This window comes from Enterobacter sp. PGRG2 (assembly GCF_030291195.1).
Taxonomy (GTDB): Bacteria; Pseudomonadota; Gammaproteobacteria; order Enterobacterales; family Enterobacteriaceae; genus Enterobacter_D.
Window position 1 is genome coordinate 1,200,754 of the sequence record NZ_CP127837.1, and the last position, 52,577, is coordinate 1,253,330.

The 52,577-nt window shown below is 57.5% G+C and carries 47 protein-coding genes; 23 read left to right on the plus strand and 24 right to left on the minus strand.

The features are described from left to right. Positions 1-47: 47 nt before the first annotated feature. Genes fdhE through fdnG form a run of 4 tightly spaced genes read right to left on the minus strand, consistent with a single transcriptional unit; the run spans position 48 to position 5,571 of the window. The gene (gene fdhE, locus QRD42_RS05160; RefSeq protein WP_321988325.1) at positions 48-977 is read right to left on the minus strand and encodes a formate dehydrogenase accessory protein FdhE; all 930 of its coding nucleotides are present in this window, start codon (positions 975-977) and stop codon (positions 48-50) included. Continuing rightward, positions 974-1,609: a formate dehydrogenase cytochrome b556 subunit gene (gene fdoI, locus QRD42_RS05165; RefSeq protein WP_072571384.1), complete on the minus strand. Its 636-nt coding sequence runs from the start codon at positions 1,607-1,609 to the stop codon at positions 974-976. Before fdoI ends, fdhE begins: the two co-directional genes overlap by 4 nt. Then, entirely contained in the window at positions 1,606-2,508 is a 903-nt protein-coding gene (fdxH, locus tag QRD42_RS05170; protein ID WP_088222180.1) for a formate dehydrogenase subunit beta, read from the minus strand. The genes fdoI and fdxH overlap by 4 nt, the downstream gene beginning before the upstream one ends. 12 nt (positions 2,509-2,520) lie before the next feature. Next, positions 2,521-5,571 carry a formate dehydrogenase-N subunit alpha gene (gene fdnG / locus QRD42_RS05175; RefSeq protein ID WP_318364344.1) on the minus strand — a complete coding sequence of 1,017 codons (3,051 nt, stop codon included), beginning with the start codon at positions 5,569-5,571 and terminating at the stop codon, positions 2,521-2,523. Positions 5,572-5,761: 190 nt separating this feature from the next. Between fdnG and fdhD the strand changes: the two genes are divergently transcribed. Together fdhD and QRD42_RS05185 are read left to right on the plus strand one after the other, a co-directional pair. Further along, positions 5,762-6,565: a formate dehydrogenase accessory sulfurtransferase FdhD gene (fdhD, locus tag QRD42_RS05180; protein ID WP_072571380.1), complete on the plus strand. Its 804-nt coding sequence runs from the start codon at positions 5,762-5,764 to the stop codon at positions 6,563-6,565. A 130-nt stretch (positions 6,566-6,695) separates the two neighbouring features. Next, entirely contained in the window at positions 6,696-6,908 is a 213-nt protein-coding gene (locus tag QRD42_RS05185; protein ID WP_072571379.1) for a YdgH/BhsA/McbA-like domain containing protein, read from the plus strand. A gap of 55 nt (positions 6,909-6,963) precedes the next feature. Here the strand turns inward: QRD42_RS05185 and QRD42_RS05190 are convergent, their stop codons facing one another. From QRD42_RS05190 to QRD42_RS05205, 4 genes are read right to left on the minus strand one after another with little or no spacing between them, the layout of a single operon-like run. Then, positions 6,964-8,694 (minus strand): putative frv operon regulatory protein, encoded by a 1,731-nt coding sequence (locus tag QRD42_RS05190; RefSeq protein ID WP_321988326.1) that lies wholly within the window; start codon positions 8,692-8,694, stop codon positions 6,964-6,966. Between the two features lie 9 nt (positions 8,695-8,703). After that, positions 8,704-9,765, minus strand: coding sequence for an aminopeptidase (locus QRD42_RS05195; protein ID WP_321988327.1), 1,062 nt, complete (start codon positions 9,763-9,765; stop codon positions 8,704-8,706). After that, positions 9,755-11,200 (minus strand): PTS fructose-like transporter subunit IIBC, encoded by a 1,446-nt coding sequence (locus QRD42_RS05200; protein ID WP_321988328.1) that lies wholly within the window; start codon positions 11,198-11,200, stop codon positions 9,755-9,757. The genes QRD42_RS05195 and QRD42_RS05200 overlap by 11 nt, the downstream gene beginning before the upstream one ends. Positions 11,201-11,210: 10 nt before the next feature. After that, complete coding sequence (locus tag QRD42_RS05205; protein WP_321988329.1) at positions 11,211-11,657, minus strand: PTS fructose transporter subunit IIA; 447 nt, start codon at positions 11,655-11,657, stop codon at positions 11,211-11,213. Between the two features lie 547 nt (positions 11,658-12,204). Between QRD42_RS05205 and QRD42_RS05210 the strand changes: the two genes are divergently transcribed. From QRD42_RS05210 to QRD42_RS05255, 10 genes are all read left to right on the plus strand, one after another. Next, on the plus strand, positions 12,205-13,605 hold the full coding sequence (locus QRD42_RS05210) for a carbohydrate porin (protein WP_321988330.1): 1,401 nt from the start codon (positions 12,205-12,207) through the stop codon (positions 13,603-13,605). A gap of 126 nt (positions 13,606-13,731) precedes the next feature. Continuing rightward, positions 13,732-14,727 carry a LacI family DNA-binding transcriptional regulator gene (locus tag QRD42_RS05215; protein ID WP_072571373.1) on the plus strand — a complete coding sequence of 332 codons (996 nt, stop codon included), beginning with the start codon at positions 13,732-13,734 and terminating at the stop codon, positions 14,725-14,727. Positions 14,728-14,840: 113 nt separating this feature from the next. After that, positions 14,841-16,964 carry an alpha-galactosidase gene (locus QRD42_RS05220; RefSeq protein ID WP_321988332.1) on the plus strand — a complete coding sequence of 708 codons (2,124 nt, stop codon included), beginning with the start codon at positions 14,841-14,843 and terminating at the stop codon, positions 16,962-16,964. Between the two features lie 41 nt (positions 16,965-17,005). Beyond that, positions 17,006-18,271 (plus strand): MFS transporter, encoded by a 1,266-nt coding sequence (locus tag QRD42_RS05225; protein WP_318364352.1) that lies wholly within the window; start codon positions 17,006-17,008, stop codon positions 18,269-18,271. 577 nt (positions 18,272-18,848) lie between these two features. After that, a complete protein-coding gene (locus QRD42_RS05230; RefSeq protein WP_088222167.1) occupies positions 18,849-19,163 on the plus strand; it encodes a PTS fructose transporter subunit IIB in 315 nt (104 codons plus the stop codon). Continuing rightward, positions 19,156-20,271: a PTS fructose transporter subunit IIC gene (locus QRD42_RS05235; RefSeq protein WP_072571368.1), complete on the plus strand. Its 1,116-nt coding sequence runs from the start codon at positions 19,156-19,158 to the stop codon at positions 20,269-20,271. The genes QRD42_RS05230 and QRD42_RS05235 overlap by 8 nt, the downstream gene beginning before the upstream one ends. 33 nt (positions 20,272-20,304) lie before the next feature. After that, positions 20,305-22,908: a glycoside hydrolase family 38 C-terminal domain-containing protein gene (locus tag QRD42_RS05240; protein ID WP_321988334.1), complete on the plus strand. Its 2,604-nt coding sequence runs from the start codon at positions 20,305-20,307 to the stop codon at positions 22,906-22,908. Positions 22,909-22,922: 14 nt separating this feature from the next. Beyond that, a complete protein-coding gene (locus tag QRD42_RS05245; protein WP_321988335.1) occupies positions 22,923-24,920 on the plus strand; it encodes a metallophosphoesterase family protein in 1,998 nt (665 codons plus the stop codon). Between the two features lie 84 nt (positions 24,921-25,004). After that, positions 25,005-25,187: a type II toxin-antitoxin system HicA family toxin gene (locus QRD42_RS05250; RefSeq protein ID WP_321988336.1), complete on the plus strand. Its 183-nt coding sequence runs from the start codon at positions 25,005-25,007 to the stop codon at positions 25,185-25,187. A 47-nt stretch (positions 25,188-25,234) separates the two neighbouring features. Continuing rightward, positions 25,235-25,642, plus strand: a complete 408-nt coding sequence (locus QRD42_RS05255; RefSeq protein ID WP_321988337.1) for a type II toxin-antitoxin system HicB family antitoxin — start codon at positions 25,235-25,237, stop codon at positions 25,640-25,642. Between the two features lie 55 nt (positions 25,643-25,697). Here the strand turns inward: QRD42_RS05255 and rhaM are convergent, their stop codons facing one another. From rhaM to rhaB, 9 genes are all read right to left on the minus strand, one after another. Next, the gene (gene rhaM / locus QRD42_RS05260; protein ID WP_321988338.1) at positions 25,698-26,012 is read right to left on the minus strand and encodes an L-rhamnose mutarotase; all 315 of its coding nucleotides are present in this window, start codon (positions 26,010-26,012) and stop codon (positions 25,698-25,700) included. Then, positions 26,009-27,157 carry a lactaldehyde reductase gene (gene fucO, locus QRD42_RS05265; protein ID WP_321988339.1) on the minus strand — a complete coding sequence of 383 codons (1,149 nt, stop codon included), beginning with the start codon at positions 27,155-27,157 and terminating at the stop codon, positions 26,009-26,011. The genes rhaM and fucO overlap by 4 nt, the downstream gene beginning before the upstream one ends. 99 nt (positions 27,158-27,256) lie before the next feature. Then, the gene (locus QRD42_RS05270) at positions 27,257-28,261 is read right to left on the minus strand and encodes an ABC transporter permease (RefSeq protein ID WP_321988340.1); all 1,005 of its coding nucleotides are present in this window, start codon (positions 28,259-28,261) and stop codon (positions 27,257-27,259) included. Continuing rightward, positions 28,258-29,262: an ABC transporter permease gene (locus QRD42_RS05275; protein WP_321988341.1), complete on the minus strand. Its 1,005-nt coding sequence runs from the start codon at positions 29,260-29,262 to the stop codon at positions 28,258-28,260. The genes QRD42_RS05270 and QRD42_RS05275 overlap by 4 nt, the downstream gene beginning before the upstream one ends. After that, the gene (locus QRD42_RS05280) at positions 29,262-30,773 is read right to left on the minus strand and encodes a sugar ABC transporter ATP-binding protein (protein WP_072571359.1); all 1,512 of its coding nucleotides are present in this window, start codon (positions 30,771-30,773) and stop codon (positions 29,262-29,264) included. Before QRD42_RS05280 ends, QRD42_RS05275 begins: the two co-directional genes overlap by 1 nt. 75 nt (positions 30,774-30,848) lie before the next feature. Next, complete coding sequence (gene rhaS, locus QRD42_RS05285) at positions 30,849-31,835, minus strand: rhamnose ABC transporter substrate-binding protein (RefSeq protein ID WP_072571358.1); 987 nt, start codon at positions 31,833-31,835, stop codon at positions 30,849-30,851. 79 nt (positions 31,836-31,914) lie between these two features. Next, positions 31,915-32,745, minus strand: coding sequence for a rhamnulose-1-phosphate aldolase (rhaD, locus tag QRD42_RS05290; RefSeq protein WP_321988342.1), 831 nt, complete (start codon positions 32,743-32,745; stop codon positions 31,915-31,917). 141 nt (positions 32,746-32,886) lie between these two features. Next, positions 32,887-34,146 carry an L-rhamnose isomerase gene (locus tag QRD42_RS05295; RefSeq protein WP_321988343.1) on the minus strand — a complete coding sequence of 420 codons (1,260 nt, stop codon included), beginning with the start codon at positions 34,144-34,146 and terminating at the stop codon, positions 32,887-32,889. Further along, on the minus strand, positions 34,143-35,597 hold the full coding sequence (gene rhaB / locus QRD42_RS05300; RefSeq protein WP_321988344.1) for a rhamnulokinase: 1,455 nt from the start codon (positions 35,595-35,597) through the stop codon (positions 34,143-34,145). The genes QRD42_RS05295 and rhaB overlap by 4 nt, the downstream gene beginning before the upstream one ends. 300 nt (positions 35,598-35,897) lie before the next feature. Between rhaB and rhaS (QRD42_RS05305) the strand changes: the two genes are divergently transcribed. The 3 genes from rhaS (QRD42_RS05305) to sodA all read left to right on the plus strand — a co-directional run bounded on the left by rhaS (QRD42_RS05305) (position 35,898) and on the right by sodA (position 38,424). Further along, the gene (rhaS, locus tag QRD42_RS05305) at positions 35,898-36,734 is read left to right on the plus strand and encodes an HTH-type transcriptional activator RhaS (RefSeq protein WP_072571354.1); all 837 of its coding nucleotides are present in this window, start codon (positions 35,898-35,900) and stop codon (positions 36,732-36,734) included. Between the two features lie 83 nt (positions 36,735-36,817). Continuing rightward, complete coding sequence (gene rhaR / locus QRD42_RS05310) at positions 36,818-37,675, plus strand: HTH-type transcriptional activator RhaR (RefSeq protein ID WP_321988345.1); 858 nt, start codon at positions 36,818-36,820, stop codon at positions 37,673-37,675. A gap of 128 nt (positions 37,676-37,803) precedes the next feature. Then, on the plus strand, positions 37,804-38,424 hold the full coding sequence (gene sodA / locus QRD42_RS05315; protein WP_321988346.1) for a superoxide dismutase [Mn]: 621 nt from the start codon (positions 37,804-37,806) through the stop codon (positions 38,422-38,424). Positions 38,425-38,493: 69 nt separating this feature from the next. Here the strand turns inward: sodA and QRD42_RS05320 are convergent, their stop codons facing one another. Further along, a complete protein-coding gene (locus QRD42_RS05320) occupies positions 38,494-39,384 on the minus strand; it encodes a dihydrodipicolinate synthase family protein (protein WP_321988347.1) in 891 nt (296 codons plus the stop codon). 178 nt (positions 39,385-39,562) lie between these two features. Between QRD42_RS05320 and yiiM the strand changes: the two genes are divergently transcribed. Next, complete coding sequence (gene yiiM, locus QRD42_RS05325) at positions 39,563-40,234, plus strand: 6-hydroxyaminopurine reductase (protein WP_072571350.1); 672 nt, start codon at positions 39,563-39,565, stop codon at positions 40,232-40,234. A 39-nt stretch (positions 40,235-40,273) separates the two neighbouring features. Here the strand turns inward: yiiM and cpxA are convergent, their stop codons facing one another. Beyond that, positions 40,274-41,650: an envelope stress sensor histidine kinase CpxA gene (gene cpxA / locus QRD42_RS05330; RefSeq protein ID WP_072571349.1), complete on the minus strand. Its 1,377-nt coding sequence runs from the start codon at positions 41,648-41,650 to the stop codon at positions 40,274-40,276. Then, entirely contained in the window at positions 41,647-42,345 is a 699-nt protein-coding gene (gene cpxR / locus QRD42_RS05335) for an envelope stress response regulator transcription factor CpxR (protein ID WP_072571348.1), read from the minus strand. Before cpxR ends, cpxA begins: the two co-directional genes overlap by 4 nt. A 150-nt stretch (positions 42,346-42,495) precedes the next feature. Between cpxR and cpxP the strand changes: the two genes are divergently transcribed. The 6 genes from cpxP to QRD42_RS05365 all read left to right on the plus strand — a co-directional run bounded on the left by cpxP (position 42,496) and on the right by QRD42_RS05365 (position 48,586). Further along, positions 42,496-42,999 carry a cell-envelope stress modulator CpxP gene (gene cpxP / locus QRD42_RS05340; protein WP_072571347.1) on the plus strand — a complete coding sequence of 168 codons (504 nt, stop codon included), beginning with the start codon at positions 42,496-42,498 and terminating at the stop codon, positions 42,997-42,999. Between the two features lie 187 nt (positions 43,000-43,186). Then, a complete protein-coding gene (gene fieF, locus QRD42_RS05345; RefSeq protein WP_072571346.1) occupies positions 43,187-44,092 on the plus strand; it encodes a CDF family cation-efflux transporter FieF in 906 nt (301 codons plus the stop codon). Between the two features lie 181 nt (positions 44,093-44,273). Next, positions 44,274-45,236 carry a 6-phosphofructokinase gene (gene pfkA, locus QRD42_RS05350; RefSeq protein ID WP_072571345.1) on the plus strand — a complete coding sequence of 321 codons (963 nt, stop codon included), beginning with the start codon at positions 44,274-44,276 and terminating at the stop codon, positions 45,234-45,236. A gap of 143 nt (positions 45,237-45,379) precedes the next feature. Next, entirely contained in the window at positions 45,380-46,369 is a 990-nt protein-coding gene (gene sbp, locus QRD42_RS05355; RefSeq protein ID WP_072571344.1) for a sulfate/thiosulfate ABC transporter substrate-binding protein Sbp, read from the plus strand. A gap of 101 nt (positions 46,370-46,470) precedes the next feature. Next, positions 46,471-47,208 (plus strand): CDP-diacylglycerol diphosphatase, encoded by a 738-nt coding sequence (locus QRD42_RS05360; RefSeq protein WP_321988348.1) that lies wholly within the window; start codon positions 46,471-46,473, stop codon positions 47,206-47,208. A 73-nt stretch (positions 47,209-47,281) separates the two neighbouring features. Then, positions 47,282-48,586, plus strand: a complete 1,305-nt coding sequence (locus QRD42_RS05365; RefSeq protein WP_072571342.1) for an SLC13 family permease — start codon at positions 47,282-47,284, stop codon at positions 48,584-48,586. A gap of 82 nt (positions 48,587-48,668) precedes the next feature. Here QRD42_RS05365 and tpiA read toward each other — a convergent pair whose 3' ends face one another. Both tpiA and QRD42_RS05375 read right to left on the minus strand, forming a co-directional pair. Further along, positions 48,669-49,436, minus strand: coding sequence for a triose-phosphate isomerase (gene tpiA, locus QRD42_RS05370; protein WP_072571341.1), 768 nt, complete (start codon positions 49,434-49,436; stop codon positions 48,669-48,671). Positions 49,437-49,542: 106 nt separating this feature from the next. Further along, positions 49,543-50,142 carry a DUF1454 family protein gene (locus QRD42_RS05375; RefSeq protein WP_072571340.1) on the minus strand — a complete coding sequence of 200 codons (600 nt, stop codon included), beginning with the start codon at positions 50,140-50,142 and terminating at the stop codon, positions 49,543-49,545. 113 nt (positions 50,143-50,255) lie between these two features. On the opposite strand from QRD42_RS05375, the gene QRD42_RS05380 reads away from it, so the two are divergent. Then, on the plus strand, positions 50,256-50,675 hold the full coding sequence (locus QRD42_RS05380) for a DUF805 domain-containing protein (protein ID WP_318373163.1): 420 nt from the start codon (positions 50,256-50,258) through the stop codon (positions 50,673-50,675). Here the strand turns inward: QRD42_RS05380 and fpr are convergent, their stop codons facing one another. Then, positions 50,676-51,422, minus strand: coding sequence for a ferredoxin--NADP(+) reductase (fpr, locus tag QRD42_RS05385; protein WP_321988350.1), 747 nt, complete (start codon positions 51,420-51,422; stop codon positions 50,676-50,678). It abuts the gene before it with no gap. A gap of 96 nt (positions 51,423-51,518) precedes the next feature. Next, positions 51,519-52,529 (minus strand): class II fructose-bisphosphatase, encoded by a 1,011-nt coding sequence (gene glpX / locus QRD42_RS05390; RefSeq protein ID WP_321988351.1) that lies wholly within the window; start codon positions 52,527-52,529, stop codon positions 51,519-51,521. Positions 52,530-52,577: the final 48 nt, after the last annotated feature.

Sequence of the window (52,577 nt, forward strand, 5' to 3'; positions counted from 1 at the left end):
CGCAATAAAAAAGCCCGCACAGGGCGGGCTTTTATAACTACGGCTATTTACTCACCTTCACCCGGGAACAGGAACGGGTTGATGGAGCTGCGGGCAAAGCCTTCCTGCTCCATGCGCGCGTCCAGCACCAGCGAGGCCAGATCGTCTGCCACCGGCTCGACGTTCGGGTCTTTTTCCTGATACAGAATTTTCAGGTAAGTACCGCAATCCCCGCAGGTTTCGGTTTTGATGGCCGACTGCTCGCTGTCCAGCGACCAGTAATGCAGATCGCGCGTTTGCTCGCAGTTGCTGCACTTCACGCGCACCACATGCCACTCGGTTTCACACAGGTTGCAGTGCAGATAACGCAGCCCCTGGGTGGTGCCGATATGTACCATGCTGGAAACCGGGATCGAGCCGCACACCGGGCAGAACTGGCGTTGTTCACCATATTCCGCGCGGGCTTTGCCGGGGATCAGGCTGGCCATCTGCGCCCAGTACAGTGATAACGCTGCCCAGATAAAGGGCGCTTTATCGCTGCTGACGGAGGCAAAATCCGTCGCAAAGAGCGCGCTGGCCATCGCCTCAAGCTCCTGGGACGAGGCTTTTTCCAGATTCTCTATCACCGCCAGCGCCGTACCGCTCATCTCCGGTTTCAGTTCGGCGATCAGCGAATGCAGCAGCTTATGCCAGTGCGTATCGCGCGGCAGGAGATGAATGTCCAGCGGCGGCTTGCCCTGGTCGTTGGCTTCTTTGATGCGGGCGGTGAGATCCATCTGTAACGGATGGTCGTACAACACCACTTCCTGCGCGTGGGCGATCAGCGCGGCAAAGCGCAGATAATCGCCAAGCGGATTGCTTTCCGCCAGTTGACGCAGCCGCTCAGCACGGCGGTTATAGAGATTTTTGAGCCTGGGGAAAAGCAGCGGCGGGATCATATCCGCCGCGCGTTTCTCGCTTTTTTCCAGCTCATCTTGCGGGATTATGCGAATACTCATTCAGGTGACTTATCCTCTTTCTGGCGGACTTCACGGTACCAGCGCGGGTGATGTTTCTTTGCCCACGTGCTGGTTACCCAGCCTTCCACCATCGCGGTTATGGTGCCTTTAACCCATAGGGCGGCGTAGATATGCACCATGATAACCACAATTAACCCTACTGCGGCAAATGAATGCAGCATTAAAGCAAATCGGATCACCGGAATGGAGAAGACCGGCGCGAAGTACGGACGCCAGATAATCACCCCGCTAACCAGCAGCAACACCAGTAAAATAATCGCCGCCCAGAACACGCATTTCTGGCCGAAATTATAACGCCCGGTATCGCCCACCTCATCGTTAACGATGATCTTGCGAATGTTTTTCGCCCAGAAAATATCGTCGCGATTGATAAGGTTATGGTGCCAGTAACGGAAAAACATGATGATAAAAGAGGCAAACATCACCACACCCACAAAGGGGTGCAGGATGCGCGCCAGCTGCGGCGTACCGAGAATATGCATCAGCCAGTTAAAGGACGGGAAGAAAAAGCCCAGCCCGCTCACCGACGCCAGCACGAAGCAGAAGGCGGTGACCCAGTGGTTAATGCGTTCCGGCGCGGTGTAGCGCACGATGGTGTCACGTTTTCTCATTTGCGCACCTCGTCTTTCTCTTCATGCAGATTGTCATCCTCTTCCTCTGCGCGGTTCGGACCGACACCGACGTAGTGGAAGATGCTGGCCGCGAAGGTTGCCGCAAAGCCGACAGCCGCGAGCGGTTTCCAGATGCCTTTCCAGAATTTCACCGTGGCGCTGATTTCCGGGTTCTCCGGCAGGCCATGGTAAAGATTCGGTTTATCAGCGTGGTGCAGAACGTACATTACGTGCGTACCGCCAACGCCTGCCGGATCGTACAGGCCTGCATTGTCGTAGCCGCGCGTTTTCAGCTCGGCCACACGCTCGCCCGCCAGGTTTTTCATATCCTCTTTAGAACCAAAGTGGATAGCGCCGGTCGGGCAGGTTTTCACGCACGCCGGCTCCTGGCCGACAGTCACGCGGTCCACGCACAGGGTGCATTTGTAGACGCGGTTGTCATCCGGGTTCATACGCGGTACGTCAAACGGACAGCCTGCAATGCAGTAGCCGCAGCCGATACACTGTTCCGACTGGAAATCGACGATGCCGTTGGCGTACTGAATGATCGCCCCTTCAGACGGGCAGGCTTTCAGACAGCCAGGATCGGCGCAGTGCATACAGCCGTCCTTACGGATCAGCCACTCCAGTTTGTCGTTTTGCTCCACTTCCGAGAAGCGCATCACCGTCCAGGATTTGGCGGTCAGATCCGCCGGGTTGTCATACACCCCGACGTTATGTCCCACTTCATCACGGATGTCGTTCCACTCCGAACAGGCCACCTGACAGGCTTTACAGCCGATGCAGGTGGTCACGTCGATGAGCTTCGCCACTTCCAGCTGGTGATCCCGCGCCTGAGGCGCAGGGGTGAAACCGTTAGTCGCGGAACGACGGATAATGTCTTGCGATTGATAAGCCATGGGTCGTCTCCGTTACACCTTTTCCACGTTCACCAGGAACGCCTTAAACTCCGGCGTTTGCGTGTTTGCATCACCGACAAACGGCGTCAGCGTGTTGGCGATAAAGCCTTTCTTCGCCACGCCCTGATAACCCCAGTGGATCGGGATGCCGATGGTGTCGACCTGCTGACCGTTCACGTTGAGTGTACGAATACGTTTCGTCACCACCGCTTTGGCTTTGATATAGCCACGGTTAGAAGAGACGCGTACGGTATCGCCCTGGGCGATGCCCAGCTTGCCCGCCAGTTTCTCGCCGATCTCCACGAACTGCTCCGGCTGCGCAATGGCGTTCAGCAACGCGTGCTTGGTCCAGTAGTGGAAATGCTCGGTCAGACGGTACGTGGTGCCGACATACGGGAACTTATCCGCTTTTCCTAACGCATCCGCGTCGCCTTTAAAGATACGGGCGGCCGGGTTAGAAATCACTTTTGGGTGCAGCGGGTTAGTGCCCAGCGGCGTTTCAAACGGCTCGTAGTGTTCCGGGAACGGACCTTCGGCCATTTTGTCCATCGCGAACAGACGGCCCACACCTTCCTGCAACATGATAAACGGGCCCACATCGCTGCCTGGCGGCGCGGTGTTGTAGTCCGGAATATCGGCCCCGACCCACTTGCCGTTGGCGTAAGACAACAGTTGGCGTTTCGGATCCCAGGGTTTACCCTGCGGGTCCGCGGAGGCGCGGTTATACAGGATGCGGCGGTTCAGCGGCCACGCCCATGCCCAGCCCAGCGTATTGCCGAGGCCCGATGGATCGGCGTTATCGCGGCGCGCCATCTGGTTGCCATCCGGCGTCCAGCTACCGGCGAAGATCCAGCAGCCGCTGGAGGTGGTGCCATCGTCACGCAGGTGCGCAAAGGAACTCAACTGGTTGCCTTTTTTCGCCAGCACATTGCCGGTGACCGGATCGATAATATCCGCCAGCGCTTTGCCGTTGCTTTCCATGGCCACTTCTTCCGCCGACGGGTTTTCCGGCGTCAGGTAGTTCCAGGACATGTTCAGCACCTGTTCCGGATTCGCCCCGCCTTCTGCGGCGTACATCTTGCGCAGACGCATGAAAATACCCGCCAGGATCTCGCCGTCATTCAGCGCTTCGCCGGGGGCGTCCGCGCCTTTCCAGTGCCATTGCAGCCAGCGGCCGGAGTTAACGATAGAGCCGTTTTCTTCCGCGAAACAGGTGGACGGCAGACGGAACACTTCGGTCTGGATGGTGGACGGATCAACATCGTTCTGCTCACCGTGGTTCTGCCAGAAGGTAGAGGTTTCGGTGTTCAGTGGATCGATAGTCACCAGGAATTTCAGTTTCGACAGCGACGCGATTACTTTGTTTTTATTCGGGAAAGAGGCGACCGGGTTAAAGCCCTGGCAAAGATAGCCGTTGACCTTGCCCTCGTTCATCATCTCGAAATATTGCAGAACGTCGTAGCCTTTATCCCACTTCGGCAGCCAGTCAAAGCCCCAGTTGTTCTCTGCCGTCGCTTTGTCGCCATAGAAGGCTTTCATCAGCGAGACGAAGAATTTCGGGTAGTTGCTCCAGTAGTTGACCTGATTTTCCAGCAGCGGTTTGGTGGTATTACCCGCCAGATAAGTTTGCAGATCGGCCTGTTTGTCATTCGGCAGCGTCATGTAACCCGGCAGGCTTTGCGTCAGCAGGCCGAGGTCGGTCAGACCCTGAATGTTGGAGTGGCCGCGCAGGGCGTTAACGCCGCCGCCTGCCATCCCCATGTTGCCGAGCAGCAGCTGGATCATCGCCATGGTACGAATGTTCTGCGCGCCGACGGAGTGTTGCGTCCAGCCGAGGGCATACAGGAAGGAGGCGGTCTTATCGTGCGCGCTGGTTTCCGCAATGTATTCGCAGACTTTCAGGAAGTCGGCTTTTGGCGTACCGCAGATGTTTTCAACCACGTCCGGCGTATAGCGGGAGACGTGTTTCTTCATCATGTTCCAAACGCAGCGCGGATGCGTCAGCGTGGTGTCGCGTTTCGCAAAGCCACGTTCATCCAGCTCGTAGTTCCAGGTCGCGCGGTCGTACTGGCGTTTTTCCGGGTCATAACCGGTAAACAGGCCATCCTCGAAGCCGAAATCTTCACGCACGATCAGGCTGGCGTTGGTATAGGCTTCGGTATATTCGCGGTTGTATTTTTCGTTGTTCAGCAGGTACAGGATCACGCCTGACAGGAAGGCAATGTCAGTACCGGGGCGGATCGGCGCATAGAAATCAGCGACCGAGGCCGTGCGCGTAAAGCGCGGATCAATCACAATCAGCTTCGCGCCGTTATGGATTTTGGCTTCCATCGCCCAGCGGAATCCCACCGGATGCGCTTCTGCCGCATTCCCACCCATCACCACGATGAGGTTGGCGTTCTTCATGTCGACCCAGTGGTTGGTCATCGCACCGCGACCAAATGTTGGAGCAAGACTTGCTACCGTTGGTCCGTGTCAGACACGCGCCTGGTTATCGACGGCTAACATGCCGAGTGCGCGGGTAAATTTCTGGGATAAATAGCCGGTTTCGTTGCTGGCGGCGGATGCGCAAAGCATACCGGTCGAGAGCCAACGGTTGACGGTGGTGCCTTCTGCGTTTTTCGCAATATAGTTGGCATCACGATCTTCTTTCATCAGCTTAGCGATGCGATCAAACGCCTCTTCCCAGCTGATACGCTGCCATTTATCAGAACCTGGTGCGCGATATTCCGGATATTTCAGGCGCGATTCGGAGTGGATAAAGTCCACCAGACCTGCGCCTTTCGGGCACAGTGCGCCGCGGTTTACCGGGTGATCCGGGTCGCCTTCGATATGGAAAATGGAAGCTTTCGCGTTTTTCGCGCCGTCGCCGAGGCTGTACATCAACAGCCCACAGCCGACAGAGCAATATGTGCAGGTGTTTCGGGTTTCGCGGGTGCGCAACAGTTTATACTGCCGCGTTTCCGCCAGCGCTACGCCAGGGGCAAAGCCCAGCGCTGCTGCCGTCGTGCCTGCCATACCGCCAGCGCAGATCTTAAAGAACTGCCTTCTGCTGACCTGCATGGTCACTCCTTCGTTATTTCGACATTTACTCACGTACTTATACTTTGCGGCACGCGCCGCAAAGGTTCAGAATTACGGGATCCCCTGTTTTGAGGCGGGGATTGCCGCAAGAATACCACATTGTAATTAGGCCTGTTCCGGCTTGGTTAACAATTAGTGAACAATTTGTGCCGTAAATTAAGAGGAAAATGTGACTGCTCTCATCGGATCACGATCCGTCGCGCTGTGGAAGCGTGAGGATTTGCATCATTCACAGCCTGACGTACTGGCAGAAGAGGTGCCTGTCGCGCTGGTATATAACGGCATCTCCCACGTGGTGATGATGGCCTCGCCCAAAGATCTGCCGCTGTTCGCCCTCGGCTTTTCGTTATCGGAAGGGATTATTGAGGCGCCGAACGAGATCTACGGCATGGACGTGGTGCCGGTCTGCAACGGTCTGGAAGTGCAAATCGAACTCTCCAGCCGTCGCTTTATGGGGCTGAAAGAGCGTCGTCGGGCGCTGGCCGGGCGCACCGGCTGCGGCGTGTGCGGCGTGGAGCAGCTCAATGACATCGGCAAGCCGGTCGCGCCGCTGCCCTTTACCCAGACCTTTGATCTTGCCCTGCTGGATGACGCCCTGCGCCATCTCACCGATTTCCAGCCGGTGGGCAAACTGACCGGCTGTACCCATGCGGCGGCCTGGCTGCTGCCGTCCGGGGAACTGGCGGGCGGGCATGAAGATGTGGGACGGCATGTGGCGCTGGACAAACTGCTCGGGCGTCGGGCGCAGGAAGGTGAAGCCTGGCGGCCGGGCGCGGCGCTGGTTTCCAGTCGTGCCAGCTATGAAATGGTGCAGAAATCCGCCATGTGTGGCATTGAGATCCTCTTTGCCGTCTCCGCGGCGACCACGCTGGCGGTTGAGGTCGCGGAGCGCTGCAATCTGACGCTGGTGGGATTTTGCAAGCCGGGCAGGGCGACGATTTACACCCATCCGCAGCGCCTGAAAGGCCTCTGAAAAGAACGTCAAAAATTTTGAAGTTTATCGGCAAATCCTTCCGCTATTCGTTGGGGATAAACAGGTCTAGTATTTATCACATCAAGGCGAGACGCCTTATTCCAACAAATTAACCTGAAGGATAGTCATCATGAAAAACATCAAAACTTTAGTTGCAGTTGCCGCTCTTACCGCTTCTTTCGGTGCTTTCGCTGCCCAGTCAGTGACCGCCACCGCCACCACGCTGTCCGGTGCAGAAGCGCAAATCGCGGCTAAAGCGCAACAGGCTGGCGCATCGTCTTACAAAATTACCGAAGCTTACACCGGTAACCAGATCCACATGACCGCCGAACTGAATAAATAAGTCCCAAAGCTGCTGTCCCTGCTCTGCTGAGCGGGGACGGGCTTCCCGCCCCGTATTACGCCTGCATCAACGCCATAAACTCCTCATAACCCGCTAATGCCGCGATCCGCTGTGCCGGATAACGATGCATCACGCTTGCCAGAAAACTAAAAATTTTCAGCTCCTGTCGCGCCGTTGCGCTCGCATAGGCAATCAGCATATGCGCCACCGGCTCGTGATTAATGATGACCGGATGGGCCAGCGTAATAAAATAGCCGCAAAAAGCCGCCCGATGCTCGCTCCAGCAGTGGGGAACGGCAAGCTGATTGACGATCAAATTCTCGCCCTCCTGCTCACGTTCACACAGCCGCACCGCTTCATCTTCGCTTATGCGCGCCGCCGCCCTGAGCCGCCCGCATACCGCCTGCATGATCGCGCTCCAGCTTTGCGACGGCGTATTCACATAATGAAAACTGCCCTGCGACGGAAACAGCCGGTTGAGGTTCTGGCGGATGAACGCCGTTTCCACCACGTCTTTTATTTGCGCGATGCCCGCAGGCCCGATCATGTTTTTGAGGGTCAGACAGTTTTTGAGGCTGTCGTCAGGGCGAAAATGGCTGTTGTTGATAATGCACACCGGCGACAGGCTGTGCAGCAGCTCGTCTGCTTCACTCAGGCTGCGGGCGATCACCACCCGGCAGTTCAGCACCTCGCGCTCGATGGCCATCTTGTTGATGGTGGCGATGGCGTTCTGATCGGATAACAGGACCAGTGGCTGGCGTTCGGTCTGGTTGCGCTCCAGGCTACAGGCAAAATAGAGGCCGATGAGATCGCTGTCGAACACCGTCACGTCCAGCTGTTCGCGCAGCAGGGCGATAAAGCGGATGCTCATATCAAAGGCGGCGGGCCAGGCGGCTTTGAGCGTGTTAAGGCTGCTCTGGCGGCTTTCCGTCAACCACACCGGCGTGGCGGCGCAGCGAATTAAATGTCCGGTCAGATTGTCAATCAGCGTGGCGTCGATAATGGCGGGCGGATGGTTATCGCGCACCTGCTCGAGTAACGCTGCGATGCGCTGCGGGGTCACTTTACTGGCGCGGGATTGCAGCGTATCCAGAATAGCCGTCAGGGTTTGCAGCGCAGGCAGGTGCAGCGACAGCCCCATAGCGTTGACAGAGGCGGCGAGCGCATCGCTGACGCCGACGGGCGGCGGGGCGTCGAGCCGGTGGCGCAGGGCATACACCGCCAGAATTATGCCGGAGAGATAATCGCGGGGAATATCAGGGTACGCCGCCAGCGCCACCGCGTCGCCCGCAGTGGAAAAGCGGCCATGCAGCGCCAGCAGAGCGGGATCTTTTTTCAGCAGGCTGGCGAGAATTAGCACCCGCTTCATTTCCGGCTCCGCAATAAAATAGCCCGCGCCGGGACGTGCGGCGATGGTAAAGCGCTTTTCACAGCGCTGTTTCAGACGCGCCAGCTTATCGCCGATCCAGGTTTCCGGCAGGTTCAGCGTCTCCGCCAGCTGGCGGCGGGTGGTAAAGGCGTTAAGCAACAGCACCGCCAGCAGACGATCGTCGTTGTCGTGGCGCTGCAACAGCCGGAAATAGCTGGCGCGATCGAAAATCTCCAGCTGCCAGGTGGCGTTACCGGTGGTGACGATGCGTGCCCTGCCGCTGAGGGTCAGGTTGAGGTAATCCACATCGCGTAACAGGGTGCGCGTCGACACGCCTGCCCGCCGCGCCAGTTCCGCCAGCGTCAGCGGCTGGTTTTCCAGATGTTCCAGCACGGCAAGCTGGCGTTCGTTGAGCATCGGGCGTTCTCAGTGAAAATCCGCCAGCGCGCGGACGGTTTCGGCATTCAGCGATAACAGCAGCTCGCGCACCAGCGTCAGCGTGGCGGCGTAATCCCGCGCGGATATCATGCCGCTGGTGGCATGCAGATAACGTGTCGGCAGACAGAGCGCCACCACGGGCCGCCCGCCGCCCATCACGTTATAGCGCCCGCCGTCCGTCGCTCCGGTTTTCATGGTGCAACACTGTAGCGGCGTATTGCTGCGCATCGCGCTCGCCTTTACCGTCTGCACCAGTTTCTGGTTCGGAAAATAGCGCTTATCGAACAGCATCATCGCCGGGCCATCCCCCAGCCGCAGCGGGTATTTTATGCTGTCGATCCCTGGCACATCTCCCGCCACGGCGGTATCCAGAACGATCACCACATCCGGTTTGATGCATTCAGCCGAGGTTTGCGCCCCGCGCAGGCCGACTTCTTCTTCGACGCTGCCGACGCCGTACAGCGTGATGTCCGGGTTATCCACGCCGGTCAGCAGCTCCGCCATCAATGCGCAGCCCGCGCGGTTATCCAGCGCTTTGCCGACGATTTTGTCCTCGCCCCAGCGGGCGAAATTCGCTTCCGGGCAGATAAAATCGCCGATGGCGATGCCACGGCTTTTTACTTCGTCGCCGCTTTCCGCCCCGATATCAATAAACATCTCATCAAAGGTCAGCGGCTGCTGCTTTTGCTTTTCAGAGAGCGCATGGGGGGCGACGGAGCCGATTACGCCGGGGATTTTCTCGCCATGGCGGGTACGGATAGTAACGCGATGATTGAGCATCGACTGGCTCCACCAGCTGCCGATAGTGTCGAAGCGGATAAATCCCTGTTCGCTGATATGCGTCACCATAAAGCCGACTTCATCCATATGGCCGACCACCGCCACCTTCGGGCCGCGCGTGCCTTTGCGGGCAATAAAACTGCCCAGCCCGTCGAAGGTGATTTCATCGACGTGGGGCGTCAGCGCGGCGATCAGCAGCTGGCGGACTTCCTGCTCGTCGCCGCTGACGGCGCTGGCTTCGCACAGGCTTTTCAGTAATTCAGTGTTCACGGGCAACCTCCTGTCGCGCGGCTTTACGTTTCAGCCACAATCCTTTTAATAAAATAATCAGTACGATATTCATCATCAACCCGCATCCCAGCACCAGATAAAAGGAGCCCGCCGGGGACATCAGGCCAATCAGCGGATCAAACACCCCAAGCCCCGGCGCGAGGCGTTGCAGCCCGAAGCCGATCACCAGCATGCCGGTAATGCCGCCGGACAGCGTATTGGCGGTGATCATCGGCAGCGGCGCGGCCAGCGCATAGGGAATGGCCGGTTCCGTGGCAACAGTCGCGCCCACCACAATGGCGCTGCTGGCGGCGGCTTTCTCCTGCGCGGTAAACAGTTTTGGCGCGAGATAAGTGGCAATGCCCGCCGCGACGGGCGGCATTAGCGCCACCACGCCGACAATGGCGTACCAGTCATAAATATGTTTTTCCAGCAGCGAAAAGCAGAAGAACCACGCGGTTTTGTTGATCGGCCCGCCCATGTCGAACGCCAGCATCGCGCCCACCAGAAAGGCCGCGCCAAGTTTCATCGATGGCGGAATGGTATTCAGGAAATGCAGCAGTCCGCCCATGATGTCGGACATCACCGGGCCGACCACGTAATAGGTCAGCACGCCGAAAACCAGCAGCGTGATGAAAGGGATAAGCATTGAGCCGAGCAGCGGCTGTAACGCCTTGCCGAGCTTAACTTTGCGGAACCACAGTACGAAATAGCCTATCGCCAGCCCCAGCACCACCGCGCCGAGAAAACCCGCGCCGGACTGCGTGCCCAGCAGGCCTTTATCATTCGCCAGATAGCAGACCAGAAACGCGGGGGCGAAGGCGGGTTTGTCGGCGATAGAGGCGGCGATATAGGCCCCCATCACCGGGATCATAAAGGTAAAGCCCAGATAGCCGATGGATTCCACCACCCAGGTAAAAGAGGGCGCGCCTTTCGCCATATCGGTATAGGGCAGCCCCATCTGCACCAGCATATTGGCGATGGCGACCAGAATACCGCCGCCGATCACAAAGGGCAGCGCGGCAGAAACACCCGCCATCAGGTGGCTCATCACGCTGCCCTGCTGCACCTCCTGTTTGCCGAGCTTAACGCTGCTATCCGCTTCGAAAAGCTGCGATTGCGCCGGTAAGTCGGTAAAGATCTGGTCGATATTTTTCAGCGCCTGCGAAATCGGGATCTGATACACCCGCTTGCCCGCAAAACGGGCGCGATCGTCGGCGCTCAGGCCGCGTCCGGTGGCAAGAATGACGTAATCCGCCGCACGAATAGCCTCATCGCTGAGACGGTTTTCCACGCCGCTGGCACCCTGAGTTTCAACCTGCATACTATGGCCAAGGGCGCGGGCTTTCTGCTCCAGCGCTTCCGCCACCATGTATGTATGCGCAATCCCGGCAGGGCAGTTGGTGATCGCCACCAGGCGTAACGATGTCTCCATGGAAGGCTCCTTATTCACCCAGAGTCTGATTAAGCAGCGTGAGGATCTGGCTGCTGTCGCCCTGTTTGAGCTGTGCGATAAAATCCGCGTGAATGAGTTTGCGGCACAGGGTGCCGATCATTTTCACCTGATCCTCTTCCCCAGCCTGCGGCACGCCGAGGCAAATCCAGCAGTTTACGGGTTCGTCATCGCTGGCCTGCCAGTCGACGCCCTGCGCTTTGCGGGCAAAGAGCACGAAAGGCCGCGTGACGCAGGCGCTTTTGCCGTGCGGCACTGCAATGCCCGCGCCAAAGCCCGTGGAGTGCATTTTTTCGCGCAGCAGCAGGGTTTGTAAAAAGGCGTTGCGATCGGTGATAACTCCCTGTTTTTCGGCCATATCCGCCAGCGCTTTCAGCACCGAATAGGCGCTGTTGCCGCTGATGTTGAGGTTGATGCAGTCTGCGGTGAGGTACGCCATCTTTTCACTCCGTTGATCTCGTTCACCTGATTGTAAGGGGCCGCGGGCAGGGCGCTGAGCGGAGATATGTCCGCCGGGCATGACATATTTCATGCAGCAAAAAGGTAAATTTGCGGGAAGGGGCACAGTTTATTTATCCGTTCGCTGATCACAGAGATTATTAATTTCCCGAATAGTTACTGCTTCCTTTAATTAGCCCGACCATATTAAAAATAAATAATTGCCGGAGCAGTCTGATAAATAACTTAGTATTTATTTAGCTGTCATATGAGTTATCGCCGGGCAGTATTGCAATTTTACGGCTTATGTTATCCCGCTCACGATCCTTATATTGTAAGCGTTTACATCAGCATGGTGCGGGCATACTATTTTTCGCGCCTGTATTGATAATATTACGGAACGGGAATGGTGGTAGGTATATTCATTAATTCTATGCTTCGTTTTAATCAATAAATAAAAAATATTATTCATCGCAAATATCCATTACCTCACGGCGTTGCTTATTACAGCAACACCGAACTCTACTTTATTTCAAGGAATGCAAATAATGAAGAAAACACTCCTGGCAGTGGCGATAGGGTTAAGTATGGTTGCGGGTTCGGGCTGGGCAAAAACCAGCACCAGCAGTATTGAAGTGCGTTTACAGCAGCTTGAAGAACGTCTGGCGGCAGCGGAAAACCGCGCGGCGGCGGCAGAAAGCCAGGTGCAGCAATTAAAAACGCAGCAGGCGGCGGAAATTAACGAACTTAAAGCGGCGCAGGGCAACACGCCGGTAAACGGCCAACAACCGGCGGAGGATCTGAAAAACAATACCGCCACGCCGAACCTGGTGCTGTCCGGCTATGGCGATATCAAAGTTTACGGCGACGTGGAATTCAACATGGATGCCGAAAGTAAACATGGCCTGGTGGCGATGACCAATGCCAACGTCAACGATCCCACCAATGAACAATGGGACCTGAATGGCCGTATTCTGGTGGGTTTTGACGGCATGCGGAAAATGGATAACGGCTATTTCGCCGGTTTCTCCGCCCAGCCGCTGGCAGATATGACCGGCTCCATGGATCTTGATGACGCCGTTTTCTTCTTTGGTCAGGAAAATGACTGGCAAGTGAAGGTCGGGCGCTTCGAAGCCTTTGATATGTTCCCGCTGAACCAGGATACCTTTGTTGAGCATTCCGGCAACACCGCCAACGACCTCTACGACGACACCAGCGGCTACATCTATATGATGAAAGAGGGCCGCGGGCGTTCCGATGCAGGCGGTAACTTTATGATGAGCAAGCAGATCGACAACTGGTATTTCGAGCTGAACACGCTGCTGGAAGATGGCACCTCGCTGTATAACGATGATGGTGACGGCAGGCTCTATCATGGCCGTGAAATGGAACAGCAGAAAAACGTCGCCTATCTGCGCCCGGTAATTGCCTGGTCGCAGGATGAACTTACCTTTGCGGCGGCCGTGGAAACCAACGTGGTGAATAACGCCTACGGTTACACTAATAGCCAGGGTGAATTTGTCGATCAGTCTGACCGCACCGGTTACGGCCTGCGCATGGCCTGGGACGGGCTGAAAACCGATCCGGAAAACGGCGTGGTGGTGAACCTGACCAGCGCCTACATGGACGCCACGGATGAACAGGACTTCAGCGCCGGGATCAACGCCCTGTGGAAACGCTTCGAGCTGGGTTATGTCTATGCCCATAACAAAATCACCGATTATGACGGCGTGATCGGCGACGATGACAACTTCGTCCTTGATGAAGGCACTTACGATATTCACACCATTTTTGCTTCTTATCAGATCCCGAACGTGATGAATATGAAGAACTTTAATATCTATCTGGGGACCTACTACTCCATTCTCGACAGCGACACGGTGGATAACAGCAGCAATAACGACGACGATCGTTACGGCGCGCGCGTGCGCTTCAAATACTATTTCTGAGTTGTCGTAAGCCAGAAAATGCCTGCCTTCATCCGCAGGCATTTTTTTGCGCTTATTTTGAGGCTGGACGCCCTGATAAGGTTGCGGGACACTAGCGGCATTCTTCAGCCTCTGACACGGAAAATTATGTCGTTAAAAGCTATCGCCAAAGAACTGGGCCTGTCGGTGACCACCGTCAGCCGCGCCCTGAACGGTTATGACGATGTTTCGCAGGAAACGCGCGCCCGCGTGGAGGCTGAAGCGCAACGCCGGGGGTATCGTCCCAATACCTTCGCCCGCCGCCTGAAAATGGGCAAAATTGACGCCGTCGGGCTGGTATTTCCGGTGCATCCCGTACCGCTTAATAACAGTGTTTTCATGGATATGGTGGGGGAGATCAGCCATGAACTGGCGCAGCATGAAATCGACCTGCTGCTGATTGCCGATGACGATCTGGCGGACAAGCACAGCTATATGCGCATGGTGCAGAGTCGCCGCGTGGACGCGCTGATTGTCGCCCACACGCTGGATAACGACCCGCGTCTGGAGCAGTTGCAGGCGGCGCGTTTCCCTTTTCTGGCGCTGGGCCGCAGCCAGCTCTCCGAGCCTTACGCCTGGTTTGATTTCGATAATCATGCCGGGACCTGGCGCGCCACCCGCCATCTGATTGACCAGGGTCACCAGCGTATTGCGCTGCTGGGGGAAAATAACACCCAGGCTTTTATCACCCAGCGGCGTAACGGCTATCTCAACGCGCTCAATGAAAGCGGTCTCTCCCGTGAATGGCTGCGCGTCATGCCGCCGTCGCGCCGGGCAGGCTATAACGCCACGCGCGAACTGCTGGCGCTGCCGCAGCCGCCCACTGCCATTATCACCGACTGCAACACCCACGGCGACGGCGCGGCGATGGCGCTGGCGCAGGCCGGGCGCTTAACCGGCGACAACCGTGTCGCGCTGATCGTCTACGACGGGCTGCCTGCCGACAGCATTGTCGACCTGGACGTGGCGGCGGTGATCCAGTCCACCCGCCAGGGCGTGGGCCGTCAGATCGCCGGAATGGTACGGCGGCTGATTGCCGGTGACGATCTCGCCACATTACAGGTACTGTGGCAGCCGGAATTCCGTCCGGGCGTCACCGCCTGACTCACCTTTCTTTACGGTAAATTCCCACGCCGATCACAAATCCGAATCGTTTTGGTTGGCATCCGAAACGTTTCGGATCAACGATGACATCATCAATACTCAGGAGATGATGCATGGAAACGTCGATTTTACGCCTGCAAAGCGCCACCGTGGATGTGGTAATCAAAACCCGTCCGTTCGCCGAAATTCTTTACTGGGGCATGCATCTTGCCGACTTTTCGCCGCAGGATGCTGCCAGTCTTGAACGTCCGGTCGCCAATGGAAAACTGGACGTCGACGCTCCGATCACGCTGATGGCGGAGCCGGGCCATGGCCTCTTCGGTTCGCCGGGCATTGAAGGCCACCGCAATGGGCTTGACGGTTCCCCGGTGTTTACCACCACGCAGGTCGAACAGCACGACCAGACGCTGATCATCACCAGCGAAGACGCGCAGGCTGGCCTGCAACTGCGCAGCGAAATTGCCCTGTCGGCCAGCGGCGTGCTGAAAATTCGCCACGGGCTGACCAATAATCGCGCGGGAAACTGGCAGGTGGATCGCCTGGCGGTGACATTGCCGGTAGCCGGGCATGCGCAGGAGGTGATGGCGTTCCATGGTCGCTGGATCCGCGAATTTCAGCCGCACCGCACCACGCTCACACACGACAGCTTTGTGCTGGAAAGCCGCCGCGGGCGCAGCTCCCACGAACATTTCCCGGCGCTGATTGCCGGCAGCCAGGCCTTCAGCGAAATGCAGGGCGAGGTGTGGGGCGCGCATCTCGGCTGGAGCGGCAACCACCGTATGCGCTGCGAAGTGAAAACTGACGGCCGCCGCTATTTGCAGGCGGAGGCGCTCTATCTGCCGGGAGAAATGGCGCTCGCCGAAGGCGATACCCTGTGGACGCCGTGGTTGTACGCCAGCTATTCAGCGGCCGGGCTGAATGGTATGAGCCAGCAATATCATCATTTCCTGCGCGGGGAGCTGATCCGCTTTCCGCAGGAGAAGCCGCGTCCGGTGCACCTCAACACCTGGGAAGGCATCTATTTCAACCACTCCCCGGCCTATATCATGCAGATGGCGGACGAAGCGGCGGCGCTTGGCGTTGAGCGGTTTATTATTGATGACGGCTGGTTCAAAGGCCGCAATGACGACCGCGCGGCGCTGGGGGACTGGTATCTCGACGAGCAAAAATACCCCGATGGCCTGAAGCCGGTTATCGACCATGTCAAAAATCTCGGCATGGAGTTCGGCATCTGGATCGAGCCGGAAATGATCAACCCCAATGCCGATCTCTATCGCGCCCATCCGGAGTGGGTACTGGCAATGCCGGGCTACCCGCAGGCCACCGGCCGCCATCAACTGGTGCTGAACCTGAATATTCCGCAAGCTTTTGATTATCTGCTGGAACGCATGAGCTGGCTGCTGGGCGAGCATGATATCGACTATGTGAAGTGGGACATGAACCGCGAGCTGGTGCAGCCTGCGCATCAGGGCAAAGCCGCCGCCGATGCGCAAACCCGCCAGTATTATCGACTGTTCGATGCCCTGCGCAGTCGCTTCCCGCACGTGGAATTTGAGTCCTGCGCCTCCGGTGGTGGGCGTATTGATTATGAAGTGCTGACCCGCTGCCACCGTTTCTGGCCCTCCGACAACAACGATGCGCTGGAGCGTAATACTATTCAGCGCGGCATGAGCTACTTCTTCCCGCCGGAAGTGATGGGTGCGCACATCGGCAATCGTCACTGTCATGCCACCTTCCGCCAGCACAGCATTGCTTTCCGCGGTCTGACGGCGCTGTTCGGGCACATGGGGCTGGAGCTGGATCCGGTGAGCGCCGGTGAAGAGGAGCGCGCAGGCTATCGCCATTACGCCGCGCTCTATAAGCAGTGGCGGGGGCTGATTCATTCCGGCAACCAGTGGAGGGTGGATATGCCGGACGCCACGACTCAGGTGGTGGGCGTGGTCTGTCAGGATCAGCAGCAAGGGCTGTTTCTGGTCAGCCAGCTGGCGATGCCGGATTACAGCCTGATGATGCCGTTGCGGGTGCCGGGTCTGGATAGCGGCGCGCGTTATCGCGTCAGGCTGCTGGACGATCCCAATATTCAGCTGACCGGGGCGGGCGGCCATACCATGCGCAAACTCCCGGCGTGGATGACAACAGAGCAAACCGTCAGCGGCGAATGGCTGAAGGTGGCGGGGCTGGCCTTACCGGTGCTGGATCCGGAAAGCGCCATTCTGATTGGTTTCGAACGCGTATGATCATGCAGGGCCGCCACGCGGCCCGTAGCTGAGGGATTAACATGAAGACCACCGACTGTACCCATAAAAACAACCCTAATTTCTGGATTTTTGGCCTGTTCGTCTTCCTCTACTTTTTCATTATGGCGACCTGCTTTCCGTTTTTGCCCATCTGGTTGTCCGACATTATCGGCCTGACCAAAACAGAAACCGGCATCGTCTTCTCCTGCGTCTCGCTGTTTGCCATCGCTTTTCAGCCGGTGCTGGGGGTGATCTCCGATAAGCTCGGCCTGAAGAAAAACCTGCTGTGGGTGATTTCGGTACTGCTGTTTTTATTCGCCCCCTTTTTCCTCTACGTCTTCGCGCCGCTGCTGAAAACCAATATCTGGCTGGGGGCGCTGAGCGGCGGGATCTACATCGGCTTTGTGTTCTCCGCCGGGTCTGGTGCGATTGAAGCCTATGTGGAGCGCGTCAGCCGTAACAGTCATTTTGAGTACGGCAAAGCGCGGATGTTTGGCTGCCTCGGCTGGGGCCTGTGCGCCTCGACGGCGGGGATGCTGTTCAGCGTCAATCCGGAATGGGTATTCTGGATGGGTTCGGCGGCGGCCCTGATGCTGATGCTGTTACTGCTTATCGCCCGACCGCAGCAAAACCAGACCGCGCAGGTGATGAATGCGCTGGGGGCCAACCAGCCGCAAATCAGCGCGAAAATGGTCTTCAGCCTGTTCCGCCAGCGCAAAATGTGGATGTTTATCCTCTATGTGATTGGCGTCGCCTGCGTGTATGACGTGTTCGACCAGCAGTTTGCCACCTTCTTTAAGTCTTTCTTCGCCACGCCGCAGGCGGGCACCCAGGCCTTCGGTTTTGCGACCACTGCCGGGGAAATGTGCAACGCCATCATCATGTTCTGCTCGCCGTGGATCATTAACCGCATTGGCGCGAAAAACACCCTGCTGATTGCCGGGGCGATCATGACCACGCGTATTATCGGCTCGGCCTTCGCCACCACCGTGGTGGAAGTGATCGCGCTGAAAATGCTGCACGCGCTGGAAGTACCTTTCCTGCTGGTAGGCGCATTCAAATACATCACCGGCGTGTTCGACACCCGTCTGTCCGCCACCATCTATCTGATTGGCTTTAACTTTGCCAAACAGATGGCGGCGATTTTCCTGTCGGCTTTTGCGGGAAATATGTATGACCGTATTGGCTTCCAGGACACCTATTTGATCCTCGGCAGCATCGTGCTGGTGGTGACGCTTCTCTCCGCCTTTACGCTGACCGGCAAACCGATGTTTGGCCGCATGGCGGGCAGCGTCGCTGAGCGATGAGCGAATGCACGGCGTTAAAAACGGAATTTAACGCCGTGGACTGTGTGAAGAATCACATTCGCGTTTAATTCGCTGACCTATACTCCGCTGATATTTTAACGGAGGCAGATGTCAGTGATTAATATTCAGCGGCTATTTCAATGCATGTTAACAGGGCTATTTTGCGATAGCGCTGTTCGTGCGTGGCTGAGTAAAATTTGCTGGTTTACTTCTGTTCCTTCCCTTGAAAAAGACGATGCGATTATTCATGACGCGCTGGATGAAAATACCGCCATCGGCTGGGCGCAATTATGGTCCAGCGCCGGAAAACTCTGCCCGTCACTTTATCGTCCCGCCGCGCCGTTAATAAAAGTTTTATATCACGCCGGATACGCCACCCGTCTGCACAGCCGTAAACGCGACGAGCTGGCCTTCCTGTTCCGTATTTCCAGCCTGCGCCAGCTGATGGCCTGTCATCACGCCAGCGGCGCGTCAGACGACGCCGCGTTCCGGTTAATGGTTTCCCCGCAAAGCACAATGCGCGCCTTCGCCATTGTGCTTTTTTTATTGCCTGAATCCGACCCTGTAAGGAGTTTCTATGTTTATTGTTTGCGTCGCCGCCTGTCCGACAGGCATCGCTCATACCTATATGGCAGCAGAAGCGCTGGAGCTTACCGGGCGTCAGCGCGGCCATGAAATCAAAGTCGAAACCCAGGGCAGCCTGGGAATTGAAAATGACATCACCGCAGACGACCTGGCGCGGGCGGATGGCGTGATCATCGCCGCCGATGTCGCCATCAGCGGCAAAGAACGCTTCGACGGCATGATCAAGCTGGAGTGCAGCGTCTCCGATCCGATCAAGTTTGGCGATGCGGTATTTGAAGCGCTGGAGCAGGAGCACGCCCATGGCTAAGTTCAACGGAGGAAGCGGCCCGTCGGCGGGCACGGAAATCAAAAACGCCATTATGACCGGCGTGTCCTGGATGCTGCCGTTTGTCATCGCCGGAGCGGTGATCATGGGCATCGCACGTATCGGCGCGTCTATGTACGGCATTGATAATATCTGGGATGCCAGCCATGGCGAGGCGGCAAGCGTGGTGGTGCAACTGCTGCATAAGTTTGACGGGTTCGGCGGCATGGCGTTATCGCTGATGCTGCCGGTGGTGGCGGGCTACATCAGTTTTGCGATTGCCAATAAGCCGGGGCTGGCTCCCGGCATGGTCGGCGGCCTGCTTGCCAGTAATCTGGGCACCGGCTTCCTGGGGGCGCTGGCGGCGGGCTTTGTCGCAGGCTACATCGTGCGCGCCCTGACCACCTGGGTGCGTTTACCCAAAGCCTTAGCCTCCGCCGGGCCTATATTTATCCTGCCGGTGGGCGGCACGCTGCTCACCTGTTTAGTGATGGCGTTTATCATCGGCACGCCGCTGGCGGCGCTCAATCACGGCATGGAGAACTGGCTGCTGGCGATGTCCGGCGCGAACAAAATTATCCTCGCGGCAGTGGTCGGCGGCATGGTCGGCTTCGATCTCGGCGGGCCGGTCAACAAAGCGGCGGTGACCACGGCGATGGCGCTGCTGGCCTCGGGCATTTACGATCCCAATACCGCAGCCCAGGTGGCGATTATCGTGCCGCCTATTGGCCTTGGCGTCGCCACGCTGCTGTGGGCGAAGCGCTTCCCGGCGTCCCTGCGCGAGGCCGGAAAAGCTTCAACGCTGATGGGGCTGATCGGCGTTTCCGAAGGCGCGATCCCCTTTGCGCTCGCCAATCCCAAAATCATCATCATTAACGTGCTCGGCTCCGCCACCAGCGCGGCAATGGCCGTCGGACTGGGGGCGGTCAACCATGCGCCGATCTCCGGCTTTTATGGCTGGCTGGCGGTGAGTCACTGGCCGGTATACGTGCTGTCGATTGCCACCGGCTCGGCCATTATCGCCGTCGGCTCGTTGCTGGTCTTTCGCAGTGAAAACGAACCGGAAAATAAACCCGTCGCCGCCGCGCCGAAATTTAAAGCCGGTCGCTGAGGCCGTCCCAACTATAAGGAGAAGGCACGCCTGATGAAGACCGTACATTTAATTCAGCACACCCACTGGGATCGCGAATGGTATTTCACCGAGAACGACTCGCGCATGGTGCTCTATTACTTTATGCATGATTTGCTTAACCGCCTGGAGCAGGACAACACTCTGGGCCCCTTTGTGCTGGACGGGCAAACGGTGGTGCTGGAGGACTATCTGCGCGTCGCCCCCGAACAGCGCGACCGGCTACAGTCGCTGATCCGCCAGGGACGTATTCTCATCGGCCCGTGGTATACGCAGACGGATTTTCTGGTGGTGGGCGCTGAATCCATCACGCGTAATCTGCTGCTGGGCAAAGCCGACTGCGAGGCGTGGGGATGCAGCGCTATGCCGGTGGGCTACGTGCCGGACTCCTTCGGCCAGAGCGCGCAGCTGCCGCTGTTTTTGCGGGAATTCGCCATCGACGCGGCGGTGATCTGGCGCGGCTGGTGCGAGCACGATGTCGCCAGCAGCGAATTCAGTTGGGTGGCGCAGGGCGGCAGCCGCGTCACCACGGCGGTGCTGCCGTGGGGGTACGGCTGCGCCAAATGGCTGCCGGACGACGCGGAACAGGCGGGGCGCGTGCTGCCCGCCATCCTCGAAAAACAGGCGCGCTTTTCGCTCACCGACGCGCTGTTGCTGCCGAACGGTAACGATCAGTCGCCTTTTGAATACGCCGTACCGGCGATGCTGGATCGGCTCAACGACTGCCAGCAGGAGTACCGCTTTATTCGCAGCAGCTTCAGCGATTTTTTTGCCGCGCTGCGCGAGGGTGAAAAACCGCTGCCCGAATTCCGGGGCGAGCTGCTCAGCCCGAAATATATGCGTATCCATCGCGGTATTTTTTCCACGCGTATGGACATCAAGCTGCTCAATGCCCGGCTGGAGCAGTTCGTCAGCCAGACGCTGGAGCCGCTGCTGGCGGTGAACAGACAGCTTGGGCTACCTTATCCGCAACAGGCGCTGGAGACGATCTGGCGCGAGGCGATGAAATCCCACGCCCATGACAGCATTGGCGGCTGTAATGCCGATCGCGTCAACAGCATGGTGAAAGCGCGGTTAACAGACGGGCTGGAAAGCGCGCAGCAGCTGTTTGACCTGAACATGAAAATGCTCGCCGAAGGCATCACCGCCCGGCAGGACGGCAAAAAAATCATCCTCTTTAATCCGCTGCCCCACGTCCGGGATGCGCAGGTCACGCTGACCTTGTACACCCCGCATGAGGATTTTCGCATCGTGGAGGAAGACGGCACCGTCTGCCGCTGGCAACTGCTGCGGGACACCCCACAGGACATGTCGATCATCGTGCAGGAACTGGCGAACAGCACCACCACCACCTGGTATCGTAAATGCGAGATTGTGCTGGCGGCACAGGCGTTACCCGCCTGCGGCTATCGCACGCTCTGTTTACAGGAGGGCCAGCCCGCGGGCTTTGAACACGCTGGTGAAACCATCAGCGCGCTGGAAAACCCCTGGCTGCGGCTGGAGATCGACGGTGACCAGCTGACGCTTATCGATAAACGCAGCCAACAGCGTTACCCGCAGGTGCTGCGGCTGGTGGACGGCGGCGACGCCGGGGATAACTACAACTATTCGCCGCCCTCGCAGGACTGGCGCGTCACCAGCGACGGCTGTTTGCAGGCGGCGCACGGCGAGCGCGGGGCGCTGAACGATACCCTGACGCTGCGCTGGCAGATCCCGGCGCCTGCCGATGCCACATCACGCGCGGCGCAGCAGTGCAATGCTACGCTGGCGGTGACGATGACGGTCTCGCTGCCCCATGACGCCCCCTGGCTTGACGTCAACGTTGAGGTTAACAACACCCTGCGCGATCACCGCTTACAGGTGGAAATCCCGGTGGGCATTGCACAGGCATTTCATTTTGCCGATCAGCCCTTTGGCCTGATCGAACGGGAAAACCGGCCCGCCGCGCTGCAACGCTGGCAGGCGGAAAACTGGACCGAAGCGCCCGCGTCGCTGTGGCCAGTGCAAAGCCTGGCGATGCTGCATCATGAAACCCGCGGGCTGGCGGTGGTGACGGCGGGGCTACGGGAATATGAACTCCCGGCGGAACAGACCGGCGTGATTGCCCTCACGCTGTTTCGCAGCGTCGGCTGGCTTGGACTGCCGGATCTCCCCTGGCGGCCAGGGCGCGCGTCGGGCATGGTGCTGCCGTCGCCGGACTCACAAATTCAGGGAATGCTGCGCTTTAATTTTGCCGTGCTGCCGATGGCGCAGGGGCAGAGTGACGAATTCTGGCGCACGGTGGAGCACTGGCGCACCCCGGCCAGCGGCTATCTGGATTCGGGCTGGTCACGTTTTCGCACCAATCCCCACGGCATCCGCTTTCCCGCCCATTACAGCCTGCTTACCTGGGACAGCGCTCTGCACTTCAGCACGCTGAAAAAAGCGCAGCGCGGCGAGGCGCTGGTGTTACGCGGCTGGAATCCGGGCCTGCGGCCGCTTCCGGATAGCGCGCCTGACGCGGCAGGCGACTGGCAAAAAATTACCCTGGCAGAAACCCCGGCGCAGCCTGGCGATGGCAGCGTACCGCCCGGCACGCCTGTCAGCTGGCGGCTTGATTTTCGTCCGGAGGATATATGAAAAGGCTAATCAGGATGGCCGTACCCCTGCTGCTGATTGCCAGCGGCGCGTCACCAGCGGCGGAGAAATATCAGTACCGCGTCGCTTTTATGCCCGATATTCACTTTCACGATGTATACGGCGAGTTTGCGGACCAGGCTTTTAGCGGCCTGACAAACAGCAAAAGCGGCAAACCCGCCATTATCCGCTCGATGTATGCGCAACTGACCTCCACGCGGCTGTTCAATGAGAACTATTTTGCGCTGCGTGCCGCGCTGGACGATGCCGGAAAGCGGGGCATCAAATGGGTGGCGCTGCCGGGGGATTTCAGCGATGACGGGCAGCCCTATCATGTGCGCGGACTGGTAAAACTGCTGCACGAGTATGAGCAAAAGTATGGCATGCGCTTTTTCGCCACCCCCGGCAACCACGATCCGAACCGCCCCTTTACCACGCCCGGCGGTGAGGAGGATTTTCTGGGCGAGGACGGCAAAACCCAGCGTATTTTCAGTCGTGGCGCAAAAGAGTGTCAGGGCTATCAGGGCGCGACAGCGCGGATCAAAACCGATGCCGAACTGCCGACAATTTGCAGCGAAGAGATGGTTCACGGCGGTTATCAGGCGATCATGACGGCGATGGGGCCGTTCGGCATCAATCCTTCGCCGGACGATCTGTACTGGGAAACGCCGTACTCCCGATACGGCGTGGAAAATTACCGCTACCAGGCGGCGCAGCGGGCCAGCGATTTCAGTCAGCGGCAGTATGAAATCTGCGCCCAGGGAACGGGTGGGATCTACAAAAAGCCCGGTTACGGCCTCTGCTTTACCGTCGCCGACAGCAGTTATCTGGTGGAGCCGGTGCCTGGTTTATGGTTGCTGGCAGTGGACGCCAATGTCTATCTGCCCGCCGCCGACGCCCGCGCGGATCAACCGCAGTTTTTGGGTTCCGGCGAGGCGGGCTACAACAGCATGCTGACGCACAAACAGCAGACCGTTGCCTGGATGGCAGATGTTGCGCAGCGCGCCAGAGCGCTCAACAAAACGCTGGTCACCTTCAGCCATTTCCCGATGGTGGAATTCGATAACGGTGCGGCTGCGGATCTTGCTGACATCTTTGGCGAGGGGAAATTCCAGCTGGCCCGCGCGCCGCGCGAGGACACCAGCCACGCGCTGGCAAAAACCGGCATTGGCGTGCATGTCGGCGGTCATATGCATTTTAACGATACCGGCGTGCGTCGTTATGCCGATGGCAGCCTGTTGTTCAACATTCAGGCCCCGTCGCTGGCGGCCTATGTTCCGGCCTATAAAATCCTTAACTTTACCAGCCCGCTGGAGATCGACGTGCAGACGGTGATCGTCAAAGAGGTTCCACGCTTTAACGAACTGTTTGAGCACTATCAGCAGGAGTGGGATCACCTGAACGCCGTGCACTCGCCCCGTCTGTGGAACCGCGACATTTTGCAGGCCAACAGCTACTACGCCTTCACCAACTGGCATATCACTGAACTCACCCACCTGCGTTTTCTGCCGGAGGAGTGGCCGGAGGATTTGCGCAAGCTGCTGTTTTCGCTGAACGGCGAGGAGATGCTGATCATAAGCCAGCTGAATCAAGGCGAATACGATGGCAAAAAAAGCGGCGCGGCCTGGGAAAAGGCACGGCATAAAGCGCAGGCGCTGGCACAAAAAGCAGGCATGAAACGGCAGGATTTTGCCCGCTGGAACGGTTTCGATTTGGCGGTGGATTTTTACCGTTTACGCAATGCGGATGAGCTGGCCTTACAGGATATTCCCGCCGAACGTCTGCGCCAGTACCGGCTGCTCACCGGCACGCTGGCGACCCGTTTATCTCCCGTCGCCCTGAAGGTCAATCAACACAGCGCGGTTGAAGATATTTTCCGGCTACGCTTCGGCAGCCTTTTTGCGGTGATCGATAAATACCTGCACGGCAGCCCGGCACGTCATTTTCATATTAATGTGGAGACGGGGGAGGTGGGTAGTGGAATAAATTTTCGCACAGAACCTCACATTCAGTAACCACCATACCCACCATTTAATTGACCGATTTTAAAGGTGGTGGGTATAATAACCACTAAAGCTTACAGGGACGTTGAGGAATGTATGACGAGTGCTGAAGTCATGAAGAAGCTGAAAAAGGCAGGTTGGGAGCATGTCCGCACCAGAGGTTCGCATCACATTTTTGAAAAGGAAGGTGAGCCTGAGCCGATAGTGGTTCCCCATCCAAATAAGGATTTAGCTGCCGGTACGTTACATAAGATTTTTAAGCAATTAGGCGAAAAATAAGTGCCAAAGGCGTGTTGGCGCACGTCACTTCTGAATGAGGAAAAACCATGAAATATCCAGTTTATTTACATCAGACCGAAAACGGCGCTTTTTCTGGTTTTGTGCCCGATCTGGCTGGATGCTATTTCGCAGGTGATACCATTGATGATGCGATCGCTGATGCTCATTCAGCTATTGATGCGTATCTGGACTACCGGAGCGAGAAAGGAAAAGACGTACCTGTAGCACGTACGATGAACGATCATAAAGATGATGAAGACTGCCAGGGCGGCATGTGGGGGATCGTGGATATTGATACCTCTAAATACGATGGCAAAGCGGTGAAATTAAATATTACCTTGCCGCAAAATTTATTAAGAAGAATAGACGCTTATGTCGTAAATAATAAAGACTACACCAGCCGTAGCGGTTTTATCGCTGAGCTGGCGAGAAGAGAATTATCAAAACGTCTCTAAACACTGTCTGACAGATTCATTAACACGCCCGGCAAGCGCTGCCGGGCGTTATCTATCACGCCAGATAAAACACCTCTTTCAGCTCGCTGCTGATCGGGCTGTGGTCCGGGTTTGACGGCATCACGGCGGACATATATTCCCACCAGCGCTGGCACACCTCTGTGCTGGCAACGGCGTTCCAGCGTTCTTCGGATTCGATCTCGACGGTGGCAAACAGCAGGTTGCGGGATTTATCGAGGTAAATGGCGTAATGGTGCGCGCCATGATCTTTCAGCACCGATTCAAGCTCCGGCCAGATGGGATTATGGCGGCGCTCGTACTCCTCGTGGGCATCAGGATTAACCTGCATGACAAAGGCTTTGCGGATCATAACGCCTCCAGATACAGCTCGCGCACTTCATCGCGGCTGGCAGTGCGCGGGTTGCACGGCGCGCAGGGATCGGCGAGGGCTTTATCCAGCCAGCCTTCAATATCGTCTTTGGTGACGCCTAACTGGCTGAAGCCGGACGGAATGCCGACGCGGGCGCTCAGCGCGCGAATGGCGATAATGGCTTCTTCGCTGGCGGCTTCATCGCTCATGCCGCGCGTATCGACGCCCATTGCCTGCGCCACGCGGGCAAAACGCGCCACGGCGTTGGGGCGGTTAAAGTTTTCAATGATCGGCAGCAGAATGGCATTACAGACGCCGTGCGGCAGGTTGTGCGTCGCCCCCGGCTGATGGGCCAGCGCGTGCACCAGTCCCAGACCGGCGCTGTTAAAGGCCATGCCTGCCAGGTACTGACCGAAGGCCATCTGTTCGCGGGCCTCCAGGTTATGACCGTCATCCACCGCTTTCGGCAGCCACTGGGCAATCAGGCGGATAGCCTCCAGCGCGTTGGCATCGGTGAGCGGGTGCGCGCCAAGGGACACATAGGCTTCCACCGCGTGGGTCAGCGCATCCATGCCGGTCGCTGCGGTGACGGAGGCCGGGATTTCCAGCATCACGCTGGCATCATCAACGGCAATATCGGGAATAATGTTGGCATCAATAATCACCTCTTTGACCTGACGTTCGGAGTCGATAATCACCGCGTTGCTGGTCATCTCGGCGGCGGTACCGGCGGTGGTATTGATGGCGACCAGCGGCACCCCGGCGTTCACCACTTTCCCSACGCCGGAATAGGCGGTGGACGGGCCAGGATTGGCAGTAAGGATTTTTATCGCTTTCGCGGTATCGATCGGGCTGCCGCCGCCAAAGGCGATCAGGTAATCGCATTCGGCATCCTGATACACGCCGTAACCTTCCTTCACCAGCGCTTCGGTCGGGTTCGGGAAGACCGCGTCAAAAAGATGATAAGACATCTGGTGCGCATCCAGCGCGCTGAACAGACTGTCCAGCAGGCCCAGCTTCACCAGTTGCCCGTCGGTGACGATCAGCGCCTTGCCCCACTGTTTGCACGCGACCAGGTTAACCATGTCGCCGATTGCCCCCGCGCCATGCAGGCTGATTTTGGGAAGTGCCAACAAAAAGCTCATGATAAATCTCCTTATCTTGCTGTGATTTTTTATGCCCGGCGGCGCGGCGCTTGCACTGGCCTACATCGTAGGCCGGGTAAACGCAGTGCCACCCGGCCGTTAAATTCGTCTTCGCTGCATAATCCGTCGCGTAATAATCGGCAGGGAAATCACCACAATCAGCATTGCGCCGATGATGATCGACATCACGATGCCCGGCACGTTAAGCAGGCTGAGGCCAAAGGTGACTAATCCCATCAGGAAGGCGGCGATGATCACGCCGACCATGCTGCCGGAGCCGCCGAGAATATTGATGCCGCCCAGCACCGCCATGGTCACCACCGCCAGCTCCCAGCCGGTAGCAATGGTCGGGCGCGTACTGCCGAGGCGCGAGGTGAGCAGCACCGAGGCCAGCCCCGCCATCAGGCCCACCAGCGCAAACAGCACCAGGTTGTGACGCTTCACATTGATGCCGGAATACCACGCGCCGGTCGGGTTATTGCCGATGGCGTAGGTGCGGCGGCCAAAGTTGGTGCGGTGCAGTACGAAGGCAAACACCCCCGCCAGCACGATGAACAGCGCGAACTCAAAGGACAACGCGCCCCACACGTAACCCTGACCAAACCAGGCAAAGCTTTCCGGATACGCATTCAGCGCCTGGTCGCCGAGCAGAATGTAAGTGATGCCGCGATACAGGCTCATGGTGCCGATGGTAATGACGATGGAGGACAAGTTAAACCGCGTTACCAGCACGCCATTGAACAGCCCGCACAGCAGGCCGACGCCCAGCCCGACGCAGACCAGCAGCGGCGTATCAACCCCCGCCTGGGCGCAGAATCCCATCACCGTGGAGCTGAGGGCGATGGTCGAGGCGACGGACAGGTCAATTTCACGGGCGATGATCAGCATCGCCATCGGCAGCACGATGATCGCTTTTTCCGTGAAGTTGAAGGTGGCGTCCGACAGGTTCCAGATGTCGAGGAAATAGGGCGACGCAAGCGCATTGGCGATAAACACCGCCGCCGTCACCGCCAGCAAAAAACCTTCCCAGCACAGCAGGCGTTTCAGCCATGGCGTGGCAGCGGGTGAGGTGTTCATCTCTTCAGTGGTCATAATTTTGCTCATGATTTCACCGCCAGTTTCTGACGCGCCAGCGCGGCGTCGCGCAGGATCAGCCGCCCTTTACGTTTATTGCCGCGCTCGTTCAACAGCACCGCAATGACGATCACCGTCCCGGAAATCGCCATCTGCCAGAAGGGCGAAATGCCGATCACCGGCAGCGCATTATTGATGACGCCCAGAAACAGCGCGCCGAACAGACAGCCGAGCACGCGCCCGGTGCCGCCCATGGTGCTGATGCCGCCAATGACGCAGGCGGCGACTACCTGCAACTCAAAGCCGTTCGCCACATCCACATAGGCCACGGCGAAACGGGAGATCCACAGATAACCACAGAAACCAGCCAGCGCCCCGGACAGGCAGAAGCTGATGAACTGCATTTTTACGGCGTTGATGCCGGTGTAATACGCAGCCGTGGCGTTGCCGCCTGCGGTATAGAGCGCGCGTCCGGTGCGGCTGTAGCGCAGGAAGTAGCCCACCAGCAGCAGCGCGGCGATGGCGCACCAGCTCAGCAGCGGCAGCCCCAGCACGGCAGCGCGCGGCAGGCCGAGAAAATCACTGCTCATCTGGTGAGAGTTGATCCAGCCGCCATCGGAGAGCAGAAAAATAATGCCGCGGTAGATGCTCATGGTGCCCAGCGTCACCACAATCGCCGGAATACCCATTTTCCACACCAGCAGGCCGTTGATGATGCCCATCACCAGCCCGAGCGCGGTGGCCAGCAGCAGTAACGCCCAGACGGGGATCGCCGGATAGTGGAAATTGAGCAGGGCGACGATCATGCCGGTCAGCGCCAGGTTAGCCGCCATCGACAAATCAATGCCTTTGGTGAGCAGCACCATCATCTGACCGAGCGCGAGGATGATTAAAATAGAGGTGTCATTAAAGATCTCGACCAGGTTACCCGGGGCGACGAACGACGGCGCGCGGCTGCCAATGGCGATCACCATCAGCACAATCACCGACGCCAGCAAGGCTTCGCGATTTTTAAGCAGTTGTTGCCACATTATGCCGCCTCCTGCGCCGCGCCGCTGGCGGCGCTGACAATGGTTTCCGCCGTGGCTTCGCCCGCGCGGTATTCCGCGACCATCAGCCCCTCATGCATGACGATGATGCGGTCGGCCATGCCCATCACTTCCGGCAGTTCAGACGACACCATGATCACCGCCAGCCCTTGCCCGACCAGTTCGGACATAAACTGGTGTACGGCGGCTTTCGAGCCGATATCAATGCCTTTGGTGGGTTCGTCGAGGATGATCACGTCCGGATGGGTGGCGAGCCATTTGCCAATCACCACTTTCTGCTGATTGCCGCCGGAGAGGGTTTCCACCGGCTGTTTCCAGCTAAAGGCCTTCACCTGCAGGCGTCGGGCGTACTCATCCGCCAGCGCCCACTCCCTGGCGTCGTTCAGTACGCCGTTGGGGTTGAGCTTGCCGAGCTGCGGCAGGCTGATGTTCTGGGCGATGGGCAGCTCGATGATCGCCCCCTGTTTCTGACGTTCTTCCGGCACGCAGACGATACCGGCGTTAATGGCATCGGCGGGCTGGTGGAACTCTACCCTTTTTCCGTTCAGCACAATCTCGCCGGACGACGGCCGCGAGACGCCGGACAGCGCCTGCATCAGTTCAGTACGCCCCGCCCCCACCAGCCCGTAAAAGCCAAGAATTTCCCCTTTGCGCAGGGAGAAATTGATGTGCGCAAATTCCGTGGGATGGCAGAGATCTTTCACTTCCAGCACCGTATCGCCCGGCTCGCAGGCTATTTTCGGGTAGGTCTGGGTGATGGCGCGGCCCACCATCATTGCCACCATGCGCTCTTCGGTGATGTCGCTCATCGCGCCGGAGCCGACGTACACCCCGTCGCGCAAAATGGTGTAGTGATCCGCCAGCTCGAAGATTTCATCGAACTTGTGCGAGATAAACATGATCGCTTTGCCTTCCTGCTTCAGGCGCTCAACGATCTGGTAAAACTCCAGAATTTCGTGCTGCGACAGGGCAGCGGTGGGTTCGTCGAGGATCACCACCTGGGCGTCAAAGGAGAGCGCCCGGGCGATGGCAACCATATGGCGCTGGGCGATACTCAGGGTTTTCAGCGTCGCGTGCGGATCGATCTGCACTTCCAGACGGGTCAGAATGGCCTGCGCTTTCTGGTGCATGGCGGGCCAGTCGAGCTTCTTCAGAAAACCTTTATACAGATACTGGCCGACAAAAATGTTCTCCGTCACCGACAGTTCATCGAACAGCACGGTTTCCTGATGGATCGCGGTAATGCCGACTTTGTGCGCCGCTTCCGGCCCCGGCAGGTTAATGGGAATGGCTTTATAGAGGATTTCGCCTTCTTCCGGCTGATAGATGCCGGTCATCACTTTGACCAGCGTTGATTTGCCCGCGCCGTTTTCACCGATAAGGGCGGTGACTTTGCCGGGCCAGAGATCGAGCTGCACGTTCTCAAGAGCACGCACGCCAGGAAAAACCTTGGTGATGCCCTTGAGCGACAGCAGAGGGGTGGATGCCGTCATGATAGTTCTCCGCATAACGAGATTTCTTGTAGGGCGGGTAAGCGCAGCGCCACCCGCCGTATGTCAGAAAACGGATCAGAAAATTTTGGAGAACTTATCAATATTGCTGGCATCGTAGACGAACGGCTCAGCCATCGCGCCGCTGCCGTCCGCATCCAGCTTCACCTTGCCGAGTTTACCCATGCTGGCTTCGGTTTTGGTGGCGCTGCCTTTTACTAAGTCATCCGCCAGATAAGTTGCGGCATAGCCCAGATCAATCGGGTTCCAGATGGCAAAACTTTTGGTCGCGCCGGATTTGACCGCCCCCGCCATTTCAGACGGCAGGCCCAGACCGGTGACGTACACTTTGCCGATTTTGCCCTGATCCTTCACCGCCTGCGCTGCCGCCACTATGCCAACCGACGACGGCGAAACGATCACTTTCAGATCCGGGTAGGTTTTCAGCAGGCCGACCGCTTCGCGGTAGCTCTTGTCAGACAGATCGTCGCCATAGGCAGTGGTTACCAGATTGACGGACGGATATTTCGGCAGCACCTTTTTCATTTCCGCAATCCAGGTGTTCTGGTTCGCAGAGGTCGGCGTGGCGCTTAAGATTGCCACATCGCCTTTTTCGACGTTCAGCGCTTTCAGCGCTTCGGCGGCGAGCTTGACGTTGGTTTCACCGATCAGCGCATTGTTCGAGGGATTCAGATGGATCTGGCGGCCGGCTTTCGCCACGCCGGAATCCCATGAGACGACTTTGATACCACGCTGCATCGCTTTTTTCAGCACCGGCACCACGGCGTCTGGATCGTTGGCGGAGATGGCGATCGCATCCACCCCCTGCGCGATCAACCCGTTCAGCACTTCGATCTGCGCTTCGGCGGTAGTAGTGGTGGGGCCGGTATAAATGACTTTTACATCACCTAACTCTTTGGCGGCTTCCTGCGCGCCGACGTTCGCTGCTTCAAAAAAACCATTACCTAATGATTTTGCCACCAGGGCGATTTTGACTTCTGCTAATGCGGAACCGGACAACGCCAGCGCAGCAACGGTGAGGATTAAGCTTGCTTTAATTTTCATTGCTTGTACTCCACGAGTTAGTTTTTGTAGGGATGGCAGGTGGTATTCGCCCCGTCTTCGTGAGCGGGGCGCGATGTTGTTATTTGTACAAATCTAAAGCGGACTGCACCGGCGTTACGCCAAAGCGTTTGCCGAGGGCGATTAATTCCTCCTGCGTGATGGTCTGTTTCATGCCGCCCATCGAGTACACCTTCACCAGCACTTCAGCGGATTTTTCGGCGGTGTCAATCAGGCCAAAGGCTTCATCCAGCGTCGGGCCACTACCAAAGACGCCGTGGAACGGCCACAGCACCAGCGAATGTTTCGCCATTTCATCGGCGGTGGCCTGACCGATTTCATCGGTGCCCGGCACCATCCACGGCAGAATGCCGACGCCGTCCGGGAACACCACCAGGCATTCGGTGCTGCCTTCCCACAATTTGCGGGTGATAAGGTCAGAGTCGTTTTCCAGCACGTAGGTCAGGGCGATAAGATTGGTGGCGTGGCAGTGCATGATCACGCGATCGCGACCATTGGTCGCTTTGATGCGCTCGCAGTGTGAGCGGAAATGCGCCGGCAGCTCTGATGTCGGTACGGCATCGTCGGTCAGCCCCCAGAGAATGTGGTAGCCCGCGCCGTCGCTGTCCACCTTGACGATGCCGAGGTTGGCGGTGGGATCGAGCTGCACGTTACGGAAGAATTTACCGGAGCCGGTGACGATAAAGGGCGTGTTAGCCAGCAGCGGCATTGGCTGGCTCAGGGCGATGTAGCGCGGCTCTTTATGGAAATCTGCGGCGAAAGAGGTGATGTCTGCCTCATCCAGGCGCAGCGTCAGGTTGCCGCCGTTACGCTCGTCCCAGCCTTTCAGCCAGGCGTCGGAGGTGGCTTTGATCATCCCCTGGACAAACCAGGCGTTGGTGATGTTCTGCATAGTCTTGTGGTTCCTTTGAAAACGCCGGGTGGCGCTGCGCTTACCCGGCCTACATTTACCTGAATGCCGGGTGACGATACGCTTACCCGGCCTACTTGTCATGCGTAGGCCCGGCAAGCGAAGCGCCGCCGGGCGGTATATTTACTGGCGTTCGGCTAACACGGTTTTCTCATACGCCCGCACGCTGTCGAGCCACTGGCTGCCGACCGGCGTGTCGTTGCGCTGACAATACATTTCCCACACCGCCTGCCACGGCAGCGATTTCTGCTCTTCCAGCAGCGCCAGACGCGCGGTGTAATCACCGCTCGCTTCCAGGCGACGCAGTTCGTCGGTCGGCTCCAGCAGGGCGCGCAGCAGGGCTTTTTTCATGTTGCGGGTGCCGATCACCCAGGCGGCGATACGGTTGATGGAGGCATCGAAGAAATCGAGGCCAATATGTACGCGGTCAAACAGGTTATGACGGACGATCTCGCTGGCGATGGCCTGGGTTTCGTCGTCCAGCAGCACCACGTGGTCGCTGTCCCAGCGCACCGGGCGGCTGACGTGCAGCAACAGGCGCGGCACGTAGAGCATGGCAGCGGAGATTTTGTCGGAGATCACTTCGGTCGGGTGGAAGTGACCTGCGTCCAGGCACAGCGCGGTCTGACGGCTGGTGGCATAACCCATGTAAAACTCGTTAGAGCCGACGGTGTAGCTCTCGGCGCCGATGCCGAACAGCTTGCTTTCCACCGCATCAATATGATGCGCCAGGCTCAGCTTTTCGCTTAGCGCTTCATCCAGCGCGGCGACCAGACGCTCACGCGGCGCGAGGCGGTCAACGGTGACATCTTTCATGCCGTCCGGGATCCAGATGTTCATCACCGACGGCGTGCCCAGTTGCTCGCCGAAATACGCCGACACGCGACGGCAGGCTTTCACGTGGTCGATCCAGAACTGGCGGATCTCGTCGTTAGCGTGGGACAGGGTAAAACCATCGGCGGAAAGCGGATGCGAGAAACATGACGGGTTGAAATCCAGCCCCAGCTGGTTCTCTTTCGCCCAGCTCACCCAGTTTTTAAAGTGTTCAGGTTTGATGGCATCGCGCGCTACCGGCTCGTCGGATTCCAGATAAATGGCGTGCAGGTTCAGGCGCTTCGGCCCTGGAATGAGGCTCAGCGCCTGCTCCAGATCGGCGCGTAACTCTGTTGCGTTGCGCGCCTTGCCCGGATAGTTACCGGTCGCCTGAATGCCGCCCGTCAGGCCGCCCTGCGGGTTTTCAAACCCGGCGACGTCATCGCCCTGCCAGCAGTGCATGGACACCGGCAGGCGATCGAGCTGGCTCAGCGCCGCCTCGACATCAATGCCCACCGCGGCGAAGCGCTGTTTTGCCAGTTCCCAGGCCTGTTCAAGTTGAGTGGTCATGCGCAAAGCTCCTTTGTTGGTCGTTTTTGCTGAAACTGCGCAACATAGCGAGCAATTTCATTATCAGGATGAGGGGGGTAAGTGGTGAGGGTGTAACTGGACGCCACCACCTCACGGAAAGCGTCGACATTGCTCAGTTCGTCCAGCGTCATTAACTGCACGCCGATGTTGCCGAGCGTTGAGGCTTCAACGGGGCCGGCCACCACGGTGATGCCGCAGGCATCGGCGCACAGCTGGTTGAGCAACTGGTTCTGGCAGCCGCCGCCGACGATATGCAGCTGGCTGAAGGCTTTGCCGCGAAGCTGCGCCAGTTCGTGCAGCACATCGGCATACAGCAGCGCCAGACTGTCAAAAATGCAGCGCGCCAGTTCAGCGGCGGTGTGCGGTACGGGCTGGCCGTTTTCCCTGCAGGCGGCCTGCAATTCGCGGCTCATGTTTTCCGGATTGATAAAACGCGCGTCGTTCGGATTGATGACGAAACGGCAGGCGGGCAGGGCGGCGGTGCGGGCGATCAGATCCGCCAACTCCTGCACGTTCTGCTCTTTCAGCACCCGTTGCAGCAGCCACAGGCCCATGATGTTTTTCAGCACACGATAGCGGCCTTCCGCGCCCCCTTCGTTGGTGATGTTGGCGGCAAGCGCCTCATCGCTGGTGTAGGGCGTTTTGCTTTCAAAGCCCATCAGCGACCAGGTGCCGGAGGATAAATACGCGGCGTCTTTGCCGGCCAGCGGTGCGGCGATCACCGCGCTGGCGGTGTCATGGCTGGCGACGGCAACCACCGGCACGTCAGCCCAGTGACCGATCACATTGCCGGGATGGGTGGGGGTGCCAAGCCAGGAGGCGGGTACGCCCGCCCAGTCGAGCAGCGTCTCGTCCCAGCTGTCGGTATGAATGTTCACCAGCTGCGTGGTGGTGGCGTTGGTGTATTCCCAGTTGAGCTGGCCGGTCAGCCGGAAGCTGAAATAGTCGGGGATGAGCAGCGCATGGGCGACGCGCGCCATCAGTTCCGGCTGCTGTTCGCTTAACGCTTTAAACTGATAGAGCGTGTTGAAGGGTAAAAACTGAATGCCGCTGCGACGATAAATATCGGTTTTACCGGGCTGCGCTAATGCCCGCGCCATTACGCCATCGGTGCGGCTGTCGCGGTAGGAAACCGGCAGACCGACACGCTCGCCCTGCGCATCAATCAGCACGTAATCCACGCCCCAGGTATCTATGCCGATACTGTCGATGGCGATGCCCTGCTGACGGACTTTATCCAGCCCGCAGCGGATTTCCGCTTCCAGGCTGTCGATATCCCAGCACTCGGTGCCGTCAATTTTTTGCAGACAGTTACTGAAGCGATGAATTTCGCGAAGCGTAAGGGTGCGCGGCTCAACGTCGAAGCGGGCGAGCATTACACGCCCGCTTGATGCGCCTAAATCGACTGCGACGCAATGGCGAAAAGTCATGGAGCGATCCTCTGGTGAGTCATTGCCGCCAGTCTAAAAAAGGGCCAGCAGGATCACCTTCTTGCCAGTGACAGGCCCAAACCGCCGCTGGCAAGAAACCAAAGATGAACGTGAGAGAGTTCACAGTTTCCGCTTATCAGCGGTTTTTCAGGCGCTGTGACCGCCGCCGCATTTCCTGAACTTTCCGACAGTTTCTTGAAAAATCGACAGGCTTTGCGCGCTTTGCTGTCAAAAATTCAAGGTGAGAACAGAGGGCGTTAATTACTATATTGAGAACGTTTCTCATCGACAGGGGTTGCTATGACCGTATTACACAGCGTGGACTTTTTTCCATCAGGTTATACGCCTGTTGCTATTGAACCCCGGCTGCCCCAGGCGGCATTCCCGGAACATCATCATGATTTTCATGAGATTGTGATCGTCGAGCACGGCACCGGTATTCACGTCTTCAATGGTCAGCCCTATACCATCAGCGGCGGCACCGTGTGCTTTGTACGCGATCATGACCGGCATCTTTATGAGCACACCGATAATCTSTGCCTGACCAATGTGCTGTACCGCTCCCCGGACGCGTTCCAGTTCTTATCCGGCTTAAACCAGTTACTGCCGCAGGAGCAGGACGGGCACTATCCGTCTCACTGGCGCGTGAATCAGGGCGTATTGCAACAGATCCGCCAGATTGTCGGGCAGATGGAAACGGCGGATGAGGGCAAGGATACGGCGGCGCTGGCGAACCGTGAGATCCTCTTTATGCAGTTGCTGGTGCTGTTGCGTCGCAGCAGCCAGATGGAAGGGGCGGCGAATAACGATGCGCGCCTGAATCAGCTGATGTCGTGGCTGGAAGATCATTTTGCGGAAGAGGTGTGCTGGGAGTCGCTGGCGGATCAGTTCTCGCTGTCGCTGCGCACCCTGCACCGTCAGCTCAAGCAGTACACCGGTATGACGCCGCAGCGCTATCTGAACCGTCTGCGGCTGATCAAAGCGCGACATTTATTGCGCCACAGCGACCATAGCGTCACTGATATCGCTTTTCGCTGCGGTTTCGGCGACAGTAACCACTTTTCAACGCTTTTTCGCCGGGAGTTCGACTGGTCGCCGCGCGATATCCGCCAGGGGCGCGACACGCTTTTACAGTAGCTGCGCGTAACGAGAGATTTATCACCGTATTTTCGCCAGAAAACAGCTAATAATGAAAGGTTAATCGCTGTTGAGGTGACCCTGTGGCAGGCCAGTTAATTCTTCGCAAAGCCGATTTTTTTGCCCGTACCGGACAGGCGGTGGCGGTGGCGGATCGCTACCCGCAAAACGTCTTTGCGGAACATTCCCACGAGTTTAATGAACTGGTGCTGGTGTGGCGCGGCAACGGGCTGCACATTCTGAACGACCGGCCTTACCGCATCACCCGTGGCGATCTGTTCTATATTCGCGCCGAAGACCGCCATTCTTACGCCTCGGTTAACGACCTGGTGCTGCAAAATATCATCTACTGCCCGGAACGCCTGACGCTGGCGCTCGACTGGGCGGCGCATATTCCGGGGCTACAGGGCCGGGAGCCGTCGCCCCACTGGCGGCTTGGCAGCACCGGCATGACGCAGACGCGGCAGGTGATCACCCAGCTGGAGCAGGAGAGCGCCAGAACGGACGAGCTGGCGAACCCGCTGGCGGAGGCGCTGTTCGCGCAGCTGATCCTGACGCTTAAACGGCATCGCTACGCCACGGATAACCTGTCGGCTACCGCCAGCGAGGCGCTGCTCGACAGGCTCATCACGGCGCTGGCAGGCAGCCTGAACCGGGCCTTTGCGCTGGAGGCGTTCTGCGAGCAAAACCAGTGCAGCGAACGCGCGCTGCGCCAGCAGTTCCGCACCCAGACCGGCATGACCATCAACAACTATCTGCGCCAGCTGCGCATCTGCCACGCGCAATATTTGCTGCAACATACGGAACTGTTAATCGGCGAAATCGCCATGTGCTGCGGCTTCGAAGACAGCAACTATTTCTCGGTGGTGTTTACCCGTGAAACGGGCGCGACGCCAAGCCAGTGGCGGCAACGCTTAGCGCAAAAATTGACAGTGTCATAACGAAAAGTTATAACCACACAGAAACTACGGCATTGATAAACATTTTCAATACCAGTTAATTAACTATAATGAACCAACTGCTTACGCGGCGTTAACACTTCAGCCGCCCGACAATAATGGAGATGAATATGAGTTATACACTGCCATCCCTGCCATACGCATACGACGCTTTAGAACCGCATTTCGATAAGCAGACGATGGAAATCCATCACACCAAACACCACCAGACCTACGTAAACAACGCTAACGCAGCGCTGGAAAGTCTGCCTGAATTCGCTAACCTGCCGGTTGAAGAGCTGATCACCAAACTGGATCAGCTGCCGGCAGACAAAAAAACCGTACTGCGTAACAACGCGGGCGGTCACGCTAACCACAGCCTGTTCTGGAAAGGCCTGAAAATGGGTACCACCCTGCAGGGCGACCTGAAAGCGGCTATCGAACGCGATTTCGGCTCTGTTGAGAAATTCAAAGAAGAGTTCGAGAAAGCGGCTGCCACCCGTTTCGGCTCCGGCTGGGCGTGGCTGGTACTGAAAGGCGACAAACTCGCTGTAGTCTCTACTGCAAACCAGGACAGCCCGCTGATGGGTGAAGCAATTTCTGGCGCATCCGGCTTCCCGATCCTGGGTCTGGACGTGTGGGAACACGCTTACTACCTGAAATATCAGAACAAACGCCCGGATTACATCAAGGCGTTCTGGGAAGTGGTTAACTGGGACGAAGCAGCGGCACGTTTCGCGGCTAAAAAATAAGTCCTGCTCACCTTCTGGTGAATCTATCCAGCCCCTGTCGGTAAGCCGACGGGGGCTTTTTTTTACCCGCTACAGCCCGAAAACCTCGTCGATGGCACGCGTCTGCGCGTCGTTCAGCGTGCCGCCCGCGTTACGTGATGTCGTGCCGCAATAACCAAATTTGCGCGCCACCACGGTTTTAATGGTGGTGACAAAATCATCGCCGATGGCGTAAATCGCCGACAGTTTGCCCATCTCCTGCTGAACCTGCTGTAAAGTTTGCAGATCTCCCCTGGCGAAGGCTTCACGCGCGCGGACGAACAGCTCCGGCACAATGTTATTCAGCCCGGAAATCACCCCGGCGCCGCCCGCTAGCTTGTTGGGAATAAAATACTCGTCGTAGCCGGAGAGTACGGCAAAATCCTCCCGTACCGCCTGAGTGGCGAGGATCATATTGCGGGTGTGCGACTGGCAGTCCACGGTGTCTTTAATCCCGGCAAAGTGGGGGAATTCAGCCGCCAGCGTGGCGATAAGCTCCGGCGTCAGATCACAGCCGGTACGCGCCGGAAAATTATAGGCGAACCATTTGCCGGTCAGCTGCTGCCCGAGCGCGCGGTAGTAGCTGAGCAGCTGCGCAGATGTCTGTCCGTAGTAGTAGGGCGGCAGGATCATCACCGCGTCGTAGCCCGCGTCAAAGGACGCCTGCGCCATACGCAGTATATCGCTCACGCAGGTGGAGGAGACGTTCGCCACCATCGGCAGCGACGACATGGCCCGCGCTTCGCGGATCAGCGACAGCCGCTCTTCCAGCGTAAAGGAAGCGAATTCGCCGATGCTCCCCATCAACAGAATGACGTCGATTCTGGCGTCGGTCAGGCGGGCGAGATGCTGGCGCAGGCCGTTAAAATATATCTTGCCGTCGGTTTCCATTGGCGTAATGGACGGGCACCAGACGCCCGTAAAGCGTGCATCACTGGACATGTCGTTGACTCCTTGAATGTGAAATGGCGTTTCAGAAGTTAGCTAAGTGATAGCACGGCTTGCGGCAGTTCACGCCAGTGGTGTACTTTTTTTGCGCGCTGACGCCGCAAAAATATTGTATTTGGCGGCGTTTCCGGCCAGCCTGAAGCGCAGTGGAATTATGACAAAGGGAGACGATATGCAATATCCGATGGAGGTATTTTCCGGCAAGGTGCGCGATTATCCGGGCAGCCGCCCGAGCGCCATTGCGAAAGTGCAGGTGGATGGCGAACTGACGCTTACGGAACGCGGCCTGAAAGATGACCAGCAGGCGGAGAAAAAGATCCACGGCGGCCCCGATCGTGCGTTATGCCACTATCCGCGGGAACATTACGCCCAATGGGCGCGGGATTTCCCGGACCAGGCGGCGCTCTTTGTCGCCCCGGCCTTTGGCGAGAATCTGTCGACCGTCGGGCTGACGGAGAAGAACGTGTATATCGGCGATATTTTCCGCTGGGGCGAGGCGCTGATCCAGGTGACGCAGCCGCGCTCGCCGTGCTTTAAGCTCAATTTCCACTTCGGCATTCCCAATATGGCGACGCTGATGCAGGATCGCGGTCACACCGGCTGGCTGTACCGCATCGTGGCGGGCGGGAAGGTGTTCAGCGATGCGCCGCTGGAGCTGGTATCCCGTTGCAGCGAGATCAGCGTCCATGAGGCGGGTGTCATTGCCTGGCATACGCCGTTCGACGATGAGCAGTATCATCGCCTGCTGTCAGCGGCAGGGCTGTCGGTGAGCTGGGCAAGAACCATGCAGAAACGGCGGATTAGCGGCAAAATCGAAGACAGTTCGCGGCGGTTGCGCGGGTAACCGGCGTTGCCCTCTCCCGGTGAAGGAGAGGGCGCTACATCAGGCGCGCTTGCTATACAACGGCAGCCAGAGGGTCAGGCGCAGGCCGCCTAACGGGCTGTCGTCGGCTTTCACCCAGCCGCGGTGCTGCTGGATGGCGGTTTCCACAATCGCCAGCCCCAGCCCTGTGCCGCCGGACTCGCGATCGCGGGCCTCGTCGGTACGGTAGAACGGCCGGAAAATCTGCTCACGATCTGCCGGGCTGACGCCCGGACCGTCATCATCCACGTGAATGGTGATACCGTCTTTATCCACCGCAAATCCCACTTCAATCTGCGTGTGTGAATAACGCAGCGCATTACGCACGATGTTTTCCAGCGCGCTTTCCAGCGCGTTCGGGTTGCCGTACAGCGGCCATGGCCCTGGCGGGAAGGTCACCGTCAACGTCTTGCCCATTTGTTCGGCTTCAAAGGCGGCGTTGTCCAGTACCTCGCTCCACAGCTGATTCGCTTTCATGGTTTCGCTGACCAGCGCGTTTTTCTGCTGATTACGCGACATTACCAGCAGGTCGTTGATCATGCTGTCGAGCCGCTGCGCTTCGGTTTCGATGCGCTCCAGCTCTTTGCTTTCACCACTGCGACGGCGCAGCAGGGCGGTGCCCAGTTGCAGACGCGTCAGCGGGGTGCGCAGTTCATGCGAAATATCAGAAAGCAGGCGTTGCTGCGAGGTCATCATGCGTTCCAGGGCCGTCACCATCTGGTTAAAGCTGGCCCCGGCGGCGAGGAATTCCTGCGGCCCCGCTTCCAGTTCCGGATGCTGACGCAGGTTACCCTGCGCCACTTCATCGGCAGCATTTTTCAGCTTACGCGCCGGTTTGGCGAGACTCCACGCCAGCCATAACAGCAATGGCGAACTGACCAGCATGGTGACAATCAGCAGTAATAACGGGCGGTCAAAAAGCAGGTTGATAAAGTCTGACTGCGAGCTGCTGGCCGGACGAATGAGATAGAGCTGGTAATTATCTTCCCCATCCCTGATGGAAAATGGCCCTACCAGCTCTACCCGACCGTACTTTTTCTTCTGCGGGTGGTCGGAGTTATCCGCCTGCCCGATGAAGTTACGAATGATCTGCATTTCGCTGCGTTCTGCGCCAATCACGCGCCCTTCGCTGGTCACCAGCAGCAGGCGTTGACCCGGCGGCGCCCATTTATCGATCGCGCGGAATAATCTGCGCCACCACATCAGGTCGTTCGGCGGATCATTGGCCAGTTCCGCTTCGACATGCTGTTCGATCATCACGCCCTGGCGCTGTTCGCTGTCGAGCAACTCCGTCATCTGACGGGAGTCCAGCTTCGGCACCATCAGTACCAGCATCAGCACCAGTGCCAGCGTTAACCAGAAAATGGCAAAGATGCGCGCAGTCAAACTTCCAATCATGAAGCGGAAACCATCAGATAGCCGCGACCACGCAGGGTTTTAAACCACGGATGTCCGTCTTTGCGTTCCGGCAATTTACGGCGCAGGTTGGAAATGTGCATATCGATGGCGCGATCGAACGGCGTTAAGCGCTTACCCAGCACTTCCTGGCTCAGATGTTCACGGGAAACGACCTGGCCCAGATGCTGCGCCAGCAGATAAAGCAGCGTGAATTCGGTGCCGGTAAGTTCCAGCGACTGTCCATCAAAGCTGGCTTCCTGACGGCCTGGATTGAGGCTTAAGGCGTCGACTTCTAAAGTAGGGGAACCGTTATCGCTGTTTTGCTGCTGCTCGCTCCAGTGTGAACGGCGCAGGATGGCGCGGATGCGCGCAACCAGCTCACGGTCGTTGAAGGGTTTAGGCAGATAGTCGTCCGCGCCCAGCTCAAGGCCGAGTACGCGATCCAGTTCGCTGCCGCGTGCCGTCAACATAATAACGGGCGTCTGGTGTGTCTGGCGAAGCTCTTTAAGTGTATCAATACCGTTTTTCTTCGGCATCATAACGTCGAGCAAAAGTAAATCGATACTGTCGTCAAGGAGGTCGAGCGCTTGTTCCCCATCATGGGCAACCAACACGTCAAAGCCTTCCATGTCGAGCAGTTCCTTTAACAGGGATGTAAGCTCTCGGTCATCATCAACTAACAGGATTTTATTCATTGTTTAAATACCTCCGAGGCAGAAATTACGTCATCAAGGCGCGCTAATCCATGACTTTACGTTGTTTTACACCCCCTGACGCTAGTTTTCAGCCTGAACCGTACACTGGCTCTCGTTGAATCGCGAAACAAAAGATTTTGGGAGTAAGTGATGCGCAATGTTACCGCTGCCGTCATGGCCTCAAGCCTGGCATTCAGTGCAGTCAGCCAGGCAACTGGAGACGTAACAGGCGATAACTGGCATCCAGCAGATGGACTTACTCAGCGTAGCAGCCAGAGCCACATGTTTGACGGTATTAGTTTAACCGAACATCAGCGACAGCAGTTACGCGATCTCATGCAGCGGGCACGGCACGACCAACCCCCTGTCAACGTGAGCGACGTGGAGACAATGCACAACCTTGTCACCGCACAAAAATTTGATGAAAGCGCTGTGCGCGCTCAGGCAGAAAAAATGGCACAAGAACAGGTTGTTCGCCAGGTCGAAATGGCCAGGGTTCGCAACCAGATGTACCACCTGCTAACGCCGGAGCAGCAAGCGGTTTTACATAAGAAACACGATCAGCGAATGAAACAACTGCGCGACGTCGCGCAAATGCAGCAAAGTTCATCGTTGAAGTTATCGAGTAGCAGCAGTACCGGTAGTAACCAGTAACACCCTGTTTTCCTTGCCATAGACACCATCCCTGTCTTCCCCCACATGATGTGGGGGTTTTTTTTGCCCGAAATTTGCCACCGGTATCCCTTAAATCCGCAATTTCACACCCTTCGATGTGCCTTTTCATCACAATGAGGCTTTTTTCATCCGTTATACTGGTTCCTGTGTTCTGGCAGGAGTCTCTATGAATCAATCTTATGGGCGGCTGGTCAGCCGGGCGGCGATTGCGGCGACGATCCTCGCAAGCGCGTTACTGCTGATCAAAATCGTCGCATGGTGGTACACCGGGTCAGTCAGCATTCTGGCGGCGCTGGTGGATTCTCTGGTGGATATTGCCGCCTCGCTCACCAACCTGCTGGTGGTGCGTTACTCTTTACAGCCTGCGGATGACGAACACACATTTGGTCACGGCAAGGCGGAATCGCTGGCGGCGCTGGCGCAAAGTATGTTTATTTCCGGCTCGGCGCTGTTCCTGTTTTTGACCGGGATACAACATCTGGCGCGCCCGGAACCGCTCAATGCGCCGGGGATCGGGGTGGTTGTCACTGTGATTGCCCTGATAAGCACAGTCATCCTTGTAACCTTCCAGCGCTGGGTAGTAAGAAAAACCCAAAGCCAGGCGGTAAGGGCGGATATGCTTCATTATCAGTCTGATGTTATGATGAATGGCGCGATTCTCATCGCCCTTGGCCTGTCCTGGTATGGCTGGCACCGTGCCGATGCGTTATTTGCATTAGGTATTGGTGTTTATATATTGTACAGCGCGCTACGTATGGGTTATGAGGCGGTTCAGTCATTATTGGATCGCGCGTTACCTGACATCGAACGTCAGGAAATATTCGAAATCGTCACTCGCTGGCCTGGAGTCAGCGGCGCGCACGACCTTCGCACGCGGCAGTCAGGGCCGACCCGCTTTATACAGATTCATTTGGAAATGGATGACAATCTTCCCCTTGTTCAGGCGCATCTGGTGGCTGAACAGGTTGAGCAGGCGATCCTGCAACGCTTTCCGGGGTCGGATGTCATCATCCATCAGGATCCTTGTTCGGTAGTACCTCAGGAAAAGGGTACGTCAATCAATGCCTTGTGATCGGTTGTAAAAGAGTGAGTCAGGCCACTTTTTTGTACAGAAATTAGCGCCATTTCGCCTGACCTGAATCAATTCAGCACAGAGATATTGATATACTATTCGCAACATCGTTGTTCACTCCTTCGGGGGAGTCGCTTCGGGCAACAGAATTCATTTTGCATTCCAAAGTTCAGAGGTAGTCATGATTAAGAAAATCGGTGTGTTGACAAGTGGCGGTGATGCGCCGGGCATGAACGCTGCAATTCGCGGCGTGGTTCGCGCGGCATTAACGGAAGGTCTGGAAGTTTGTGGTATTTATGACGGTTACTTAGGTCTTTACGAAGACCGCATGGTGCAGCTCGACCGTTACAGCGTGTCCGACATGATCAACCGTGGCGGTACTTTCCTTGGCTCCGCACGCTTCCCGGAATTCCGCGAAGAGCATATCCGCGCTGTGGCTATCGAAAACATGAAAAAACGCGGTATCGACGCGCTGGTGGTCATCGGCGGCGACGGCTCATACATGGGCGCGAAGCGTCTGACTGAAATGGGCTTCCCGTGCATCGGTCTGCCAGGCACCATCGATAACGACGTGGCGGGTACTGACTACACCATCGGTTACTTCACCGCGCTGCACACCGTTGTTGAAGCCATTGACCGTCTGCGCGACACCTCTTCCTCTCACCAGCGTATTTCCATTGTTGAAGTGATGGGCCGTTACTGCGGCGACCTGACGCTGGCTGCGGCTATCGCGGGCGGCTGTGAATTTATCGTACTGCCGGAAGTGGAGTTCAGCCGCGAAGATCTGGTTAACGAAATCAAAGCCGGTATCGCGAAAGGTAAAAAACACGCCATCGTTGCCATCACCGAGCACATCTGCGACATCGACGAGCTGGCGAAATACATCGAAGAAGAAACGCAGCGTGAAACCCGCGCCACCGTGCTGGGCCACATTCAGCGTGGCGGTTCGCCGGTGCCTTACGACCGTATTCTCGCTTCCCGTATGGGCGCTTACGCCATTGAATTGCTGCTGCAGGGCCACGGCGGTCGTTGCGTTGGTATTCAGAACGAAAAAATGGTGCACCACGACATCATCGACGCTATCGAGAACATGAAGCGTCCGTTCAAAGGCGACTGGCTGGACTGCGCCAAAAAACTTTATTAATGCCTTCCCATCCCTCTCCGCCCGGAGGGGGATGCTTTTCTTATTCCTCACTGTTATAGCCAATCTTTTTTTATTCTTTAATCATTGGTTCGCTTTCTGGCACGCTGCTTTCATCACAACACAACAGCATATGAGAGTGAGCAATGAACAAATGGGGCGTGGGATTAACTTTACTGCTGGCATCCGGCAGTGTTCTGGCGAAGGATATTCAGTTATTAAACGTGTCTTACGATCCAACGCGTGAGTTGTACGATCAGTACAACAAAGCGTTCAGTGCTCACTGGAAACAGGAAACCGGCGATAACGTCGTGATCCGCCAGTCGCACGGCGGCTCGGGCAAACAGGCAACCTCAGTTATCAACGGCATTGAGGCCGATGTGGTGACGCTGGCGCTGGCCTATGACGTGGATGCGATTGCCGAACGTGGCCGTATCGACAAAAACTGGATCAAACGCCTGCCGGATAACTCCGCGCCGTACACCTCCACCATCGTCTTCCTGGTGCGTAAAGGCAACCCGAAACAAATCCACGACTGGAATGATCTGATCAAACCGGGCGTCTCTGTGATCACGCCGAACCCGAAAAGCTCCGGCGGCGCACGCTGGAACTATCTGGCGGCCTGGGGCTACGCCCTGCATCACAACAACAACGATCAGGCTAAAGCGCAGGACTTCGTGAAGTCGCTGTTTAAAAACGTTGAAGTGCTGGATTCCGGCGCACGCGGCGCGACCAATACCTTCGTGGAACGCGGTATTGGCGATGTGCTGATTGCCTGGGAAAACGAAGCGCTGCTGGCGACCAACGAACTGGGCAAAGACAAGTTTGAGATCGTCACGCCGAGCGAATCCATTCTGGCCGAGCCGACCGTTTCCGTGGTCGACAAAGTGGTCGAGAAGAAAGACACCAAAACCGTAGCCGAAGCCTATCTGAAGTATCTCTACTCACCGGAAGGTCAGGAGATCGCGGCGAAAAACTTCTACCGCCCGCGTAACGCGGAAGTGGCGAAAAAGTACGAAGGCGCATTCCCGAAACTGAAGCTGTTCACCATAGATGAAGAGTTCGGCGGCTGGACGAAAGCCCAGAAAGAACACTTCTCTAACGGCGGTACTTTCGACCAGATCAGTAAGCGTTAATTATCCTCTGCTGCCCGGCAACACGAGTGAGTCGGGCAGCGTTTTTATTTGGTCATTATTTTGCGTTACCCTGCCGGTAAAAGTTTTTTCCGGAACGTAAAATGAAACGACTTCTCTCTATCTTTATCCTGCTGATTATTCTTCTCCTCGCCGCCGTTGCGGGCGTCTGGCTGTGGCTTAAGTCCGGTGATCCGAATGCGCTGCGGCAGATTGTTTTCGAACAGTGTCTTCCCCATCAGCAACCCTGCGCCGAGGTTAACCCCAAAAGTGGGTACGTGGTGTTCAAAGATCGTAATGGCCCGTTGCAGTACCTGTTGATGCCAACCTATAAAATCAACGGCACGGAAAGCCCGCTGCTGCTGGAGCCGCAAACGCCGAACTTTTTCTGGCAGGCGTGGAGCGCGCGACGTTTTATGAGCGAACGCCGGGGCGCGCCTGTGCCTGATGAGGCGGTATCGCTGACCATTAATTCCCGCAGCGGACGCACGCAAAATCATTTCCATATTCATATCTCCTGCCTGCGGCCCGATGTCCGCGCCGCGCTTGATGAACACAGCGCCGCGATCAGCAGCCGCTGGCTGCCGTTCCCCGGCGGGCTGCGCGGGCATGACTATCTGGCCCGTCGCGTCACTGAAAACGAACTGGTGAAGCGCAGCCCGTTTTTAATGCTGGCCGAAGAAGTGCCGGACGCGCGCGAGCATATGGGCCGCTATGCGCTGGCAATGGTAAAACAGGCGGATGGTGCCTTTGTTCTGCTGGCGACCAGCCGCAATCTGCTGCTGCTTAACCGCGCCTCCGCCGAGGAAATCCAGGATCATGCGTGTGCGATCCTCAAATAACCTGCGAATAATTAGCGTTTACGGGGCAGAGTTGTCGCCGTAGACTTGCTGAAAATATCGTCAGGAGACAGGTATGTCGCTCTGGTTTTCACACCCGCTGTTCCTTCCGTCGCTGATTGTTGGCGTCACCATCGTGCTCTGGGCAACGTCACTGCTGCCGGAGTTTATTACCGCGCTGTTGTTTTTTGCGGCGGCGATGGTGGCAAAAATCGCCCCGCCGGACGTCATTTTCGGCGGCTTCGCTTCTTCAGCCTTCTGGCTGGTGTTCAGCGGATTTGTGCTCGGCGTGGCGATCCGCAAAACCGGGCTGGCAGACCGGGCGGCGAGGGCGCTGTCGGCGAGGCTCACCGACTCCTGGCCGCTGATGGTTGGCAGCGTGGTACTGCTGAGTTATGCGCTGGCGTTTGTCATGCCGTCAAACATGGGACGTATAGCGCTGCTGATGCCGATTGTCGCGGCAATGGCGGCGCGGGCCGGGATCAACGACGGCACGCGCGCCTGGTACGGGCTGGCGCTGGCGGTGGGCTTCGGCACTTTTCAGCTGTCGGCGACCATTCTGCCCGCCAACGTGCCGAATCTGGTGATGAGCGGGGCGGCGGAAGGCTCTTACGGCATTCATCTTAACTATCTGCCCTACCTGCTGCTGCACACGCCGGTGCTCGGCATTCTGAAAGGCCTGGTGCTGATCGGACTGATATGCTGGCTGTTTCCCGGTAAACCACATGCGCCGCGCGAGCTGGCTCCCGCCGGGCCGATGAGCCGGGAGGAAAAACGACTCGCCTGGCTGCTGGCGGTGGTGCTGATCATGTGGGTGAGCGAGAGCTGGCACGGTATCGGTCCGGCGTGGACCGGGCTGGCGGCGGCATGCGTCACCCTGTTGCCGCGCGTGGGTTTCATCACCGGCGACGAGTTTGCCAGCGGCGTGAATATGCGCACCTGTATTTATGTGGCGGGCATTCTGGGGCTTGCGATCACCGTGACCCAGACCGGCATTGGCAGCGCCGTAGGCGGCGCGCTGCTGCACGTGATGCCGCTCGATCCTGATAATCCCTTCACCAGTTTTCTTGCCCTGACCGGCATCACCACGGCGTTAAACTTTATTATGACCGCCAACGGCGTACCGGCGTTGTACACCACGCTGGCGCAGAGTTTCGCCGATGCGACGGGCTTTCCGCTGCTGTCGGTGATCATGATTCAGGTGCTGGGGTATTCGACGCCGCTGCTGCCGTATCAGGCATCGCCTATCGTGGTGGCGATGGCGCTGGGCAAAGTGCCGGCGCGGGCGGGAATGCTGCTCTGTCTGGCGCTGGCGGTGGCAACCTATCTGGTGCTGCTGCCGCTGGATTATCTGTGGTTCAGTATTCTGGGACGGCTGTAAAAAAGCCCGGTGGCGCTGGCGCTTACCGGGCCTGGAGAACCGCAGGGCGGGTTAGCGAAGCGCCACCCGCCGCAAAGGTTTTTTACGCCTGTTTAGCCGCTTCTGCCGCTTTCACGATCACCGCGAAGGCGTCAGCTTTCAGGGAAGCACCGCCAACCAGCGCGCCGTCGATGTCCGGCTGGGCGAACAGTTCAGCTGCGTTACCGGCGTTTACAGAACCGCCGTACTGGATGATGACCTGCTCAGCCACGTTCGCATCCACTTTCGCGATGTGGTCGCGGATGAATTTGTGTACTGCCTGCGCCTGCGCAGGGGTAGCGGATTTGCCGGTACCGATAGCCCAGACCGGTTCGTAGGCAATCACTGCGCCTTCAAAGGCGGCCGCGCCCTGGGTTTTCAGCACCGCGTCGATCTGACGTGCGCACACTTCTTCGGTTTTACCCGCTTCGTTTTCCGCTTCGGTTTCACCGATGCACAGCACCGGGATCAGACCCTGTTCTTTCAGCACAGCGAATTTTTTAGCGATGAACTCATCGGATTCCGCGTGGTAAGTACGACGCTCAGAGTGACCGATGATGATGTATTTTGCGCCGATGTCTTTCAGCATTTCTGCGGAGGTTTCACCGGTGAATGCGCCAGACAGGTTAACGTCGACGTTCTGCGCGCCGAGGATGATGTGGCTACCGTCTGCGGCACGTTTTGCCAGATCCAGGTACAGGTCCGGCGGCGCGATAGCAACGCCACAGCCAGATACGCCAGCCAGCTCGGTACGCAGGTTAGCAATCAGCTCATTTACCATGTGGCGGTTGCCGTTCAGTTTCCAGTTACCCATCACTAAAGGATGTCGCATTTTCATTCTCCACGCGTTAAGCGAATCAAGGAATATGGCTGCCGTTCAGGACAGCATGGTCTGTGAACAGTATAGAGATTCATCCCCTCAAAGGCTTTGCTTTTTGTCATTTATTGTTGCCTTCAGGTGTCTCAGATAGCGTCAGCTTAATCGGTTCAACAGCGAAGGTCAGCCCCTTTTCGCCGTTATCTGCCACTACATAACGCAATGCGCCCTCGGTTTCAGCGAAATAAACTTTGCCTTTACCGCCAGCGAGAATTTTTTGCAGCTTTTGCAGGCTTTGCGCGCTGGTCAACGTGGGAGTGAAAACGCGCAGGACGGCGGCCATATATTCCTGCGCTTTCGCCTTCGAGGCCTTCTGATCCGGCCCGCGGATCGGCAGCCAGGTGATCTGCATCGATTTAATCTTCAGCGTGCCCCGCTCCAGCGCGGTCGAGGCATAGAGATTATCGTTAATCTTGCTGGCGGCCCGCGTCAGGCTGGCGCGATCGGTACGCGAATCTATAGCGCGAAACTCGTTCAGCGTAAGCCCTGGGTTGGCGGTATTAAATTTTTCCCGGAACGCGCTGATAGAGAGATCAAAGGTGGGCGCGCCCGTCACCAGGTAAGGGGCCGTTGCCGCCAGCGGCGCGTCCACGGCGCGGCCTGCCAGGCTGGTAAGCAGCAGGGAAAGCAACAGGCAAACCCGTAAATCCCGTATCTTCATCAACATCGTCCTCTGTGCAATGTGTTGCCGATTAAAACGATAACCGTCCCGCTTGTCAAAAACGGCGCTGATCAGGGTAAACTACGCGGCATTACGATTATAAGGAACCTTACATGACCATACAGCAGTGGTTATTCTCATTTAAAGGACGTATTGGGCGTCGTGACTTCTGGATCTGGATCGCGCTCTGGGCGCTGGCCATGGTGTTGCTGTTTACGCTCGCCGGTAACGGGCTGATGGATCTGCAAATGGCCGCTTTTGCGCTGGTGTGTCTGATATGGCCGACGGCATGCGTAACCGTCAAGCGGCTGCACGATCGCAATAAATCCGGCCTGTGGGCGTTACTGATGGTGGTGGCGTGGATCTTACTGGCCGGGAACTGGGCGGTGCTGGGCGGCGTCTGGGTCTGGGCGGTCGGACGCTTCATTCCGACGCTGATCATGGTGATGCTGTTGATCGACCTGGGCGCGTTTGTGGGCACCCAGGGCGAAAATAAGTTCGGCAAAGACACGCTGGACGTGAAGTTCCGTTAATTACCAGTAATGCTCAGCGGTCATATGACCCGGACGGCGACGCAAATGTTTGGTCATCTGCCGGGTATCTTTCAGTAACTGCTGGGTATCACGCACCATCTGCGGATTACCGCACAGCATCACGTGGCTGGTCGCGGTATCCATCGGCAGTCCCACGGCTTTTTCCAGTTCTCCGCTTTCGATCAGCGCCGGTACGCGCCCATGCAGCGAGCCGGAAACCGTTTCACGGCTGACTACCGTCTGAATATGCAGTTTTCCTTCGTAGCGCTTTTGCAGCTCCAGCATTAGCGGCAGATAGCTGAGATCCGCGGCGTAACGCGCAGCGTGCACCAGCACCAGGTTTTTAAAGCGCTCCAGTCCTTTGCCTTCCTGCAACATCGACAGATAAGGCCCAATCGCCGTGCCCGTCGCCAGCATCCACAGAGTGTCGCAGTCCGGCACTTCATCAAGCACAAAGAAACCGGCGGCTTCGGCCACGATGAGCACGTCATCACCGGGTTTCAGCGCCGCCAGCCGTGGGCTGAGCTTACCGTCCGGCACCGTGACCAGATAGAATTCCAGATCGGGATCGGAAGGGGCATTGACATAAGAGTAGGCGCGCTGTATGCGCTCGCCGTCAATCTCCAGTCCCAGCTTGGCAAACTGACCGGCAGTGAAGGGATTAACGGGGGCATGAACGGTGAGACTAAAGAGCGCATCGGTCCAGAATTCAACCTTTACGACTTTTCCTGTTACCCAATCCGCCATGATTATCTCCTGTTCTGATGCGATGCCTTATCTTCGTTTCTCAACCCTGACATTTCCAGCCCGCAGGGGCCGGAAAGCTCATTTGATCAAATGATTTCAGAGAATATGTCGCTGTACGTCCACGTCTTTACGATCCAGATAATGAATGGATTTGATGCGACGAATGGTGCGCGATTTGCCGCGGATCAGCAGCGTTTCGGTGGTCGCCATTTTGCCTTTGCGGGTGATGCCGTCCAGCAGATCGCCTTTGGTGATGCCGGTGGCCGAGAAAATCACGTTGTCGTTACGCGCCATATCATCCAGCTTAAGCACGGTGCCCGCCTCAATGCCCATCGCTTTGCAGCGCGCCAGCTCCTGCTCGCCGATACGACGATTTTCCTCGCTGTCGCCTTTGACGCTATGACGGGCCAGCAGACGGCCCTGCATATCGCCGTCCAGCGCACGGATCACCGCGGCTGACACCACGCCCTCCGGCGCACCGCCGATGCCGTACAGCACGTCCACTTCGCTGTCAGGCATACAGGTGAGAATGGATGCGGCGACATCGCCATCCGGAATGGCGAACACGCGCACGCCGAGCTTTTGCATTTCCGCAATCACGCCGTCGTGGCGCGGTTTCGCCAGAATGGTGACCGTCAGTTCAGAAAGCGGTTTTTGCAGCGCAGCAGCGACGTTACGCAGGTTTTGTTCCAGCGGCAGGTTGAGATCGATGGCGCCTTTCGCGCCAGGCCCGACAATCAGTTTTTCCATATACATGTCAGGCGCGTTCAGGAAGGTGCCTTTATCGCCCACTGCCAGCACTGCCAGCGCATTGGCCTGGCCCATCGCCGTCATGCGGGTACCTTCGATAGGATCCACGGCGATATCCACCGCATCGCCGTTGCCGGTACCGACTTTTTCACCGATGTAGAGCATCGGCGCTTCGTCGATTTCACCTTCGCCAATCACGATGGTGCCGTCGATATTGACCTGATTCAGCATGATGCGCATGGCGTGTACCGCTGCGCCATCGGCAACGTTTTTGTCGCCGCGGCCCAGCCACTTATAGCCCGCCAGCGCGGCAGCTTCCGTTACGCGGGAAAATTCGATGGCAAGTTCTCGTTTCATTACAGACTCGTTTAAGAAAGAAATTGCCTGAAGTTTAACACAGAGAGA

Bases quoted from the DNA above. Each gene is read 5' to 3' on its own strand.
- fdhE (WP_321988325.1), bottom strand. From the start codon at position 977: ATGAGTATTCGCATAATCCCGCAAGATGAGCTGGAAAAAAGCGAGAAA.
- fdoI (WP_072571384.1), bottom strand. From the start codon at position 1,609: ATGAGAAAACGTGACACCATCGTGCGCTACACCGCGCCGGAACGCATT.
- fdxH (WP_088222180.1), bottom strand. From the start codon at position 2,508: ATGGCTTATCAATCGCAAGACATTATCCGTCGTTCCGCGACTAACGGT.
- QRD42_RS05185 (WP_072571379.1), top strand. From the start codon at position 6,696: ATGAAAAACATCAAAACTTTAGTTGCAGTTGCCGCTCTTACCGCTTCT.
- QRD42_RS05190 (WP_321988326.1), bottom strand. From the start codon at position 8,694: ATGCTCAACGAACGCCAGCTTGCCGTGCTGGAACATCTGGAAAACCAG.
- QRD42_RS05200 (WP_321988328.1), bottom strand. From the start codon at position 11,200: ATGGAGACATCGTTACGCCTGGTGGCGATCACCAACTGCCCTGCCGGG.
- QRD42_RS05205 (WP_321988329.1), bottom strand. From the start codon at position 11,657: ATGGCGTACCTCACCGCAGACTGCATCAACCTCAACATCAGCGGCAAC.
- QRD42_RS05210 (WP_321988330.1), top strand. From the start codon at position 12,205: ATGAAGAAAACACTCCTGGCAGTGGCGATAGGGTTAAGTATGGTTGCG.
- QRD42_RS05215 (WP_072571373.1), top strand. From the start codon at position 13,732: ATGTCGTTAAAAGCTATCGCCAAAGAACTGGGCCTGTCGGTGACCACC.
- QRD42_RS05220 (WP_321988332.1), top strand. From the start codon at position 14,841: ATGGAAACGTCGATTTTACGCCTGCAAAGCGCCACCGTGGATGTGGTA.
- QRD42_RS05225 (WP_318364352.1), top strand. From the start codon at position 17,006: ATGAAGACCACCGACTGTACCCATAAAAACAACCCTAATTTCTGGATT.
- QRD42_RS05230 (WP_088222167.1), top strand. From the start codon at position 18,849: ATGTTTATTGTTTGCGTCGCCGCCTGTCCGACAGGCATCGCTCATACC.
- QRD42_RS05235 (WP_072571368.1), top strand. From the start codon at position 19,156: ATGGCTAAGTTCAACGGAGGAAGCGGCCCGTCGGCGGGCACGGAAATC.
- QRD42_RS05240 (WP_321988334.1), top strand. From the start codon at position 20,305: ATGAAGACCGTACATTTAATTCAGCACACCCACTGGGATCGCGAATGG.
- QRD42_RS05245 (WP_321988335.1), top strand. From the start codon at position 22,923: ATGGCCGTACCCCTGCTGCTGATTGCCAGCGGCGCGTCACCAGCGGCG.
- QRD42_RS05250 (WP_321988336.1), top strand. From the start codon at position 25,005: ATGACGAGTGCTGAAGTCATGAAGAAGCTGAAAAAGGCAGGTTGGGAG.
- QRD42_RS05255 (WP_321988337.1), top strand. From the start codon at position 25,235: ATGAAATATCCAGTTTATTTACATCAGACCGAAAACGGCGCTTTTTCT.
- rhaM (WP_321988338.1), bottom strand. From the start codon at position 26,012: ATGATCCGCAAAGCCTTTGTCATGCAGGTTAATCCTGATGCCCACGAG.
- QRD42_RS05270 (WP_321988340.1), bottom strand. From the start codon at position 28,261: ATGAGCAAAATTATGACCACTGAAGAGATGAACACCTCACCCGCTGCC.
- QRD42_RS05275 (WP_321988341.1), bottom strand. From the start codon at position 29,262: ATGTGGCAACAACTGCTTAAAAATCGCGAAGCCTTGCTGGCGTCGGTG.
- QRD42_RS05280 (WP_072571359.1), bottom strand. From the start codon at position 30,773: ATGACGGCATCCACCCCTCTGCTGTCGCTCAAGGGCATCACCAAGGTT.
- rhaS (WP_072571358.1), bottom strand. From the start codon at position 31,835: ATGAAAATTAAAGCAAGCTTAATCCTCACCGTTGCTGCGCTGGCGTTG.
- rhaD (WP_321988342.1), bottom strand. From the start codon at position 32,745: ATGCAGAACATCACCAACGCCTGGTTTGTCCAGGGGATGATCAAAGCC.
- QRD42_RS05295 (WP_321988343.1), bottom strand. From the start codon at position 34,146: ATGACCACTCAACTTGAACAGGCCTGGGAACTGGCAAAACAGCGCTTC.
- rhaB (WP_321988344.1), bottom strand. From the start codon at position 35,597: ATGACTTTTCGCCATTGCGTCGCAGTCGATTTAGGCGCATCAAGCGGG.
- sodA (WP_321988346.1), top strand. From the start codon at position 37,804: ATGAGTTATACACTGCCATCCCTGCCATACGCATACGACGCTTTAGAA.
- QRD42_RS05320 (WP_321988347.1), bottom strand. From the start codon at position 39,384: ATGTCCAGTGATGCACGCTTTACGGGCGTCTGGTGCCCGTCCATTACG.
- yiiM (WP_072571350.1), top strand. From the start codon at position 39,563: ATGCAATATCCGATGGAGGTATTTTCCGGCAAGGTGCGCGATTATCCG.
- cpxA (WP_072571349.1), bottom strand. From the start codon at position 41,650: ATGATTGGAAGTTTGACTGCGCGCATCTTTGCCATTTTCTGGTTAACG.
- cpxR (WP_072571348.1), bottom strand. From the start codon at position 42,345: ATGAATAAAATCCTGTTAGTTGATGATGACCGAGAGCTTACATCCCTG.
- cpxP (WP_072571347.1), top strand. From the start codon at position 42,496: ATGCGCAATGTTACCGCTGCCGTCATGGCCTCAAGCCTGGCATTCAGT.
- fieF (WP_072571346.1), top strand. From the start codon at position 43,187: ATGAATCAATCTTATGGGCGGCTGGTCAGCCGGGCGGCGATTGCGGCG.
- pfkA (WP_072571345.1), top strand. From the start codon at position 44,274: ATGATTAAGAAAATCGGTGTGTTGACAAGTGGCGGTGATGCGCCGGGC.
- sbp (WP_072571344.1), top strand. From the start codon at position 45,380: ATGAACAAATGGGGCGTGGGATTAACTTTACTGCTGGCATCCGGCAGT.
- QRD42_RS05360 (WP_321988348.1), top strand. From the start codon at position 46,471: ATGAAACGACTTCTCTCTATCTTTATCCTGCTGATTATTCTTCTCCTC.
- QRD42_RS05365 (WP_072571342.1), top strand. From the start codon at position 47,282: ATGTCGCTCTGGTTTTCACACCCGCTGTTCCTTCCGTCGCTGATTGTT.
- tpiA (WP_072571341.1), bottom strand. From the start codon at position 49,436: ATGCGACATCCTTTAGTGATGGGTAACTGGAAACTGAACGGCAACCGC.
- QRD42_RS05375 (WP_072571340.1), bottom strand. From the start codon at position 50,142: ATGAAGATACGGGATTTACGGGTTTGCCTGTTGCTTTCCCTGCTGCTT.
- QRD42_RS05380 (WP_318373163.1), top strand. From the start codon at position 50,256: ATGACCATACAGCAGTGGTTATTCTCATTTAAAGGACGTATTGGGCGT.
- fpr (WP_321988350.1), bottom strand. From the start codon at position 51,422: ATGGCGGATTGGGTAACAGGAAAAGTCGTAAAGGTTGAATTCTGGACC.
- glpX (WP_321988351.1), bottom strand. From the start codon at position 52,529: ATGAAACGAGAACTTGCCATCGAATTTTCCCGCGTAACGGAAGCTGCC.